This is a genomic window from Pseudomonas sp. 7-41 (assembly GCF_021233075.1).
GTDB classification, from domain to species: Bacteria; Pseudomonadota; Gammaproteobacteria; order Pseudomonadales; family Pseudomonadaceae; genus Aquipseudomonas; species Aquipseudomonas veronii.
The window spans coordinates 5,209,771-5,265,094 of the sequence record NZ_CP089551.1 but is presented as its reverse complement, the minus strand read 5'-3'; the positions used below and the strand labels follow the sequence as shown (position 1 = coordinate 5,265,094).

General features: G+C 61.7%; 57 protein-coding genes and 1 tRNA gene (2 of these 58 running past the window's edge). 37 read left to right on the top strand and 21 right to left on the bottom strand.

Annotation, left to right across the window (positions count from 1 at the left end):
• The 7 genes from LQ249_RS23805 to LQ249_RS23775 all read left to right on the top strand — a co-directional run.
• Positions 1–831 carry the 3' portion of a GTP 3',8-cyclase MoaA gene (locus LQ249_RS23805; protein WP_046382373.1) on the top strand. Its footprint begins 138 nt before the window's first position, so only the last 831 of its 969 coding nucleotides appear in the window; its start codon lies off the left edge, out of view; it ends in the stop codon at positions 829–831.
• A 184-nt stretch (positions 832–1,015) separates the two neighbouring features.
• Positions 1,016–1,621, top strand: coding sequence for a DUF4823 domain-containing protein (locus tag LQ249_RS23800; RefSeq protein WP_046382374.1), 606 nt, complete (start codon positions 1,016–1,018; stop codon positions 1,619–1,621).
• A gap of 16 nt (positions 1,622–1,637) precedes the next feature.
• Positions 1,638–2,198: a DUF1285 domain-containing protein gene (locus tag LQ249_RS23795; protein ID WP_046489303.1), complete on the top strand. Its 561-nt coding sequence runs from the start codon at positions 1,638–1,640 to the stop codon at positions 2,196–2,198.
• A gap of 69 nt (positions 2,199–2,267) precedes the next feature.
• Positions 2,268–2,981 (top strand): GntR family transcriptional regulator, encoded by a 714-nt coding sequence (locus LQ249_RS23790; RefSeq protein WP_046382376.1) that lies wholly within the window; start codon positions 2,268–2,270, stop codon positions 2,979–2,981.
• Positions 2,978–4,009 carry an ADP-ribosylglycohydrolase family protein gene (locus tag LQ249_RS23785; protein WP_046382377.1) on the top strand — a complete coding sequence of 344 codons (1,032 nt, stop codon included), beginning with the start codon at positions 2,978–2,980 and terminating at the stop codon, positions 4,007–4,009. The genes LQ249_RS23790 and LQ249_RS23785 overlap by 4 nt, the downstream gene beginning before the upstream one ends.
• 68 nt (positions 4,010–4,077) lie before the next feature.
• Positions 4,078–5,544 (top strand): purine-cytosine permease family protein, encoded by a 1,467-nt coding sequence (locus tag LQ249_RS23780; protein WP_232565943.1) that lies wholly within the window; start codon positions 4,078–4,080, stop codon positions 5,542–5,544.
• Positions 5,537–6,454, top strand: a complete 918-nt coding sequence (locus LQ249_RS23775; protein ID WP_232565942.1) for a PfkB family carbohydrate kinase — start codon at positions 5,537–5,539, stop codon at positions 6,452–6,454. The genes LQ249_RS23780 and LQ249_RS23775 overlap by 8 nt, the downstream gene beginning before the upstream one ends.
• A 90-nt stretch (positions 6,455–6,544) precedes the next feature.
• Here LQ249_RS23775 and LQ249_RS23770 read toward each other — a convergent pair whose 3' ends face one another.
• Positions 6,545–7,741, bottom strand: coding sequence for an MFS transporter (locus LQ249_RS23770; RefSeq protein WP_232565941.1), 1,197 nt, complete (start codon positions 7,739–7,741; stop codon positions 6,545–6,547).
• Positions 7,742–7,931: 190 nt separating this feature from the next.
• On the opposite strand from LQ249_RS23770, the gene LQ249_RS23765 reads away from it, so the two are divergent.
• The 6 genes from LQ249_RS23765 (at position 7,932) to LQ249_RS23740 (ending at position 13,885) form a co-directional block, all read left to right on the top strand.
• Entirely contained in the window at positions 7,932–8,411 is a 480-nt protein-coding gene (locus LQ249_RS23765) for a GNAT family N-acetyltransferase (RefSeq protein ID WP_057005494.1), read from the top strand.
• 154 nt (positions 8,412–8,565) lie between these two features.
• Positions 8,566–9,387, top strand: coding sequence for an SDR family oxidoreductase (locus tag LQ249_RS23760; RefSeq protein ID WP_046382383.1), 822 nt, complete (start codon positions 8,566–8,568; stop codon positions 9,385–9,387).
• Between the two features lie 38 nt (positions 9,388–9,425).
• A complete protein-coding gene (locus tag LQ249_RS23755) occupies positions 9,426–10,412 on the top strand; it encodes a substrate-binding domain-containing protein (RefSeq protein ID WP_046489315.1) in 987 nt (328 codons plus the stop codon).
• On the top strand, positions 10,409–11,908 hold the full coding sequence (gene araG, locus LQ249_RS23750) for an L-arabinose ABC transporter ATP-binding protein AraG (protein WP_057006138.1): 1,500 nt from the start codon (positions 10,409–10,411) through the stop codon (positions 11,906–11,908). Before LQ249_RS23755 ends, araG begins: the two co-directional genes overlap by 4 nt.
• A 19-nt stretch (positions 11,909–11,927) precedes the next feature.
• Positions 11,928–12,893 carry an L-arabinose ABC transporter permease AraH gene (gene araH, locus LQ249_RS23745; protein WP_090234700.1) on the top strand — a complete coding sequence of 322 codons (966 nt, stop codon included), beginning with the start codon at positions 11,928–11,930 and terminating at the stop codon, positions 12,891–12,893.
• Positions 12,894–13,081: 188 nt separating this feature from the next.
• Positions 13,082–13,885 (top strand): IclR family transcriptional regulator, encoded by an 804-nt coding sequence (locus LQ249_RS23740; protein WP_046489321.1) that lies wholly within the window; start codon positions 13,082–13,084, stop codon positions 13,883–13,885.
• Here the strand turns inward: LQ249_RS23740 and LQ249_RS23735 are convergent, their stop codons facing one another.
• A complete protein-coding gene (locus LQ249_RS23735) occupies positions 13,886–14,938 on the bottom strand; it encodes an NAD(P)-dependent alcohol dehydrogenase (RefSeq protein ID WP_017848523.1) in 1,053 nt (350 codons plus the stop codon).
• Positions 14,939–15,119: 181 nt separating this feature from the next.
• Between LQ249_RS23735 and LQ249_RS23730 the strand changes: the two genes are divergently transcribed.
• The gene (locus LQ249_RS23730) at positions 15,120–16,013 is read left to right on the top strand and encodes an AraC family transcriptional regulator (protein WP_046382388.1); all 894 of its coding nucleotides are present in this window, start codon (positions 15,120–15,122) and stop codon (positions 16,011–16,013) included.
• A gap of 180 nt (positions 16,014–16,193) precedes the next feature.
• Here the strand turns inward: LQ249_RS23730 and LQ249_RS23725 are convergent, their stop codons facing one another.
• Complete coding sequence (locus LQ249_RS23725) at positions 16,194–17,858, bottom strand: electron transfer flavoprotein-ubiquinone oxidoreductase (protein WP_017848521.1); 1,665 nt, start codon at positions 17,856–17,858, stop codon at positions 16,194–16,196.
• A gap of 530 nt (positions 17,859–18,388) precedes the next feature.
• On the opposite strand from LQ249_RS23725, the gene LQ249_RS23720 reads away from it, so the two are divergent.
• The 14 genes from LQ249_RS23720 to LQ249_RS23655 all read left to right on the top strand — a co-directional run bounded on the left by LQ249_RS23720 (position 18,389) and on the right by LQ249_RS23655 (position 29,951).
• Positions 18,389–19,138: an electron transfer flavoprotein subunit beta/FixA family protein gene (locus tag LQ249_RS23720; protein ID WP_017848520.1), complete on the top strand. Its 750-nt coding sequence runs from the start codon at positions 18,389–18,391 to the stop codon at positions 19,136–19,138.
• A 2-nt stretch (positions 19,139–19,140) separates the two neighbouring features.
• Positions 19,141–20,070 (top strand): electron transfer flavoprotein subunit alpha/FixB family protein, encoded by a 930-nt coding sequence (locus LQ249_RS23715; RefSeq protein ID WP_017848519.1) that lies wholly within the window; start codon positions 19,141–19,143, stop codon positions 20,068–20,070.
• A 67-nt stretch (positions 20,071–20,137) separates the two neighbouring features.
• Entirely contained in the window at positions 20,138–20,956 is an 819-nt protein-coding gene (locus tag LQ249_RS23710; RefSeq protein WP_232565940.1) for a substrate-binding periplasmic protein, read from the top strand.
• A 9-nt stretch (positions 20,957–20,965) separates the two neighbouring features.
• Positions 20,966–21,328: a DUF4398 domain-containing protein gene (locus LQ249_RS23705; RefSeq protein ID WP_108524803.1), complete on the top strand. Its 363-nt coding sequence runs from the start codon at positions 20,966–20,968 to the stop codon at positions 21,326–21,328.
• Positions 21,325–22,140 carry an OmpA family protein gene (locus LQ249_RS23700; RefSeq protein WP_057003789.1) on the top strand — a complete coding sequence of 272 codons (816 nt, stop codon included), beginning with the start codon at positions 21,325–21,327 and terminating at the stop codon, positions 22,138–22,140. Before LQ249_RS23705 ends, LQ249_RS23700 begins: the two co-directional genes overlap by 4 nt.
• A 205-nt stretch (positions 22,141–22,345) precedes the next feature.
• Positions 22,346–23,785: an aminotransferase-like domain-containing protein gene (locus tag LQ249_RS23695; RefSeq protein WP_017848515.1), complete on the top strand. Its 1,440-nt coding sequence runs from the start codon at positions 22,346–22,348 to the stop codon at positions 23,783–23,785.
• A gap of 104 nt (positions 23,786–23,889) precedes the next feature.
• Positions 23,890–24,381 carry a hypothetical protein gene (locus LQ249_RS23690; protein ID WP_057003790.1) on the top strand — a complete coding sequence of 164 codons (492 nt, stop codon included), beginning with the start codon at positions 23,890–23,892 and terminating at the stop codon, positions 24,379–24,381.
• A 162-nt stretch (positions 24,382–24,543) separates the two neighbouring features.
• The gene (locus LQ249_RS23685) at positions 24,544–24,798 is read left to right on the top strand and encodes a YkgJ family cysteine cluster protein (RefSeq protein ID WP_017848513.1); all 255 of its coding nucleotides are present in this window, start codon (positions 24,544–24,546) and stop codon (positions 24,796–24,798) included.
• A 40-nt stretch (positions 24,799–24,838) separates the two neighbouring features.
• Entirely contained in the window at positions 24,839–25,444 is a 606-nt protein-coding gene (locus LQ249_RS23680; protein ID WP_046382392.1) for an START domain-containing protein, read from the top strand.
• 103 nt (positions 25,445–25,547) lie between these two features.
• Positions 25,548–25,784, top strand: coding sequence for a hypothetical protein (locus LQ249_RS23675; RefSeq protein WP_079444524.1), 237 nt, complete (start codon positions 25,548–25,550; stop codon positions 25,782–25,784).
• Between the two features lie 213 nt (positions 25,785–25,997).
• Positions 25,998–26,339, top strand: a complete 342-nt coding sequence (locus LQ249_RS23670; protein ID WP_003193463.1) for a ribonuclease E inhibitor RraB — start codon at positions 25,998–26,000, stop codon at positions 26,337–26,339.
• 447 nt (positions 26,340–26,786) lie between these two features.
• Positions 26,787–28,196, top strand: a complete 1,410-nt coding sequence (locus LQ249_RS23665; RefSeq protein ID WP_046382394.1) for a circularly permuted type 2 ATP-grasp protein — start codon at positions 26,787–26,789, stop codon at positions 28,194–28,196.
• A 4-nt stretch (positions 28,197–28,200) separates the two neighbouring features.
• Positions 28,201–29,151 (top strand): alpha-E domain-containing protein, encoded by a 951-nt coding sequence (locus tag LQ249_RS23660; RefSeq protein WP_026140215.1) that lies wholly within the window; start codon positions 28,201–28,203, stop codon positions 29,149–29,151.
• Complete coding sequence (locus LQ249_RS23655; protein WP_017848508.1) at positions 29,148–29,951, top strand: transglutaminase family protein; 804 nt, start codon at positions 29,148–29,150, stop codon at positions 29,949–29,951. The genes LQ249_RS23660 and LQ249_RS23655 overlap by 4 nt, the downstream gene beginning before the upstream one ends.
• Before the next feature lies 1 nt (position 29,952).
• Here LQ249_RS23655 and LQ249_RS23650 read toward each other — a convergent pair whose 3' ends face one another.
• On the bottom strand, positions 29,953–30,759 hold the full coding sequence (locus tag LQ249_RS23650) for a c-type cytochrome (RefSeq protein ID WP_057003793.1): 807 nt from the start codon (positions 30,757–30,759) through the stop codon (positions 29,953–29,955).
• 640 nt (positions 30,760–31,399) lie between these two features.
• Between LQ249_RS23650 and LQ249_RS23645 the strand changes: the two genes are divergently transcribed.
• The 3 genes from LQ249_RS23645 (at position 31,400) to LQ249_RS23635 (ending at position 35,597) form a co-directional block, all read left to right on the top strand.
• Entirely contained in the window at positions 31,400–32,605 is a 1,206-nt protein-coding gene (locus tag LQ249_RS23645; RefSeq protein ID WP_046382396.1) for an acetyl-CoA C-acetyltransferase, read from the top strand.
• A gap of 15 nt (positions 32,606–32,620) precedes the next feature.
• Positions 32,621–34,768, top strand: a complete 2,148-nt coding sequence (locus LQ249_RS23640) for a 3-hydroxyacyl-CoA dehydrogenase NAD-binding domain-containing protein (RefSeq protein ID WP_232565939.1) — start codon at positions 32,621–32,623, stop codon at positions 34,766–34,768.
• A gap of 85 nt (positions 34,769–34,853) precedes the next feature.
• The gene (locus LQ249_RS23635; RefSeq protein ID WP_017848503.1) at positions 34,854–35,597 is read left to right on the top strand and encodes an amidotransferase; all 744 of its coding nucleotides are present in this window, start codon (positions 34,854–34,856) and stop codon (positions 35,595–35,597) included.
• Here the strand turns inward: LQ249_RS23635 and LQ249_RS23630 are convergent.
• From LQ249_RS23630 to LQ249_RS23620, 3 genes are all read right to left on the bottom strand, one after another.
• Complete coding sequence (locus LQ249_RS23630) at positions 35,575–36,546, bottom strand: magnesium and cobalt transport protein CorA (RefSeq protein ID WP_057003909.1); 972 nt, start codon at positions 36,544–36,546, stop codon at positions 35,575–35,577. The two genes, LQ249_RS23635 and LQ249_RS23630, sit on opposite strands and share 23 nt — an antisense overlap.
• A 42-nt stretch (positions 36,547–36,588) precedes the next feature.
• A complete protein-coding gene (locus LQ249_RS23625) occupies positions 36,589–37,335 on the bottom strand; it encodes a lysophospholipid acyltransferase family protein (protein ID WP_057003795.1) in 747 nt (248 codons plus the stop codon).
• Positions 37,336–37,550: 215 nt separating this feature from the next.
• A complete protein-coding gene (locus LQ249_RS23620) occupies positions 37,551–38,243 on the bottom strand; it encodes a crotonase/enoyl-CoA hydratase family protein (RefSeq protein WP_232565938.1) in 693 nt (230 codons plus the stop codon).
• A gap of 320 nt (positions 38,244–38,563) precedes the next feature.
• Between LQ249_RS23620 and LQ249_RS23615 the strand changes: the two genes are divergently transcribed.
• Together LQ249_RS23615 and LQ249_RS23610 are read left to right on the top strand one after the other, a co-directional pair.
• Positions 38,564–38,653 (top strand) — tRNA-Ser (locus LQ249_RS23615).
• A gap of 286 nt (positions 38,654–38,939) precedes the next feature.
• Positions 38,940–40,499 carry a sensor domain-containing diguanylate cyclase gene (locus LQ249_RS23610; RefSeq protein ID WP_232565937.1) on the top strand — a complete coding sequence of 520 codons (1,560 nt, stop codon included), beginning with the start codon at positions 38,940–38,942 and terminating at the stop codon, positions 40,497–40,499.
• Between the two features lie 29 nt (positions 40,500–40,528).
• Here LQ249_RS23610 and LQ249_RS23605 read toward each other — a convergent pair whose 3' ends face one another.
• The 6 genes from LQ249_RS23605 to LQ249_RS23580 all read right to left on the bottom strand — a co-directional run bounded on the left by LQ249_RS23605 (position 40,529) and on the right by LQ249_RS23580 (position 44,701).
• Positions 40,529–41,569, bottom strand: coding sequence for a DMT family transporter (locus LQ249_RS23605; protein WP_232565936.1), 1,041 nt, complete (start codon positions 41,567–41,569; stop codon positions 40,529–40,531).
• A 77-nt stretch (positions 41,570–41,646) separates the two neighbouring features.
• A complete protein-coding gene (locus tag LQ249_RS23600; RefSeq protein WP_046382401.1) occupies positions 41,647–41,982 on the bottom strand; it encodes a hypothetical protein in 336 nt (111 codons plus the stop codon).
• A gap of 92 nt (positions 41,983–42,074) precedes the next feature.
• On the bottom strand, positions 42,075–42,428 hold the full coding sequence (locus LQ249_RS23595) for a gamma-glutamylcyclotransferase family protein (RefSeq protein ID WP_046382402.1): 354 nt from the start codon (positions 42,426–42,428) through the stop codon (positions 42,075–42,077).
• A gap of 18 nt (positions 42,429–42,446) precedes the next feature.
• Entirely contained in the window at positions 42,447–43,106 is a 660-nt protein-coding gene (locus LQ249_RS23590; RefSeq protein ID WP_046382403.1) for a M24 family metallopeptidase, read from the bottom strand.
• 77 nt (positions 43,107–43,183) lie between these two features.
• The gene (locus tag LQ249_RS23585) at positions 43,184–43,762 is read right to left on the bottom strand and encodes a DUF4337 domain-containing protein (RefSeq protein WP_017848491.1); all 579 of its coding nucleotides are present in this window, start codon (positions 43,760–43,762) and stop codon (positions 43,184–43,186) included.
• Positions 43,763–43,816: 54 nt separating this feature from the next.
• Positions 43,817–44,701, bottom strand: a complete 885-nt coding sequence (locus LQ249_RS23580; RefSeq protein ID WP_046382404.1) for a LysR family transcriptional regulator — start codon at positions 44,699–44,701, stop codon at positions 43,817–43,819.
• Positions 44,702–44,794: 93 nt separating this feature from the next.
• On the opposite strand from LQ249_RS23580, the gene LQ249_RS23575 reads away from it, so the two are divergent.
• Together LQ249_RS23575 and LQ249_RS23570 are read left to right on the top strand one after the other, a co-directional pair.
• Complete coding sequence (locus LQ249_RS23575; protein ID WP_057003798.1) at positions 44,795–45,763, top strand: NAD-dependent epimerase/dehydratase family protein; 969 nt, start codon at positions 44,795–44,797, stop codon at positions 45,761–45,763.
• Positions 45,764–45,853: 90 nt separating this feature from the next.
• Positions 45,854–46,543: an HAD-IA family hydrolase gene (locus tag LQ249_RS23570; protein WP_017848488.1), complete on the top strand. Its 690-nt coding sequence runs from the start codon at positions 45,854–45,856 to the stop codon at positions 46,541–46,543.
• An 18-nt stretch (positions 46,544–46,561) separates the two neighbouring features.
• On the opposite strand, the gene LQ249_RS23565 is transcribed toward LQ249_RS23570, so the two are convergent.
• On the bottom strand, positions 46,562–47,308 hold the full coding sequence (locus LQ249_RS23565; protein WP_017848487.1) for a 3-oxoacyl-ACP reductase family protein: 747 nt from the start codon (positions 47,306–47,308) through the stop codon (positions 46,562–46,564).
• 126 nt (positions 47,309–47,434) lie between these two features.
• Here LQ249_RS23565 and LQ249_RS23560 point away from each other — a divergent pair, with 126 nt between their 5' ends.
• Positions 47,435–48,358, top strand: coding sequence for a LysR family transcriptional regulator (locus LQ249_RS23560; protein WP_017848486.1), 924 nt, complete (start codon positions 47,435–47,437; stop codon positions 48,356–48,358).
• Between the two features lie 15 nt (positions 48,359–48,373).
• Here the strand turns inward: LQ249_RS23560 and LQ249_RS23555 are convergent, their stop codons facing one another.
• The 3 genes from LQ249_RS23555 to LQ249_RS23545 all read right to left on the bottom strand — a co-directional run bounded on the left by LQ249_RS23555 (position 48,374) and on the right by LQ249_RS23545 (position 51,781).
• A complete protein-coding gene (locus LQ249_RS23555; protein WP_046382407.1) occupies positions 48,374–49,096 on the bottom strand; it encodes an aspartate/glutamate racemase family protein in 723 nt (240 codons plus the stop codon).
• 12 nt (positions 49,097–49,108) lie between these two features.
• Positions 49,109–50,638, bottom strand: a complete 1,530-nt coding sequence (locus tag LQ249_RS23550; RefSeq protein WP_057003799.1) for an NCS1 family nucleobase:cation symporter-1 — start codon at positions 50,636–50,638, stop codon at positions 49,109–49,111.
• 408 nt (positions 50,639–51,046) lie between these two features.
• A complete protein-coding gene (locus LQ249_RS23545) occupies positions 51,047–51,781 on the bottom strand; it encodes a phosphoadenylyl-sulfate reductase (RefSeq protein WP_017848483.1) in 735 nt (244 codons plus the stop codon).
• 152 nt (positions 51,782–51,933) lie between these two features.
• Here LQ249_RS23545 and thrH point away from each other — a divergent pair, with 152 nt between their 5' ends.
• Positions 51,934–52,551 carry a bifunctional phosphoserine phosphatase/homoserine phosphotransferase ThrH gene (gene thrH / locus LQ249_RS23540; protein WP_017848482.1) on the top strand — a complete coding sequence of 206 codons (618 nt, stop codon included), beginning with the start codon at positions 51,934–51,936 and terminating at the stop codon, positions 52,549–52,551.
• A 115-nt stretch (positions 52,552–52,666) separates the two neighbouring features.
• Here thrH and LQ249_RS23535 read toward each other — a convergent pair whose 3' ends face one another.
• The 4 genes from LQ249_RS23535 to LQ249_RS23520 all read right to left on the bottom strand — a co-directional run.
• Positions 52,667–53,023: a helix-turn-helix domain-containing protein gene (locus LQ249_RS23535; RefSeq protein ID WP_017848481.1), complete on the bottom strand. Its 357-nt coding sequence runs from the start codon at positions 53,021–53,023 to the stop codon at positions 52,667–52,669.
• Positions 53,023–53,325: a type II toxin-antitoxin system HigB family toxin gene (locus tag LQ249_RS23530; RefSeq protein WP_232565935.1), complete on the bottom strand. Its 303-nt coding sequence runs from the start codon at positions 53,323–53,325 to the stop codon at positions 53,023–53,025. Before LQ249_RS23530 ends, LQ249_RS23535 begins: the two co-directional genes overlap by 1 nt.
• Before the next feature lie 227 nt (positions 53,326–53,552).
• On the bottom strand, positions 53,553–54,896 hold the full coding sequence (gene pabB / locus LQ249_RS23525; RefSeq protein ID WP_169865440.1) for an aminodeoxychorismate synthase component I: 1,344 nt from the start codon (positions 54,894–54,896) through the stop codon (positions 53,553–53,555).
• 99 nt (positions 54,897–54,995) lie between these two features.
• Positions 54,996–55,324 carry the 3' portion of an alpha-L-glutamate ligase-like protein gene (locus LQ249_RS23520; RefSeq protein WP_079444515.1) on the bottom strand. Its footprint extends 658 nt past the window's final position, so the window shows 329 of its 987 coding nt (coding positions 659–987); its start codon lies beyond the right edge, outside the window; the stop codon is at positions 54,996–54,998.

Sequence of the window (55,324 nt, the reverse complement as noted above, 5' to 3'; positions counted from 1 at the left end):
ATGGCCCGTGGCGTGGCTTACCTGATCGAAGCCGCCGGTATCGAGCGCCTGCGCATCACCGGTGGTGAGCCGTTGGTCAGCCCCAAGCTGGAAGCCTTCATGGGCGCCGTGGGCGGGATGGGCCTCAGTGAGATCAGCCTGACCACCAACGGCCAACTGCTGGCGCGCAAACTGCCGCTGCTGGTGGACGCCGGCATTCGGCGCATCAACGTGTCCCTCGACACGCTGAACGCCGAGGCCTTTCGCAGCATCGCCCGTGGCGGCGACCTGGCCACGGTGCTCGATGGCATGGACCAGGCGCGCGCGGCCGGGATCAAGATCAAGGTGAATATGGTGCCGTTGCGCGGCCAGAACCTCGATCAGGTGATGCCGCTGCTCGACTATTGCCTGGAACGGGGCTATGAGCTGCGCTTTATCGAACTGATGCGAATGGGCCACCTGGCCAAGGACTCCAATGCCTTCCTGCAGCAATTCGTCAGCCTTCAGCAACTGCTGAGCCTGATCGGCGAACACCACGAATACCTGCAAGCCAACGCTCCCGTGGACGCCACGGCGGTGCGCTACGAAGTGCCGGGCAAGGGTTTCTTTGGGGTGATCGCCAACGAAAGCGTGCCGTTCTGCCGCACCTGTTCACGGTTGCGGCTGTCGTCCACCGGTTGGTTGCATGGCTGCCTGTCGTCGAGCAATCGTCACTATGTCGGCGACCTGCTGGATAAACCGCGCCACCAGGCGCTGCCGGCCTTGCAAGGCTTGCTGATGAAGGCCTTGGGCGACAAACAGGAAGTGGCGTTCTCCGGTGGTGCGACCATCATGAAAATCATCGGCGGCTAACCCGGTTTTCAAGATTGCGCACAATCCAGTGTGGGAAGGGGCTTGCCCCCGATTGCAATGTGTCAGTCCCCGATAATCTGACCGACTCGCCGCAATCGGGAGCAAGCCCCCTCCCCAAATGGCGCGGATTCTGCATCTCATGCCCATTCGCCGGTTTTCCGTCACCGGCTTCTGGAGGATTAGGATGCGTAGTCTGGTTTTGTTGCTGGCGTCGTTGACGCTGAGTGGTTGCATGACCGTCAGCGATATGGCCGAAGGCACCCGTTATCAGATGAGCGACGCCGGGTTGCTGGACCACAGCGACACCCGGCGCTCCGCGTCGATTCGCGTGCAGCCGGACTCCTTTGTCTTCATCGCCCAGGGCGCCTTCGTGCCGCCCGGCAGCGCCTATCCGCGCCCGAACGTGGTCGCCGAAGAAGCTTTCAACGGCTTCGTCGAATACTTCCCCATGGTGCGCCGCGCCCGCCAGCCCGAAAGCCTCGAACAAGCCATGGCCGAAGCCCGTGCGGCCGGCGCTCACTACTTGCTGTACTGCCGCTTCGCCAAGGCGGATGACCGCATCGGCAACGCCGATGAGTGGACCGATCAGCAGGCCCTCGACCGTGTCGGCCTGGACAGCGGCGTTATCCAGATTATGTTGATCGAGACCAGCACCCAGTATTTGATTGATACTGCACGGATTCGCAGTCGTGGCGGTTTACTGACGTTCCACGACAATACGCCCCAAGATCTGATCGCCCGCCCGCTGGCGCAGTACGCCCGAGGCCTGCTGGGCATGAGCGATCAGTAAGCCAGAGGAGAAGCCCATGACCGATTCCGCCAAGGCCAATGATCTATTGGCCCAACTGCCCAAGGGCAAGGGGCCGGCGCCAGTGCATCTGTGGAACCCGGACTTCTGCGGCAACATCGACATGCACATTGCCCGCGACGGCACCTGGTATTACCAGGGCACGCCGATCGGGCGCAAGCCGATGGTCAAGTTGTTCTCCAACATCATCCGCCGCGATGGCGATGAGTACTTTCTGGTCACCCCCGTGGAAAAGGTCGGCATCACCGTCGAGGATGCGCCGTTTGTCGCGGTCACCCTGGAAGTCGAAGGGCAGGGCGAAAGCCAGCGGTTGCGCTTCACCACGCAAGTCGACGAGCAGGTCGAGGCCGATCTTGAACACCCGCTGCGGGTGGTGATCGACCCCGACACCGAGGAGCCTTCGCCCTATCTGCGGGTGCGCGCCAACCTCGAAGCCCTGGTGCATCGCAATGTGTTCTACCAATTGGTCGAGCTGGCGGTGAGCCGTCCGATCGACGGTCAGAACTGGCTCGGCGTGTGGAGCGGCGGGACGTTCTTCCCGATTGGCCTGGAGCCCTGAGAAGGTTTTTTCCTCTCCCTGAAATAATTCGCTTGCTGCAAACGGCTGCTTTCGGTTATCAATTTGTACATGATTAGACATGTCCGATTCGATAAGAAAAAACGCGTCGTCGACGAACTCATCCGCCGTATCGAAGGTGGGGTGATGGCCGATGGTTTCCTGCTGCCGGGTGAGCATCAACTGGCCGAAGAGTTTGCGGTCAGTCGCGGCACGCTGCGCGAAGCCCTGGCCGAGCTCAAGCGCCGCAACTACATCGCCACCCAGGGCGGCGTCGGCTCCATCGTCACCTATGACGGCATGGTGCTCGACCAACGCAATGGCTGGGCCCAGGCCCTGGCCGATACCGGCGCCCTGGTCAGCACCGACATCCTGCGCTTCGAAGCCGTGACCCGCCCGGACCTGTTCAGCCGCTTCGGCAGCGACCAATTCATCGCCCTCGACCGTCGCCGCCGCGCCGCCGATGGCCGCGCCGTGTCTTTGGAGCGCTCGCTGATGCCGGCCTCCGGAGGCCTGGAAGGCTTGCCCCGGGTCGGGCTGATCGACAACTCCCTGACCATCACCCTGGCCGCCTACGGTTACGTCGGCGCCGAAGGCGATCAATGGATCGGCGCCGAGCCTCTGACCGATGAAGACGCCGAGCTGCTCGAGCGCCCGGTGGGCACGGTGTTTCTCAAGGCGTCGCGCACCACTTACGACCGGCGCGAACGCTTCATGGAATACGTGGAGAGTCTGCTCGACCCGCTGCATTTTCGTCTGCACTTGCAGTTTGGCGCGACGAAATGAGCGCGCACAATCGTGCCCTCGGTGCCTTCTACGGTCTGGCGTTGGGCGATGCCTTGGGCATGCCCACCCAGTCTTTGAGCCGCGAGCAGGTCCGGGCGCGCTTCGGTGCCATCACCGGCCTGGAAGATGCCGACGCCGACCAACCCATCGCACCGAACATGCCCGCCGGCTCCATCACCGATGACACCGAGCAGGCGATCCTCGTCGGCGAGTTGCTGGTGGAAGGCCAGGGCACGATCGAGCCGAGCGTACTTGCGCGACGCCTGATCGACTGGGAAGCGCGAATGCGCGCCAAAGGCTCCCAGGACCTGCTGGGCCCGTCGACCAAGCGCGCCATCGACATGATCCTCGCCGGGCATACGCCTGAAGAGTCCGGGCGCTACGGCACCACCAACGGCGCGGCGATGCGTATCGCGCCGGTGGGGATTGCCGCCGATGTCAGCGACCCCGCGCCGTTCATCCGTGCGGTGATCCAGGCGTGCCAGGTGACCCACAACACCAGCCTCGGCATCTCCAGTGCCGCGGCAGTGGCGGCAGTGGTCTCGGCCGGGATCAACGGCGCGGACCTGGGCGCAGCGCTGAACATCGGCAGCCAGATCGCCCAGCAGGCCGAACGCCATGGACACTGGGTGGCCGGCGGCCGTATTGCCACGCGCATCGGTTGGGCGCGGACCTTGAGCGTCGCCAGTGGCGACAAGGCGCTGTTCGCCGACTTGCTCTATGAATTGATTGGCACCTCGGTCGCTTCCCAGGAATCGGTGGTGGTCTCGTTCGCCCTCGCGCAGCAAGTGGCGGTGGGCGAGATGAACGCCTTCGAGGCCTTGTGCGTGGCCGCCAGCCTGGGCGGCGACACCGACACCATCGCCGCGATCCTCGGCGCGATGCTGGGCGCGTGCCTGGGGATGCAATGCTGGCCGGCGGCGATGATCGAACAGGTCCAGCGGGTCAACGGGCTGGCGTTGCAGCCGTTGGTTGAAGGGCTGCTCAGCTTGCGCCAGGCGCTACAGGCCAGCGCGCTCGCGCACTGACCGAGTCAACATTGCGATTTGCGAATTTGCCACAACCCTAACAATACCGGCACCAGGAGCACCCGCACATGAGTACGTCCACTTCCGGCCCAAGCGCCGGGCGCTTGGAAACGCGCGGCATCGAACCGGTCCCCGAAGGCGAGTGCCACGGCCATCCGCTGCAACTGTTCTGGGTGTGGTTCGCCGCGAACATCAGCATCCTGGGGTTGCCGCTGGGCGCCACCCTGGTTGCATTTCGCGGCCTGGCCATCTGGCAGGCGGTCATCGTCGCCATCCTCGGTGCCGCCGGCTCCTTCGCGGTGGTGGGCATTATCTCGATCGCCGGGCGGCGCGGGCGTGCGCCGAGCCTGACGCTGTCTCGCGCCATCTTCGGCGTGCGCGGCAATATCGGGCCGACGTTGGTGTCGCTGATGTCGCGGCTCGGTTGGGAGACCGTCAACACCACCACTGCTGCGTTCGTGCTGCTGTCGTTGTGTACGCTGCTGTTCAACACCCCGGTCGCGGCGAAAAGTGCGCCGCTGCTGACGCTGCTGTTCATCGCCATTTTCGTACTGCTGACCCTGGCCGTTTCCGGCCTGGGCCATGCGACTTTGCTGGTGATCCAGAAGTGGGCGACCTACGTATTCGGCGCCTTGAATCTCCTGGTCGGCGGCTTCCTCTGCGCCACCATCGACTGGAGCGCAGTGTTCAACGCCACCCCGGCGCCCTTGAGCGCGATGCTCATCGGCATCGGCACCATGGCCGCCGGCACCGGGATCGGCTGGGCCAACGCCGGCGCCGACATGTCGCGCTACCAACACCGCAGCGTCACGGCCGTGCGCCTGGTGGCGTCTGCCGCGTTTGGCGCGGGCATTCCACTGGTGCTGCTGATCACCCTCGGCGGCCTGCTGTCGGTGGGCAACAACGACCTGGCGGCGGCGACCGACCCGATCGTCGCGATCCGCGACATGCTGCCCACCTGGATGGCCGTGCCGTACCTGATCACCGCGTTTGGCGGGCTGTTGCTGTCGAATAACCTGTCGGTGTATTCGGCCGGCCTCACTACCTTGACCCTCGGTTTGAAGGTCAAGCGCGTGTACGCGGTGATCGTCGATATCGTGGCGATCTTCGCCGGTTCCATCTACTTCATGCTGATCGCCGACAGTTTCTACGGCCCGTTCATCACCTTCATCTCGTTGCTGGCGGTGCCGATCACCGCGTGGGTGGGGATCTTCGTGGTCGACCTGATTCACCGTCATTACTACAGCCCCGACGACCTGCTGAACGTCAGCCCAAGCAGTGCCTACTGGTATCGCGGCGGCGTGGAATGGCGCGCGTTGGGGGCGTGGGCCGTGGCGATCGGGCTGGGGTTCAGTTTCACTACCATCGGCACCACCGCCGACAACATCTGGTTCGCCGGGCCGTTGTCCGATTCCTGGCTGGGCCACAACGGCCTGGGCTGGATCGTGACTTTCGTGGTGGCCGGCGGGATATATGCGTTGCTCGGCGGCGCGGCTGACCGGCGTCCGGCATTGGTCGAGCGTGCCAATGCCTAGGTTGCTGCACACCGGCCAGGTCATCGTCGACCTGGTCATGGCCCTCGATCAATTGCCGGCGAGCGGCGGCGACGTGCTGGCACAATCGGCCCGTTTCGAAGCCGGCGGCGGTTTTAATGTGATGGCGGCGGCGCGGCGCAACGGCTTGCCGGTAGTCTACCTGGGGCGCCACGGCAGCGGCCGTTTCGGCGACCTGGCCCGTGCGGCGATGCACGCCGAAGGCATCGACATCGCGCTGCCCGCCAGCGCAGGCAAGGACACCGGCCTGTGCGTGGCGCTGACTGAAGCCAGCAGCGAGCGCACCTTCATCTCCCATCTGGGCGCCGAGGGCGAGCTGAGCGCCGAGGACTTGGCCAACGTCGCGCCACGTGCCGATGACTACGTGTACGTGAGTGGCTACAGCCTGCTTCTCGACGGCAAGGCCCAGGCGCTGATCGACTGGCTACTGGCGCTGCCACGGGCGATTACGGTGGTGTTCGACCCGGGCCCGCTGGTCAAGGCGCCCGATTCGGCGTTGATGCGCGCGCTGCTGCCGCGTATCGACATCTGGACCAGCAACGGCCCGGAAGTCCTGGCGTTCACCGGCGCGGCGGATATGGCCGAGGCGCTGATCAAGCTCAACCGGTATCTGCCCGCCGACACACTGCGGGTGGTGCGCGATGGGCCGAACGGTTGCTGGGTCGGGCGGGCGAATGCGCTTGAGCCTGTGCCCGGCTTCAAGGTGCAGGCGGTCGACAGCAATGGCGCGGGAGATGCCCACGCCGGCGTGTTCATCGCCGGTTTGGCCAATGGTTTGAAACCGCTCGACGCGGCGTGCCGTGCCAATGCGGCGGCAGCCCTGGCGGTGACGCGCTGGGGGCCGGCGACTGCTCCCGACGCCGCGGAAGTCGACGCATTCCTCGCTGGATAAGCCCCCGCATTTTGAGCGGTGTTCGCCTGGCTATCGATGCGCGGGTCGGCGCCGTTGTCGATGATCGCGCCTGGATGCCGACGAGCGCTATCAGGACACCTGTAAGGTTTTGTGCGCCGCGAGCTGGCGCGCTATCAGGCGTGCCACGGTGATCATCCAGTTCAGTGCAGCGATGGCCAGTACGCCCATCATCAATGTCGACAGGCCGTAGTCGACGATGATCCTGCCCGCCAGCCAGGGAAACCCGAAGACGCCGACAAAATACGCCAGGCTGAACAGCAGCAACGCCTGGGACGTCGTGCCGGACGGCGCTTCGTGGGCGACCAGCCCATTGATCACCGAATACGTCAGGCCGTAACCCACCCCCAGCGTGGCAGCCGCCAGCAGGTAGCTGAGGTTACCGCTCACACCAAAAGCAAACAGTGCAATCGAGCCGAGCATGATCCCGGACAACACACAGGCGGCCCGGTAGGCATCACGCTTGACCACGAAGCCGGCGATCAACAGACGGCTGGTGATCGCGGCGCTCAGGAACCCCGCGAAGAACAGCGAATAATCCAACCCATGCGCGGCCGCGTAGCTGGTCTGGAACGATGAAAGCCCGCCAAACACGCAACCGCCCAGGCCGACCATGAGGATGGCGAACGCCGCCCTGGACGACAGCACCCGGCGGCTGGCGGCCAGGGAAATCCTCGACGTCGGCGCATTCGCATGGTGCTTGAGTTGTGCGCCCAATCGCCAGAACATCAGCACCCCAACGAGGCTGGCGGCCCCAGCGATATAGAAGGCGGTCGTCAGGGGCAGGTCCAGCGCACTGGTGGCTCGTCCGAGCAAGGGCCCGGAACCGATCCCGCTCAACATGCTGCCCGACAGCAGCGCAAAGTACTTGGCCCGCTGCCTGGGCTCGACCAGCAAGGTCACGATGATCGGGCCCAGCGTGTAGAACACGCCCCAACCCAAGCCGAGGGCCAGCCCGAACAGCATCAAGCCTTGGCCAAACCCCGGCGTCAGGGCAAAACCGAGGCAGGCCACCACCAGCAACACGCCCATTCCCGCAATCGCCCGCGCCGCGCCCACTGCATCGGCCAAATGCCCGGAGAGCACTACCGCGACGAAGGTACTGAGCATCGCCGTGGAAATCACACTGCCGGCGTCATGCTCATTCCCACCGCGCGAGTGAATCAGCAACGACAGCAGAAACGTCGAGCCGTAGGACAAGGACAACAGGAAGCTGGCCAGGCAAAACAGGACGAATAGTTTTCCGCCCACCGGAGGTGTGGAGTTCATGAGCACGCCTTGGAATCATTGGAGTTATGGCCACGTTCTACCATGCGTGTCAGGGCGGATTGTTCTGTGGTTGCTGGTGCTTGCTTTAGCCCGCAACGGAGTAAGGTGGCCTGGCGATCCCGAAATTGCACTGCAATCTGTCATCAAACCGTCTTAGTATGTGGCCTTTGAATTTGCCCAAGGCGCGCCCATGACCATCGAGATTCGCCCCGCCGTGCCCAGCGATGCTGCGCAGATCCTGACTTTCATCACCGAGCTTGCCGAGTTTGAAAAAGCCCGTCATGAAGTGATCGCCAGTGTGGCGGATATCGAGCGCAGCCTGTTCAGCGAAGGCGCCACCGCCCACGGGCTGATCTGCCTGCGCGACGGTTTGCCCATCGGCTTCGCGGTGTTCTTTTTCAGCTATTCCACCTGGCTGGGCAGCAACTGCCTGTACCTCGAAGACCTCTACATCAACCCCGAGCAACGCGGCGGCGGGGCCGGCAAGAAGTTGCTGCGCCACCTGGCGAAGATCGCCTGCGACAACGGTTGCGGGCGGTTCGAATGGAGCGTGCTGGATTGGAACGAACCGGCGATTGCTTTCTACAAATCCATCGGCGCCCAGCCCCAGGAAGAGTGGGTGCGCTACCGCATGGAGGGCGATGCGCTGCGGGATTTCGCCCAGGGCTGATCAAGTACCCGGTGAAAACCGGCGTCCAGACGCCGGTTTTTTTATATGCATTCTCACTATATGGGATGTAAATTTATATATTGAGATATTTAAAGGTCTGGGTTTATAGTCGGCTGCATCAGCACTCACTACCAAAAATAAAACAGGTGAAGCGATGCAGGCACAACCTCTGTCACTCCCCGCCGTGCCCGAACCGACTTATGGCGAGCGGCTCAAGCACAAGGTGGTGATCGTCACCGGCGCGGCCCAAGGCATTGGCGAGGCGATCGTGGCCTGCTTCCAGGCGCAGCAGGCACGTTTGGTGATCGCCGATATCCAGGGCGAAAAGGTCGAGCAAGTCGCCGCCCACTGGCGCGAACGCGGCGCCGAGATCTACGCGCAACCGGTCGACATCACGTCCCAGGCGCAATGGCAGGCGCTGGTCAACCTGGCCATCGAGCGCTTCGGCCGTGTCGATGTGCTGGTCAACTGCGCCGGGGTCAACGTGTTCCGCGACCCGTTGCAGATGACCGACGAAGACTGGCGGCGCTGCTTCGCCATCGACCTCGACGGCGCCTGGTATGGCTGCCGCACGGTGTTGCCGCACATGATCGAGCAGGGCATCGGCAACATCATCAACATCGCCTCGACCCATTCCAGCCACATCATTCCCGGTTGTTTTCCCTACCCCGTCGCCAAACACGGCCTGCTCGGCCTGACCCGCGCCCTCGGCATCGAATACGCGCCCAAGGGCATCCGCGTAAATGCCATCGCCCCGGGTTATATCGAAACCCAACTCAACGTCGACTACTGGAACACTTTCCCCGACCCCCACGCCGAGCGCCAGCGCGCGTTCGACCTGCACCCGCCCAAGCGCATCGGCCAGCCTGTGGAGGTGGCGATGAGCGCGCTGTTTCTGGCCACCGATGAGGCGCCCTTTATCAACGCCACCTGCCTGATGATCGATGGCGGACGGTCGGTGATGTACCACGACTAGAACTTGTCACTCTCCAATAACAACAAGAGGTGCCGTTCATGAAAAAAACACTCCGCGTACTCGCCGCCGCCATTGCGTTAAGCGGCTTCAGCAGCCTGGCCGTTGCCGAACCCGTAAAAATCGGCTTCCTGGTCAAACAAGCCGAAGAACCCTGGTTCCAGACCGAATGGGCCTTCGCCGAAAAAGCCGGCAAGGAACATGGTTTCACTGTGATCAAGATCGCCGTGCCCGACGGCGAGAAGACCCTCTCGGCCATCGACAGCCTGGCCGCCAACGGCGCCAAGGGCTTTGTGATCTGCCCGCCGGACGTGTCCCTCGGCCCGGCCATTGTCGCCAAGGCCAAGGTCAACGGCTTGAAAGTCATGGCCGTGGATGATCGTTTCGTCGACGCGAAGGGCAATTTCATGGAAGACGTGCCGTACCTGGGCATGGCCGCGTTCGAAGTCGGCCAGAAGCAAGGCGCGGCGATGGCCGCCGAGGCGAAGAAACGCGGTTGGGACTGGAAGGATACCTACGCGGTGATCAACACCTTCAACGAACTCGACACCGGTAAAAAACGCACCGACGGTTCGATCAAATCCCTCGAAGAAGCCGGCATCCCCAAAGACCATATCCTCACCGCCGCGCTCAAGACCCTCGACGTGCCCGGCAGCATGGACGCCACCAACTCGGCGCTGGTCAAGCTGCCCAGCGGCGCGAAGAACCTGATCATCGGCGGCATGAACGACAACACCGTGCTCGGCGGCGTGCGCGCCACCGAAAGCGCCGGCTTCAAAGCCGCCAACGTGATCGGCATCGGCATCAACGGCACCGACGCCATCGGCGAGTTGAAGAAAGCCAACAGCGGCTTCTTCGGTTCGATGCTGCCCAGCCCGCACATCGAGGGCTACAACACCGCGCTGATGATGTACGAGTGGGTCACCACCGGTAAGGAACCGCCGAAGTACACCGCGATGGACGAAGTGACGCTGATCACCCGCGCCAACTTCCAGGAAGAACTGACCAAGATCGGGCTGTGGAAATGACCGCAGCGGCACTGCGCTTTGACGGCATCGGCAAAACCTTCCCCGGGGTCAAGGCGTTGGACAACATCAGTTTCACCGCCCACCCGGGGCAGGTCCACGCGTTGATGGGCGAGAACGGCGCGGGCAAGTCGACGCTGCTGAAGATCCTCGGCGGCGCCTACATCCCGAGCAGCGGCAGCGTGCAGATCGGCGCGCAGACCATGGCCTTCAAATGCGCGGCCGACAGCATTGCCAGCGGCGTCGCGGTGATCCACCAGGAGCTGCATCTGGTGCCGGAAATGAGCGTCGCCGAGAACCTGTTCCTCGGGCATTTGCCGGCGCGTTTCGGCGTGGTCAACCGCAGCCAGCTGCGCCAGCGGGCGCTGGCGTGCCTCAAGGGCCTGGCCGATGAAATCGACCCGCAGGAAAAGCTCGGGCGCCTGTCCCTGGGCCAGCGCCAACTGGTGGAAATCGCCAAGGCGCTGTCGCGGGGCGCGCATGTGATTGCCTTCGATGAACCGACCAGCAGCCTGTCGGCCCGCGAGATCGACCGGCTGATGGCGATCATCACGCGCCTGCGCGACGAGGGCAAAGTGGTGCTGTACGTGTCCCACCGCATGGAAGAAGTGTTCCGCATCTGCGACGCGGTCACGGTGTTCAAGGACGGCCGCTACGTGCGTACCTTCGACGACATGCGTGCGCTGAGTCACGACCAGTTGGTCACCTGCATGGTCGGTCGCGATATCCAGGACATTTACGACTATCGGCCGCGCGAGCACGGCGAGGTGGCGCTCAAGGTCGACGGTTTGCTCGGCCCGGGCTTGCGTGAACCGGTCAGCTTTGAGGTGCGCAAGGGCGAGATCCTCGGCCTGTTCGGCTTGGTCGGCGCCGGGCGCACCGAGCTGTTTCGCCTGCTCAGCGGCTTGCAGCGCGCCACGGCGGGGCAGTTGGAACTGTGCGGGCAAGCGCTGCAATTGCGCTCCCCGCGCGACGCCATCGCCGCCGGCGTGCTGCTGTGCCCGGAGGACCGCAAGAAGGAGGGCATCATCCCGCTGGGCAGCGTGGCGGAGAACATCAACATCAGCGCACGCGGCGCCCATTCCCGGTTCGGCTGGCTGCTGCGCGAGGGCTGGGAGCAGGGCAACGCCGAGCAGCAAATCCGCGGGATGAAGGTCAAGACGCCGAGCGCCGCGCAGAAAATCATGTACCTGTCCGGCGGCAATCAGCAGAAGGCCATTTTGGGCCGCTGGCTGTCGATGCCGATGAAGGTGCTGCTGCTGGACGAGCCGACGCGGGGCATCGACATCGGCGCCAAGTCGGAGATCTACCAGATCATCCATGACCTGGCGGCGAGCGGCATCGCGGTGATTGTGGTGTCCAGCGACTTGATGGAGGTGATGGGGGTTTCCGATCGCATTCTGGTGCTGAGCGAAGGCGCCCTGACCGGTGAATTGAGCCGCGATCACGCGGACGAAGCACGGCTGCTGCAACTGGCACTCCCGCGTTCGCGGGTTTGAAGCATTCGAGGGCACAGGTATGTCTCAAGTAAAAACTGCAAAAAGCTTCTGGCCGGGTTTCAACCAGCGCAAGTTTCTCGATGACTGGGTGATGCTGCTCGCCGCGTTGGGCATCTTTGTGCTCAGCGCGTTGTTTATCGACAACTTCCTCTCGCCGCTGAACATGCGCGGGCTGGGCCTGGCGATTTCCACCGTGGGCATCGCCGCCTGCACCATGCTGTTCTGCCTGGCGTCGGGGCACTTCGACTTGTCGGTGGGCTCGGTGATTGCCTGCGCCGGGGTGGTGGCCGGGATCGTGATCCGCGACACCGACAGCGTGGTGCTCGGTGTGTCGGCAGCCTTGGCCATGGGCCTGGTGGTGGGGCTGATCAATGGCATCGTCATCGCCAAGCTGCGCATCAATGCGTTGATCGCCACCTTGGCGACCATGCAGATCGTGCGCGGCCTGGCCTACATCTTCTCCAACGGCAAAGCGGTCGGCGTGATGGACGAGCGCTTCTTCGTGTTCGGCAACGGCCAACTGTTGGGCGTGCCGGTGCCGATCGTCATCACGGTGCTGTGCTTTGTGTTCTTCGGCTGGCTGCTCAACTACACCACCTACGGGCGCAACACCATGGCCATCGGCGGCAACCAGGAAGCGGCGTTGCTCGCCGGGGTGAATGTCGACCGCACCAAGATCATCATCTTTGCCGTACACGGGTTGATCGGCGCGTTGGCCGGGGTGATCCTCGCGTCACGCATGACCTCGGGCCAGCCGATGATCGGCCAGGGCTTCGAGCTGACGGTGATTTCCGCCTGCGTGCTGGGCGGGGTGTCGCTCAGCGGCGGCATCGGCATGATCCGCCATGTGATCGCTGGGGTGCTGATCCTGGCGATCATCGAGAACGCGATGAACCTGAAGAACATCGACACCTTCTACCAGTACGTGATCCGCGGCTCGATCCTGCTGCTGGCGGTTATTATCGACCGCATGAAGCAGCGCTGAATTCATGCCATGTGAAGATCTAAGTGTGGGAGGGGGCTTGCCCCCGATGGCGGTCTATCAGTAACAGATGTGCAGACTGGCACACCGCTATCGAGGGCAAGCCCCCTCCCACATTTGGATCTCAACTGTATTGAGGTTCGGTATTTGCCATAATGCCGCTCGTTTTCGTACCACCACATAGGCCCGATATGCAGGAAACCGCCCACACCCCCGTCAAAGACGCCGCCCCCACTGGCACCCAGACCTTGCTGCGTGGCTTGGGCGTGGTGCAGGCGGTGGCGGCTGGTGCGCGGGATCTGAAAGAGATCGCCCGGCGCATCGGCACCACCCGCAGCACCACGCACCGCCTGGCCAGTTGCCTGGTGGAGGAGCGCTACCTGCGCGTGGTGCCGCAAGTCGGTTACCTGCTGGGGCCGAAGCTGATCGAGCTGGGGTTTCAGGCGCGCGAAGAGTTGCCGTTGGTGACCCTGGCGGTGCCGTACCTGGATGAGTTGTCGGCGCTGACCGGTGACACCATCCACCTGGCGATTCGCGAAGACGACGACGTGCTCTACCTGCACAAGAACCCCGGGCGCAACGGTCCGGAAATGCGCTCGCGGGTCGGCCACCGCATGCCGCTGGCGCGGACCGGCATCGGCAAGGCGCTGCTGTTGGATGACAGTGTCGAAGAGTGGCAGCGCCTGTACGAAGTCAGCCAGCCGGCGGCAGGGAAACACCTGCAGTGGCCGCAACACCCCGAGCAATCCTGGGCGCAGTTCGAGCAGCGCATGCATGAGTATGTGCTGGGCGGGTATGCATTCGACCTGGAAGACAACGAACCGTCGATCCGCTGCGTGGCGGCACCGGTGCGCGATGCCAGCCGGCGAATCGTCGCCGGCATCAGCATCGCCAGTACCGTGCCCTACATGCCGCTGGAGAAAATGGCCGAGCTGATTCCTGTGATCAAACAGGTTGCGGCGCGGCTGTCCGCGGAGTTGGGCGCGAAGGCCTGATCAGGCCTTCAAGGTCGCCATGTCGATGACAAAGCGGTACTTCACATCGCCGGCGATCATGCGCGTGAACGCCTCGTTGATCTGACGAATGTCGAGCATTTCGATGTCGCAGGTGATGCCATGCTCGGCGCAGAAATCCAGGACTTCCTGGGTTTCTGCGATGCCGCCGATCAGCGAACCGGCGAGCATTTTACGCCCCAGCACCAACTTGGCGGCGTTGACGGGCGGGTCCACCGGCTCGATCAGGCCAACAAGGATATGCACGCCGTCAAAGCGCAGCACATCGAGGTAGGGGTTCAGGTCGTGCTGCACCGGGATGGTGTCCAGCAGGAAGTCGAAGTGCCCGGCGGCGGCTTGCATTTGCGCGGCGTCGGTGGACACGATCACATGATCCGCGCCCTGGCGGCGGCCTTCCTCGGCCTTGCTCGCGGAGCGGGTGAACAGCGTGACTTCGGCGCCCATCGCCTTGGCGAACTTGATGCCCATATGGCCCAGGCCGCCCATGCCGAGAATCCCGACTTTATCGCCGGCCTTCACACCGTAGTGCTTGAGCGGCGAGTAGGTGGTGATGCCGGCGCAGAGGAGCGGTGCGGCGCTGGCCAGGTCGAGCTTGGCCGGGATCTTCACCACAAAGTGTTCGCTGACCACGATGCTGTCGGAGTAGCCGCCCATGGTGTTGCTGCCGTCCACACGGTCCGGGGTGGCGTAGGTCATGGTCGGGCCTTCGAGGCAGTATTGCTCCAGGTCCGCTTGGCAGGCGTCGCAATGGCGGCACGAGTCGACCATGCAGCCGACGCCGACCAGATCACCGACCTTATGCGCGGTGACGCTGGCGCCGACGGCGGTGACTTTGCCGACAATCTCATGGCCCGGCATCAGCGGGTACACGGCGATGCCCCATTCGTTGCGGGCCTGGTGGATGTCAGAGTGGCAGACGCCGCAGTACAGAATTTCGATCGCCACGTCATCGGCGCGCGGGCTGCGGCGTTCAAACGACATGGGGGCGAGGGGAGTGGTGGCCGACTGGGCGGCATAACCGATAGCGGTGTACATGAGTGAACCTCGCAGAAGCAGTGACAAGTGAGGTGGGCCATTTTCCGCGCCGACCCCGGAGGCGGCCATGGCGATTGCTCCGAGTCTCATGCCTATTCGTCCGGCAGTACGCCTGGTTTGGATGCACGGCGCGCCAGACCTGCGATGATGCTCTCATCCCTTATTCGCGAAGTTTTTTGCCATGTTGTTGACCCGCCATCTCGACGCCAACGCCACCCTGGTTTCCTTGATCGAGAGGCTGACGCCCTGCGACGGTTTCTCCCCGACCCACCTGCCGGGCGTGCAGGTGCTGCGCGCCAGTTGCGACGTCGCACGCGGGCCGCAGATCTATGAGCCGAGCCTGATGTTCGTCGCCCAGGGCAGCAAAGTCGCATACCTGGGCCCGCGTACCCTGGAGTACGGCGCGGGGCACTACCTGATCCAGGCGATGCCGGTGCCGTTCGAATGCGAGACGTTCGCCCTGGCGCCCGGCGCACCGCTGCTGGGGGTGACGGTGGGGATTGATCGGGTGGTACTGGGCGAATTGGTGATGGCCATGGGCATGCAGGCCGGGCCGCCGCCGACGGCGCAGACCTTGGAGTCGATGAGTTCGGTGGTGCTGGATGACGCCATGCGCGGTTGCGTCGAGCGCCTGTTGCAATGCCTGCACGATCCGTTGGAAAGCCGGATCATGGGCCCGGCGCGTGTGCGCGAATTACTCTTCACCGCCTTGCGCGGGCCCCAGGCCGATGTGTTGCGGGCGTTGGTGGAACAGCAGGGGCAGTTCTCGCGGATCGCCACCTCGTTGAATCACCTGCATGCTCATTACGCCGAGCCGCTGAATATCGAGACGTTGGCAGGTTACGCGCACATGAGTGCGTCGACTTTTCATGAACACTTCAAGCGCTGCACCTTGTTGTCGCCGGTGCAGTATCTGAAGCGTTTGCGTTTGCTCAAGGCGCAGCAGTTGTTGCTGGTGGAAGGCATGGGCGTGGCACAGGCGGCGCATCGGGTGGGGTATCAGAGTACGTCGCAGTTCAGCCGCGAATATAAGCGCTACTTCGAGCGCAACCCGGGCGAAGAGCGCGCTGCCTGATTCTCCCTGGCTCAACGGGATTAAAAATGTGGGAGGGGGCTTGCCCCCGATGACGGTGGGTCAGCCATCGATGTGCTGACTGTTCCACCGCTATCGGGGGCAAGCCCCCTCCCACATTGAGTTGATGCCAGCCACAAAAAAGGCTCCCGATCTGGGAGCCTCCTGGGTCATGCAACCCTTTTACATATTCGGGTAAGTCGGCCCACCCGCGCCTTCCGGCGTGACCCAGGTGATGTTCTGCGAAGGGTCTTTGATGTCACAGGTCTTGCAGTGTACGCAGTTCTGGGCGTTGATCTGGAAGCGCTTCTCGCCGTCTTCCTTGGTCACCACTTCATACACGCCGGCCGGGCAGTAGCGCTGCGCCGGTTCATCGTAGAGCGGCAGGTTGGTGCCGATCGGGATGCTCGGGTCTTTGAGTTTCAAGTGGCACGGCTGTTCTTCTTCGTGGTTGGTGCCGGAGATGAACACCGAGCTCAGTTTGTCGAAGCTCAGCTTGCCGTCGGGCTTGGGGTAGTCGATCTTCTGGCAGTCCTTGGCCAGCTTGAGGCAGGCGTAGTCCGGCTTGGTGTCGTGCAGGGTGAACGGCATTTTGCCGCCGAGGATGTTCTGGTCGAACCAGTTGAAGCCGGCACCGATGATCGGGCCGAACTTGTGCATCGCCGGGCCGAAGTTACGGGTGGCGAACAGTTCTTCGTAGAGCCAGCTGGCTTTGAACGCGTCGACGTAGTTGGTCAGCTCATCGCCGCCTTCGGCGTCGGCCAACAGGCGCTCGGCCACGGCGTCGGCGGCGAGCATGCCGGACTTCATCGCGGTGTGGCTGCCTTTGATCTTGGCCACGTTCATGGTGCCCAGGTCACAGCCGATCAATGCGCCGCCCTTGAACACCATCTTCGGCAACGAGTTGATGCCGCCCTTGGCCAGCGCGCGCGCGCCGTAGCTGACGCGCTTGCCACCTTCCAGATACTGGGCCAGCACCGGGTGATGCTTGAGGCGCTGGAACTCATCGAACGGCGACAGGAAAGTGTTGCTGTAGGACAGGTCGACGATCAGGCCGACCACCACCTGGTTGTTTTCCAGGTGATAGAGGAACGAGCCACCGGTGTTCTCGTTGCTCATGATGTCCAGCGGCCAACCGGCGGTGTGGACCACCAGGCCGGGTTGATGCTTGGCCGGGTCGATTTCCCAGATTTCCTTCAGGCCGATGCCGTAGTGCTGGGCGTCGGCGTCGCTGTCCAGCTTGAAGCGCTGGATCAGTTGCTTGCCGATATGGCCACGGCAGCCTTCGGCGAACAGCGTGTACTTGCCGCGCAGTTCCATGCCGGGGGTGTAGACGCCTTCCTTCGGCTTGCCTTCGCGGTCGACGCCGAGGTCGCCGGTGATGATCCCGCGCACCACGCCGTTTTCGTCGAACAGCGCTTCCTGCGCGGCGAAGCCTGGGTAGACTTCCACGCCGAGGTTCTCGGCCTGCTGGGCCAGCCAGCGGCACAGGTTGCCCAGGGAGATAATGTAGTTGCCTTCGTTGTGCATGGTCTTGGGCACAAAGAAGTCAGGCACCTTGGTCGAGGTGTCGGCGCTGCGCAGCACATAGATGTCATCGCGCACCACCGGGGTGTTGAGCGGAGCGCCGAGTTCTTTCCAGTCCGGGAACAGTTCGTTCAGGGCGCGTGGTTCGAACACGGCACCGGAAAGGATATGTGCGCCGACCTCGGAGCCTTTCTCGACCACGCAGACGCTGATTTCCTTACCGGCTTCGGCGGCCTTCTGCTTCAGTCGGCAGGCGGCAGACAGGCCCGCCGGGCCAGCGCCGACGATGACCACGTCGAATTCCATGTATTCGCGTTCCACAGGCTATCTCCTACTCAGGCTCACAGGCTTTTTTTCTAATGGGTGGAGGTTGGGTGTCGTAAGCGTCATCGCTGCGTTCACTGGGCAGGCGGATGACCACCTTTCTCTCTAGGTGGCGCATTATATCTACACCACTCTCAGCGTCCAATACAAACGTTTGTTTGAATTGCTTGGAAGCTAGGTAAATCAAAGCAACGGGGCTTATGACTGGCCATTTTGCCGTATTGACCAGAATAGGCGTTCCGGTCAAGATACGGTCGGTTTTGCGCTCGCCGTAGGCTGACTGTAGGTTTCAAGAGCACCTTTAAAGACAGGCGAAGGCGAAAAAGAGTGACGCGTGCCCAATGCTGGCGCGCAGTTTACACGTCGCGATCATGAATGACCTCCCAGTCACCACTGACGAACGGTCATCACTCTCCATCGCTGCGTCACTTGCCGAAGGTTTTGAAGGTGCCCTTGTGTGCCGATGAGCATCAACCGCCAGGTTCGCCTAGGCGACTTTCTTTTCACCGGAGAGTAACGAGGAATCCATGAAGGTTCTTGTAGCTGTCAAACGCGTTGTCGATTACAACGTGAAAGTTCGCGTCAAGGCGGACAATTCCGGCGTCGACCTCGCTAACGTCAAGATGTCGATGAACCCTTTCTGCGAAATCGCCGTGGAAGAAGCCGTGCGCCTGAAAGAGAAAGGCGTGGCGACTGAAATCGTCGTGGTTACCATCGGCCCGACCACTGCTCAAGAGCAGCTGCGTACCGCTCTGGCCCTGGGCGCCGATCGCGCCATCCTGGTCGAGTCCGCTGAAGAACTGACCTCCCTGGCCGTGGCCAAGTTGCTCAAAGCCGTTGTCGACAAGGAACAGCCATCGCTGGTGATCCTCGGCAAACAGGCCATCGACAGCGACAACAACCAGACTGGCCAGATGCTGGCTGCACTGACCGGTTACGGCCAGGGCACCTTCGCCTCGAAAGTCGAAGTGAGCGGCGACAGCGTTGCCGTGACCCGCGAAATCGACGGCGGCGCGCAGACGGTTTCGTTGAAACTGCCGGCCATCGTCACCACCGACCTGCGTTTGAACGAGCCGCGCTACGCGTCTCTGCCAAACATCATGAAAGCCAAGAAGAAGCCTCTCGAAGTGCTGACTCCGGATGCTTTGGGCGTTTCCACCGCCTCTACCAACAAGACCGTCAAAGTCGAAGCGCCGGCTGCACGCAGCGCGGGCATCAAGGTCAAGTCGGTGGCTGAACTGGTCGAGAAACTGAAAAACGAAGCGAAGGTAATCTAATCATGACTATCTTGGTAATCGCTGAACACGACAACAAGGTACTGGCTCCGGCCACCCTGAACACCGTGGCCGCCGCGGCGAAAATCGGTGGTGACATCCACGTGCTGGTTGCAGGTCAGGGCGCTGGCGCCGTGGCTGAAGCCGCGGCGAAAGTCGCTGGCGTGAGCAAAGTACTGCTGGCCGACAACGCCGCTTACGCTCACCAACTGCCGGAAAACGTCGCGCCTCTGGTCGCCGAGCTGGGTGCTGGCTACAGTCACATCCTGGCCGCTGCCACCTCCAACGGCAAAAACATCCTGCCGCGGGTTGCCGCGCAACTGGACGTTGACCAGATCTCCGAGATCATCTCGGTCGAAAGCGCCGACACCTTCAAGCGCCCGATCTACGCCGGCAACGCCATTGCCACCGTGCAATCGACCGCCGCGGTCAAGGTCATCACCGTGCGCGCCACCGGTTTCGACCCGGTTGCCGCCGAAGGCGGTTCGGCCGCCGTTGAAGCCGTCTCCGCGGCTCATGACGCGGGCATTTCCAGCTTCGTCGGCGAAGAGCTGGCCAAGTCGGATCGTCCTGAGCTGACCGCTGCCAAGATCGTCGTTTCCGGCGGGCGTGGCATGCAGAACGGCGACAACTTCAAGCACCTGTACGCCCTGGCCGACAAGCTGGGCGCTGCCGTCGGCGCTTCCCGCGCTGCGGTCGACGCAGGTTTCGTGCCCAACGACATGCAGGTCGGCCAGACCGGCAAGATCGTTGCGCCACAGCTGTACATCGCCGTCGGTATCTCCGGCGCGATCCAGCATTTGGCCGGCATGAAAGACTCCAAGGTGATCGTAGCGATCAACAAGGACGAAGAAGCACCGATCTTCCAGGTGGCTGATTACGGCCTGGTGGCGGACTTGTTCGAAGCCGTACCTGAATTGGAGAAGCTGGTCTAATCCAGTTGCTTCACTTATAAAGAGCCCGGTCTTTTGACCGGGCTTTTTATTATCGGAGCACCTCGCCATGGAATTGCGCCCCTGGGCCACACTGCTGGGTTTCACACTGTTGCTGCCGACCCTGTCGCTGGCGACCGGCAAATGCGAGCGCCTGGTGGCTACCGGCAGCCCGGACGCTCCGCCTTTGCTCTGGCGCGATCCCCAGGACCCCACGCACTTGATCGGCGCCACCGCCGACATGTTGCAGCAAGTGGCCCAGGACCTTGGGTTGAAAATCGACCTGCTCTATGGCGGCAAGCGTTCCCAGGCCTTGGACGAAGTGCGCAGCGGGCGCATGGATCTGCTGGCCGATGCGCCGTTGAATATCGGCGAGCTGGAAACCCTCGACTACCTCCACCCGGCGCTGGTGCAGATCGACTATCTGGTCTGGACCCGCAAGGACTCGGCGCTGGCCTATGCCACGGCCGCCGACCTGCACGGCCATCAGGGCGCGGTGTCGGAACGGGCGCGGTTGAGCCACGACTTTGAAACCTTCGCCGCCCAGCAATTGACCCTGCAACGCCTGCCCACCTTGACTCCGGCGTTTCAGAAACTGCTGCTGGGGGAAGTGGACTACGTACTCGCCGGGCGTTACTCCGGCATGGCCATGGCCGAGACCCTGGGCATGAGCAATGACCTGTTCGCCCGCGACGTGCCCGTCGATCAGCCTGGCTTGTACCTGGCGATTTCCCACAACTCCGCGTGCAATGACCCCTGGCTGCGCGGACAGCTGGCGAAAAAGATGACAGAATTGTCCGGGTCTGGTGTGGCGCAAGCTGCGCTGCAGCGCAATCTGGAGCGCTGGAAAGCGCAATTGCAACAACCCGTCGGCACCCCAACAAAGTAGGGATTTTCAGTGATTTTTCGACCTTTTTTAGCGGCCCTCGCCGTCGTTGCTCTGGCGGGATGTGCAGCCGATCCTGCGCCGAATGAACAAATACGCCTCACCCAGCAAGCGTTGGAACAAGCCAGCGCCGTGGGTGCCAACTCCGATGAATCGTCCGAACTGAAACTGGCTGAAGGTAAATTCGCCCAGGCTCAGGCTGATATGGCCGACCAGTCCTACAAGAACGCGCGCATGCAGGCCGAACAGGCCGAGCTGGATGCGCGTCTCGCCGAAGCCCAAGTGTTGACCCGCAAGAGTCAGGAACAACTGAACGTGCTCAATACCCGTATCACCCGCCTGCGCAAGCAATTGCAGCTGGGAGAAGCCCAATGAGCCCGATGATCCGTGGCTTGAGTTGCGTCGTGCTGCTGGGCAGCGCGGCCCTGGGCGGTTGCGCCAGCCACCCGAATGGCGAGCAGGCCCTGCAACAGGCGGGCAGCGACTTCCAGAAGGTCAAGGAAGACGCCAACGTGCTGCGCTTCGCGCCCAAGGACGTGATCCGCGCCGGAGAGTCCCTGGCCCGTGCCGATCGCTTGTCCAGCTATTGGGGCAGCGGTGCCGACGTGGTGCATTACGCCTACCTCAGCCAGCGCTACAGCGCGATCGCCCGCGAACACACCGAGCAGGCGCTCAATCAGGAACGCGGCACCAAACTCGAACTGGAACGCCAGCGCCTGCAACTGGCCCTGCGCGAGAGCAAGCTGATCAGCGTGCAGCAGCAGGGCAAATGGCTCGAGGAACAGATCGCCAGCCTGGCCACCACCCAGACCGATCGCGGCCTGGTGATGACCCTGGGCGACGTGTTGTTCGACACCGGTGAAGCCGAACTGAAAAACTCGGCCAACCGCACCGTGCTGAAAATCGTCCAGTTCCTGCAACTGAACCCCAAGCGCATCGTGCGTATCGAGGGTTACACCGACAGCACCGGCGGCGAGCAGGAAAACCTCCAACTGTCCCGCGACCGCGCGCAATCGGTGGCGGATGTGCTGGTGGACCTGGGGATCGACGAAAAGCGCATCCAGGTCGAAGGCTATGGCGACCAGTACCCGGTGGAGGCCAATGCTTCCGAGCGCGGCCGCGCGCAGAACCGCCGGGTAGAGATCGTGTTCTCCGACGCGAAGGGCCAGTTGGGCGCCGCCCGCTAGGAACCTGGCGCAAGCAAAATGTGGGAGGGGGCGCCCCCTCCCACATTTTTTCGGGGGTACTCGAAACGCCTCAGGCCACCCTTACAGTTTTTTCTATCACTGCCGCTCGCGCTCGACTATTGTGGCAACTGTCCCCGTACACTTCTAAACTGTGCCGGTATGTTTCACACAAAAATAAAATAGCCGTGAAATCGAGTGCTGCGTCATGACCAATCTGTTGCTTTACCAACGTATCGCCCAGCAACTGGCTGAGGATATCCGGCGCGGTGTCTATCAACCGGGCGAGCGCGTGCCTTCGGTGCGCAAGATGAGCTCCCAGCTCAACGTCAGCCATGCCACGGTGTTGCAGGCTTACGCCAACCTGGAAGATCAGGGCTTGATTCGCGCACGGCCGCAGTCCGGGTATTACGTACACCAGACACCGGCGCTGACGGCGCCGACGCCGGATATCGCCCGGGTCGAGCGCCCGGGGTTGGTGACGCGCAGCAGCATCATTCAGCAAGTGTTGGTGGAGTCGCGTCGCGAAGGCGTATTCCCGCTGGGCGCGGCCGTGCCGAGTGTGGATTACTTGCCGGTACGCGCACTGCACCAGCAGTTGGCCAAGGTCACGCGCTTCCAGAGCCCGCGGGCGTTCAGCTACATGTTCAGCCCTGGCTTCGAGCCGTTGCGCCGCCAGGTGGCGATCCGCATGCGCGATGCCGGCGTGGTGGTGGACCCCTCCGAAGTGGTGATCACCCACGGCTGCGTCGATGCCCTGCAGATGTCGTTGCGGGTGCTGACGCGGCCGGGCGACCTGATCGCCGCCGAGTCGCCGACCTATTACGGCTTGCTGCAGTTGGCGGATCTGCTGGGCCTCAAGGTCATCGAGATCCCCAGCGACCCCGCCACCGGAATGAGCCTGGAAGCCCTGCAATTGGCCGCTAACCAGTGGTCGATCAAAGCCCTGGTGCTGACCACGCGCCTGAGCAACCCGTTGGGCGGCACCATGCCCGAGGAGCGGCAGAAACACTTGCTGCGCCTGGCCTCGGATTTCGATATCCAGATCGTCGAAGACGATATCTACGGCGAACTGATGTTCGAACTGGGGCGCACCAAAGCCCTGAAAGCCTACGATCGCCTCGACCGCGTGATTTATTGCTCGAGCTTTTCCAAAACCTTGTCACCCGGCGTGCGTATCGGCTGGATGATCGCCGGCAAGTACCAGCAGGAAATCCAGCGTTTGCAGATGTTCAGCACCCATTCGGCGTGCAGCGTCACCCAGATGGGCGTCGCCGCGTACCTGGAGAACGGCGGTTACGATCGGCACCTGCGTTACATCCGCCAGGAGTACCGCAAGAACCTCAGCGCTTTCCAACTGGCGGTTCAGCAGTATTTTCCCGAAGGCACCCAGATGACCCGTCCGACCGGCGGTTTTATCCTGTGGGTCAGTTTGCCGGGGCGGGTCAATACCCAGGAACTGCACGTGCGTGCATTGCAGCAGGGCATCAGCATCGCACCGGGGTTGATCTTCAGTAATACGGAACAGTTCAACCACTGTATTCGTCTGAACTGCGGCACGCCGTGGAATCGCGAGGCAGAGCGGGCGCTGATGACTTTGGGGATGCTCGCCAGTCAGTTATGCCTGGAGACAGCGGCCGGCTTGTGAGGCTCGCCAAGCAGCCAGTTCTGATAGCTGGCCAATCACCGCGCTTGTCATGCTGCCCTCAACAAGCGAGCATATGGCCTTCTGCCGTTAAAGCTGTTGGCAATATGACTTCTATTTTTCGCGCTGTTTTAGTGATTAGCCTGTTCAGCCTGAGTCACGTCGGCGTCACGCTGGCGGCGACGCCTGTGGCGGACCCCGCACCGACCGCGAGTACCGAGCACACAACCCCCGCAAAAAAACCGACCCCGGCGAAAAAAGCCCCGGCGACCAACAAAAAAAACGCGTCGGCAAAAAAACGCGCGCCGATTGCGAGCAAGTCCAAGTCCGCCCGCGAAGTGGCCCAGACCCACTTGCCACCGGCACAGTTGGATTTGTCCCTGCCTTCCGACATGGTCAGGCACCTGCAGCCCATCGGCAGCATGCCCGCGCCAAAAAACGTACCGTTGTTGCCGCCGATGTTTGGTGAAAAGCCGGCTGACAACAGTGCGTTCCAGATCAACGGTCGCCTGCTCAGCAATGAGATGAAGCTGCAACTGCGCAACGAAGAACGGCGTGAGGTGGAAGGCGCGGCGCTGGATTTCGAATTCAAACAATAAACTTTTCCGACGAAGGTGACGTCGACACCCGACCATCTGTCGCAGACTGGTCAGTCACTTTTATTTTCTGCGAAAAACCCCTGTTAGACCATTTTAAAACGGCTGTTTAAGGGCGTACTCTAGCCCGGCCGTCCCTATTGAGCCGTCGAGGACCTGTTGCTCATGAAATGCCGTGAAGGCTGTGGCGCTTGCTGCATCGCCCCCTCCATCAGTTCACCGCTGCCGGGAATGCCCCACGGCAAACCCGCGGGCGAACGCTGCCTGCACCTGTCGGTCGAACAGTTATGCCTGCTGTTCGGACAACCGGAACGGCCGGCGGTGTGCAGTGATTTCAAGGCGGATATCGAGGTCTGCGGCACCGACCAGGCCGATGCGATCAGGTTGATCGGCTGGTGGGAGCAGATGACGGCGGCTTGATGGCTTTACTATCGGAACTTCAACAATAAGGAATACAACAATGGGTTCGCTGAAACGAATGGCTGTGTTGTGCGGTTTTACGGTGTTGTTTGCTGCCACTGCTCAGGCTGAGGATTGGCAAGTCGCCAAGGATGAAGACGGGATCAAGGTGTCGCTGAGCGAAGTCGCCGGTTCCAAGTACAAGGCGTATCGCGGTGTGACAGTGATCAAGGCCCCCGTGGCCAAGATCGAGGCCTTGCAGGAAGATGCGGTCGGTGCCTGCGCCTGGATTCATGACTGCAAGTCGCAAAAACTGCTCAAGCAGGAGGGCGTCAAGAGCTGGACCTACACCCAATTCAAGGCCCCGTTCCCAGTGACCGACCGCGATTCGATCCTGGAAATCACCACGTCCAAGGCCGCCGACGGCAGCGTGACCCGCACGCTGCTGGAAGTGCCGACCTATCAGCCGGAAGTGAAGGGCTATGTGCGCGTGGCCCAGGTCGATGGCTACTGGAAACTGGTGCCTAAAGGCGCCAACGAAACCGAAGTGACCTACCAGGTACACACCGAGCCAGGCGGCAGCGTGCCTTCGTGGTTGGCCAACAAGTTCGTGGTGGACGCCCCGTTCAACACCTTGAAAGCCCTCAGGGAACGCGCCGAGAAGTAAGCGCGGCAGACCCGGTGCCTGCGACCTTGAGTGGAACGTTTAGCGAGCCCTCAAGGTCCAGATAGAGGTAAGCCCACACGCGGGCTTTATCGAGGAGGCACCGATGCAAAAGTGGCAGATTACCTTCGTTGATGATCACGGCGTGCAGTCCGTGGAGCAGTTCACCTGCGAGCACAAGCCCAGCCTCGAAGATGCGGCACACTTGATTCGCGACAAGCTGGTGCCGGTGGCCGCCGAACTCGACCTCAATGACCTGGAAGGCCGTAAACCCGAACCGACGGTCAAGATCCTCAAAGACCAGAACAGTATCCAGATCCTCGACATCTCTCCCGTCGTCTGAACATTCCCTGTCTGCCATTCAAGCGCCTCTGGTGGAGGTGATAGCTTCGCGCTACTCTGCAAGTGAGATCAGCGAATGAATCGCTAAGGTCTGGTCTTGTCAGCTACATGCTTGTTTTCCAGCGGTGATGTCATTGCCGTAGTACCCGCGCCAGTAAGGCGTGGGCTTCGGGAAGCACGGAAAGTCTATCCATCGGTTTGAGGAGGACGTTTCATGAGCACAGCCTATCAAGAAGACATCAGCACCAACGTTCTGCGCCGCATGAAAGAAGGCGGCTTCGATTTTTCACGGTTCCACCCCATCGAGTTCTACGCCATTTTCCCGGACGAGGAACGGGCGCGCAGGGCTGCGGGTCGGTTTCGTGGCGAATCCCTGAATGCCCAGGTCAGCGCGCGCGACGATGGCGCCTGGTACCTGGAACTGAGCAAGATCATGTTTGCAACCTACGACGGCATAGGAGACTTCGAGCAAGACTTTGAAGCGGTGGTCGAGCCGCTGGGCGGGATCATCGAAGGATGGGGCGTCAAGCAGGAGGTGCGTGGGTTACCCATGTAGCAGTATGAGAAACACAGCGTATCGGCTGACCTTTGGGTCGGCCGATTTTGTTTGTGGCGTCTGAAATCAGACGCAACTCGCGCGGTATTTCCAGGCAAAAAAAACCACCCGAGTGGGGTGGTCGAAAGGGAAGACCGGAGGAGTCGGTCGATACACGAGATCACACGGTACCGATTGCGCGATGGGTAAGGCTGTAGGACGAGTCCTGTTCAGCAGATGACGGTGATTATCCGCACCGGGGGGCGGGCAGTGAAATCAACACTGGCTATGCTGTTGATAGTCAAAGCCCGCATTGTGATGAAGCGCGCGACAAGACACCGGGCATTCCGCGCACCAGGATGGTGCGCTTAACTCCCCGCTATTATTTAACTCACTGATTTTTAAGTGTTTATGCCGCTGGCACGGGCCTTGCGATGATTCTTGCGTCCGGGTGACAAGGAGTACGGCATGATCCGCACTTATTACGACGAAATGTACGATGGGGCAGGGCAGGTTCGCCCTCATTACCGCGAGTTCGCCCGCTGGTTGGCCGAAACCCCCGCTGAACTGCTGGCCCAGCGCCGGCGTGAAGCCGATTTGCTGTTTCACCGCGCCGGGATCACTTTCACCCTCTACGGGGATGAGCAGGGCACCGAGCGCCTGATACCCTTCGACACCATCCCGCGCAGCATTCCCGCCAGTGAATGGCGGATTGTCGAACGTGGCTGCATTCAGCGGGTCAAGGCGCTGAACATGTTTCTCGCCGACCTCTACCATGAACAACGCATCATCAAGGCCGGGATCATTCCCGCCGAACAGGTGCTGGCCAACGAGCAGTATCAGTTGGCTATGCAGGGCTTGAATCTGCACCGCGATCTGTATTCCCACATCTCCGGTGTCGATCTCGTGCGTGATGGTGACGGCACTTACTACGTGCTGGAGGACAACCTACGCACGCCCAGCGGCGTCAGCTACATGCTCGAAGACCGCAAGATGATGATGCGCCTGTTCCCCGAACTGTTCGCGGCCCAGCGTATCGCGCCGATCGACCACTACCCCAACTTGCTGCTCGACACCCTGAAAAGCGCCAGCCCCCTGGATAACCCCAGCGTGGTGGTGTTGACCCCCGGGCGTTTCAACAGTGCGTTCTTTGAGCATGCTTTCCTCGCCCGGGAAATGGGCGTGGAACTGGTGGAGGGCGCCGACCTGTTCGTGCGCGATGATCGCGTTTTCATGCGTACCACCGACGGCCCCAAGGCCGTGGACGTGATCTATCGCCGCCTCGACGATGCGTTTCTCGACCCGCTGGCCTTCAATCCGGACTCCATGCTCGGCGTCCCCGGCCTGCTTGCCGCCTATCGTTCGGGCAATGTGGTGTTGGCCAACGCGATCGGCACCGGGGTGGCGGATGACAAGTCGGTGTACCCCTTTGTCACCGAGATGATCCGTTTTTACCTGGATGAAGAACCGATCTTGAAGAACGTTCCGACCTTCCAATGCCGTAAGCCCGACGAACTGTCCCACGTACTGGCTAACCTGCCGCACCTGGTGGTCAAAGAAACCCAAGGCTCCGGCGGCTACGGCATGCTCGTCGGTCCGGCTTCCACGGCGGCGGAAATCGAAGCCTTCCGCGCGCGTATCAAGGCCAAGCCCCACGCCTATATCGCACAGCCGACCCTGTGTTTATCCACCTGCCCGACCTTCGTCGAAAACGGTATCGCCCCGCGCCATATCGACCTGCGCCCGTTCGTGTTGTCCGGCAAGGAAACCCGCGTGGTGCCCGGCGGCCTGACCCGCGTGGCCCTGCGCGAAGGTTCACTGGTGGTCAACTCGTCCCAGGGCGGCGGCACCAAAGACACTTGGGTGGTTGAGGACTGATGCCATGTTGAGTAGAACTGCCTCGGATCTGTACTGGATGTCGCGCTACCTCGAACGCGCGGAAAACCTCGCACGCATGCTCGACGTCAGCTATTCGCTGTCGCTGATGCCCCAGGACGGGCGCGGCGACGGCCTGCATGAACTGGCCATGCCGTTGCTGATCACCGGCACGCTGGACGACTACCACGCGCGACACGGTGAGCTGCACGCCGAACGCCTGCTGCACTTTTTCGCCCTGGACGCGGCCAACCCGGCCAGCATCTACAGCTGCCTCGGTGCTGCGCGGGCCAGCGCCCATGCGGTGCGTGGGCGAATCACGGCCGACATGTGGGAAAACATCAATGCCACCTGGCTGGATATCCGCGACATCGCCCAGCAAGGCTTGAGCCGCTACGGCATGAGCCGGTTCTGTGAGTGGGTCAAGGAGCGTTCGCACCTGTTTCGCGGCGCCACCTACGGCACCATCATGCGCAACGATGCTTTCCGCTTTATCCGTCTGGGCACTTTCATCGAGCGCGCCGACAACACCCTGCGCCTGCTGGACGCACGCTATGAAATGGCTGGCGACCAGGCCGAAGCGGTCAGCGATGGCACGGCCCACGCGTACTACCAGTGGAGTGCCTTGTTGCGTGCGTTGTCGTCGTTCGAGGCCTACACCGAGATCTACCGCGACGCCCCCGGCGCTCGGCAAGTGGCGGAGCTGTTGCTGTTGCGCGCCGATGTGCCGCGCTCACTGCGGGCCTGCAGCGAAGAGATCGACCAGATCCTCGCCAGCCTGCCCGGCCTCAACGGCCGCCCGGCCCAGCGCCTGGCCGCCGAAATGGATGCGCGCCTGCGCTTTACCGCCATCGACGAAATCCTCGAGGAAGGCCTGCATGCCTGGCTGACCGACTTTATTCCCTTGGTCCGCCAGTTGGGCGACGCCATCTACAGTTCCTACCTGGAGGCGGCATGAGACTCTCCATCAGCCACGAAACCACCTACCACTACGACGATCAGGTGCGCGCCAGCATCCAGTACCTGCGCCTTACGCCCCACGACAGCGAACGCCAGCACGTACTCAGTTGGCAACTGGATCTACCGCGTCCGGTGCGCGCCCAGGTCGACCCGTTCGGCAATATCCTGCATGTGCTGACCCTGGACGAGCCTCACGACGCCATCATCATCGGCGCCCGTGGCCAGGTCGATATCGACGAGTTGCGCGAGGCTGAGCACGAGAGCCAGTCGGCCTACCCATTCCTGCGCAGTACGCGGCTGACCGAGCCCGACGAAGCCCTGCGCCGCTTTGCCGAGCAGCATTGCCATCAGCGCCGCGACCGCAGCGCCTTGATCGACCTGATGCACGCGCTCAACCACTCGATGGTCTACACGCCCGGCGCCACGGAGGTCGACACCAGCGCCGCGCAGGCCTTCGCGGGGCGTGCGGGGGTGTGCCAGGACCACACCCATGCGTTCCTGGCCTGCGCGCGCAGCCTGGGGATTCCAGCGCGGTATGTGTCGGGGTATTTGTACACCGAGGACAGCACGCACCTGGCCAGTCACGCCTGGGCCGAAGCCTGGCTGGACGACGCCTGGTACAGCTTTGACGTGACCAACCAACTGGCGCGGCCGGAGCGGCACCTGAAACTGGCCGTGGGCCTGGATTATCTGGACGCCTGCCCGGTACGCGGCATGCGGCGCGGCGGCGGGCATGAGCAGATGCATGCCAAGGTGTCGGTGGCGCCGACGCCGCTGGTTTCGGTGCAGCAGCAATAGCTCAGGGCTGCTGCTTGCGCCCGGCCATATGCTTCAAATACTCCACCAGCAACGCCAGCTCGCTGTCGGGCAACACGCCGACGGCGAAGGCCGGCATTTTCGCCTGGGGCCAGCGCCGCAGGCTTTGTGGGTCGCGGATATAGCGCTTGAGGAAATCGCCGCTGAAATATTCGGTGGGGTTGTAGGGAAGGTTCAGGTCCGGCCCTACCTGTGCATCGCCAGCCCCATTGAGGCGGTGACAGGCCAGGCAGTTTTTCTGGAACAGCGCAAAACCTTGGTTGACCGGATCATTCGCACCCAGCTTCGGATCGGGCAACAACGCCGGAAAACGCTCGGCAACCGTCTTCAACTGCTTGATCCCGGAGATCTGGAACGGCCATTGCTCGGGGCTGATGTGCCCGGCCTGAGGGTTCGTCCACACCAGGTAGAACGGCCCGGCACTCGGCTTGTCGGCGGCCAGCGCGGGCCACGGATCGGTGGGATCTTCCACCGCCAGCCAGGCGCGGGCGCCGTGTGTTTCCAGCAAAGGCGCGGCGCTCAGTTCGGCGGCGAACCCGTCGAGCGCGATGGCCTGCAGATGGTTTTCCGTCTGCAGACCCGGTAGGAGTACCGCCAGTGGGACTGCGCGATACGTCATGCTTCGCTTGTAGGAAACGTCATCAACGATAGGCACCGTCTGTGCATCGGGGTGCTTGAGCAGGTCTTCGGTCTGCCAGGTCTTGCTGGTGTGGTCCAGCTCGATGGTCAACTGCGCGGCGGCAACGGGCAGGGCGAGGAACAAGGCGAAGAGGGCGAGGATCGATTTCAAGAGAGAGGCCCGGTGCGAGAAGAAGTGGCGCCTAAGATACCGGAAAATTCCCAGGCAAAACGGCAGCCCCTGCAACAGGACCGCTATACGCAATGTCCTCGCAGGAGCTGCCAAAAACTGCAAGCCTGATGTACAGAATGGCGCGTGTGATTCGTCACCCAAGCACCTTGGTCAGGTTGGGCAAGATCAGAATCAGTGTGGTGGCGAACAGAATAAGTCCCGCCTGACGTATTTTCGAATGCTTGAACATGGCTGACTGCCTTTTGTTGTTATTCCTGAGCGTCAAATGCGTGCCGGTTTATTTCAGTATCGCAACGTGACGTGTCGCTTTTCTTACAGCTGCTCCAGCAAAACCCGGCAGCAACTTCCTACTGAGTGAACCTTAGAGCCCTCGTTCTGCGTGGCTTAGATCCATTTCATATCAACTTGTCATATTTTTTACTGAAAAAGGTATGAGGCCTATCGCCATCTTGGCGCCAATGCCTTGGCTAGACCGCTAAAACGATTAATCAAACGGTTGCACTCATCTGCTACCGTTCGTCCGAGCGAGGGGGTCAAACGCAATGAGCGCATCCGTCATTGAAACCGTGTCAATCGGGCCTAAGGTAAGGGCACACATGCACAGCGGTTCGAGGATGTCATGACCCAAGCTTTGATCTTTGATGCGATACGCACGCCCCGGGGCAAAGGCAAGGCCGACGGTGCCTTGTACAGCGTCAAGCCGGTAAACCTGGTGGCGGGTTTGTTGACGGCGCTGGCCCGGCGCAGCGACCTCGATACCCGCCAGGTCGATGACATCGTCCTCGGCTGCGTCACCCCCGTGGGCGACCAGGGCGCGGACATCGCCAAGACCGCCGCGCTGGTGGCGGACTGGGACGTCAGCGTCGCCGGTGTCCAGGTCAACCGCTTCTGCGCCTCGGGCCTCGAGGCCGTGAACCTGGGCGCGATGAAAGTGCGTTCCGGCTTCGAAGACCTGGTGGTGGTCGGTGGCGTCGAGTCGATGTCCCGCGTGCCCATGGGCAGCGATGGTGGCGCCTGGGTGCTCGATCCGCAAACCAATCTGCACAGCCATTTCACGCCCCAGGGTATTGGCGCGGATTTGATCGCGACCCTGGAAGGCTTCAGTCGTCAGGACGTCGACGCCTTCGCCCTGCATTCCCAGCAGAAAGCGGCCCGGGCGCGCGCAGACGGTTCCTTCAATAAGTCGCTGATCGCGGTGCAGGACCAGAACGGCCTTGTGCTGTTGGACCACGATGAATTTATCCGTGCCGACTCCACCCTCGAAGGCCTGGGCAAGCTCAAGCCCAGCTTCGAGATGATCGGGCAGATGGGCTTCGACGCCACCGCGCTGCGGGTCTATAGCCATGTCGAGCGGATCAACCATGTCCACACCCCCGGCAACAGCTCCGGTATCGTCGACGGTGCCGCGTTGATGTTGATCGGCTCCGAGGCCAAGGGCCGCGAGCTGGGCCTGCAAGCGCGGGCGCGGATTGTCGCCACGGCGGTCACCAGCACCGACCCTACCATCATGCTCACCGGTCCGGCGCCAGCCACGCGCAAGGCGTTGGCCAAGGCCGGGCTGCGCGTCGAAGACATCGACCTGTTCGAGGTCAACGAGGCGTTCGCCTCGGTGGTACTCAAGTTCATCAAAGACATGGGCATCGACGCCGCCCGGGTCAACGTCAACGGCGGCTCGATCGCCATGGGCCACCCGCTGGGCGCTACCGGTTGCGCGATCCTCGGCACCTTGCTCGACGAACTGGAAGTGCGCCAACAACGCTATGGCCTGGCCACCCTGTGTGTCGGCGGTGGCATGGGCATCGCCACCATTATCGAACGCCTCTGAGCCCAAGGAATTGTCATGACCCAAGCCATTCGTTACGAAAAAGGCCAGGACCAGATCGTGGTCCTGACCCTCGACATGCCCGGCCAGAGCGCCAACACCATGAACGCTGTGTACCGCGAGGCCATGGCGGCCACCGTGGCGCGGCTGCAAGCGGAAAAGGACGGGATCGCCGGCGTGGTCATCACCTCGGCGAAGAAGACGTTCTTTGCCGGTGGCGACCTCAATGAACTGATCAAGGTCGACAAGGCCCACGCCAAGGAATTTTCCGACAGTGTGCGGGTACTGAAGGCGCAACTGCGCAGCCTGGAAAACCTTGGCAAACCGGTGGTCGCCGCCATCAATGGCGCGGCCCTCGGCGGCGGCTGGGAGATTTGCCTGGCGTGTCACTATCGGGTCGCGCTGGACGACCAGTCGCTACAACTGGGGCTGCCGGAAGTCACCCTGGGCCTGCTGCCGGGCGGCGGTGGTGTGGTGCGGATGGTGCGCCTGTTGGGCTTGGAAAAAGCCCTGCCGTATTTGCTCGAAGGTAAGAAGATCCGCCCACGGCAGGCCCTGCAGGCGGGCCTGATCGACGCGCTGGCAGTGGATCGCGACGAACTGCTGGCCAAGGCTCGCGCCTGGATTCTCGCCCACCCCGACGCCGCGCAGCCGTGGGACAACAAGGCTTACCAGATCCCCGGAGGCACGCCGTCCAGCCCGAAAGTCGCGCAGATGCTCGCCATCGCGCCCTCGATCCTGCGCAGCAAAACCAATGGCTGCTTGCCGGCGCCGGAGAAAATTCTCTGCGCGGCGGTGGAAGGTGCCCAGGTGGATTTCGACACCGCGCACCTGATCGAAACCCGCTACTTCACCGAATTGGTCACCGGGCAGGTGGCGAAAAACATGATCGGCACCTTCTGGTTCCAGCTCAATGACATCAACGCCGGGCGTTCGCGCCCTGAGGGTTTTGCGCCTTACCTGACGCGCAAGGTCGGCGTGCTCGGTGCCGGGATGATGGGCGCGGGGATCGCTTATGTCAGCGCCTGTGCAGGCGTTGAAGTGGTGCTCAAGGACATCAACCTCGCAGCCGCCGAGAAAGGCAAGGCGCACTCGGCCACACTGTTGGACAAGAAGGTCAGCCGTGGGCAATTGACCGCCGAGCAGCGCGAAGCCACCCTGGCGCGTATCCATCCTACGCAGTCTGACGCCGACCTGGCCGGCTGCGACCTGATCATCGAAGCGGTGTTCGAAGACCGTGAGCTCAAGGCCAAAGTCTCTGCGGCCGCGCAAAACGTGGTCGGCCCGGACGCGGTGATCGCTTCCAACACGTCCACCTTGCCTATCAGTGGCCTGGCCACGGCCGTACCGGATCAGGCCAAGTTCATCGGCCTGCATTTCTTCAGCCCGGTGGACAAGATGCCCCTGGTGGAAATCATCAAGGGTACACAGACCTCGGACGAAACCCTGGCCCGTGGTTTCGACTTCGTCCTGCAAATCAAGAAAACCCCGATTGTGGTCAACGACAGTCGCGGCTTCTTCACCTCGCGGGTGTTCGGCACGTTCACCAACGAAGGCATCGCCATGCTCGGCGAAGGCGTGGCTGCGCCGATGATCGAGACCGAAGCGCGCAAGGCCGGTATGCCGGTGGGGCCGCTGGCGGTGTCTGACGAAGTGTCGCTTAGCCTGATGAGCCATATCCGACAGCAGACAGCCAAGGATCTGCAGGCCGAAGGTAAAGCCGCGCCAACCCATCCGGCGACGCAGGTGATTGATCTGTTGGTCAACGAATACCAGCGCATGGGCAAGGCGGCGGGGGGCGGTTTCTATGAGTACCCCGCAGGTGGGCAGAAGTATTTGTGGCCGGAACTGAAAAGCCGCTTCGAACGCCCCGACCAACGCATTTCAGCGCAGGACGTGCGCGACCGTTTGTTGTTTATCCAGGCCATCGAAACCGTGCGCTGCGTGGAGGAGGGCGTGTTGATGTCCACCGCAGACGCCAACGTCGGCTCGATCTTCGGTATCGGCTTTGCGGCGTGGAGTGGTGGCGCTTTGCAATTTATCAACCAGTACGGCTTGAACGACTTTATTGCACGGGCGCGCTACCTGGCCGAGCAGTATGGCGAGCGCTTCTCGCCGCCAGCGTTGTTGCTGCAGAAAGCCGCACAGGGTGAAGTATTTCGGTGATCAATGCGGGGCTTGCTTTGCAGGTACATTTCAAGGCAGGCTCTGGAGGTGTTCAATATTCCCATCGCCGTGTCAGGTATTTTTTATGTCGCTACGCGTCTGCATCCTGGAAACCGATATCCTGCGTCCAGGCTTGATCGATCAGTACCAAGGTTACGGGCAGATGTTCAAGCGCCTGTTCTCCAAGCAGCCGATCCCGGCCGAGTTTGTCGTGTACAACGTGGTGCAGGGTGAATACCCGTCGGATGATGAAGTGTTTGACGCGTATCTGGTAACCGGCAGCAAGGCCGATTCGTTTGGCACCGACCCTTGGATTCAGACGCTCAAAACCTACCTGCTCGACCGCTATGAGCGCGGCGACAAGTTGTTGGGCATCTGTTTCGGTCACCAATTGTTGGCGTTGCTGCTAGGCGGCAAGACCGAGCGCGCCGGCCAGGGCTGGGGCATGGGCATCCACGATTACAAAATCGATGCCAAGGCGCCGTGGATGAGCCCTGAGGTACCGGAGCTGACGTTGTTGATCAGCCACCAGGACCAGGTGACCACCTTGCCGGACAATGCCACGGTCATCGCTTCCAGCGAGTTTTGCCCGTTTGCGGCGTACCACATCGGCGATCAGGTGCTGTGCTTCCAGGGGCACCCCGAGTTCATCCACGACTATTCCCGCGAGCTGTTGGAGATTCTTCAGACAACCTTGGGCGAGAAGGTCTACAAGAATGGCGTGGCTAGTCTCGAGCGCGACCACCACGGTGTGACCGTGGCGGAGTGGATGATGCGCTTCGTCGCGCACAAGCCTGAAGCCAAGGTTAAAGCCAGCCCGAACGCTTGAAGCTGACCCACAAGCCGCTGCACCCTACGGCGATGAACCCCAGCACGCCAAAATAACCGTAATGCCATTGCAGCTCGGGCATGTTCTGGAAGTTCATCCCGTAAATCCCCGCCACCGCCGTGGGGAACGCCAGGATCGCCGCCCACGCGGCGAACTTGCGCTGCACCACGCTCTGGCGCGATGCCTCCAGCAACACACCGATCTCGATGGTCTGGCTGGCGATGTCGCGCAGGGTGGCCAGGTCTTCCATCTGCCGTGTGACGTGGATTTGTACATCACGAAAATACGGGCGCATGTTCTTGTCGATGAATGGAAAACTCAGCTTCTGCAGCTCTTCGCTGATCTCCACCATCGGTGCCACGTAGCGGCGCAGGCGCAGTACGTCACGGCGCAGGCCGTGGAGGTTCTGGATATCGTGCTCATTGAGTGAGCTGCACAGCACGTTGCGTTCCAGCTCATCGATCTCGGCGTGGATCGCCTCGCTGACCGGCTGGTAGTTTTCGGTGACGAAATCCAGCAGTGCATAGAGTACGAAATCTTCCCCATGCTCCAGCAACAATGGCCGTGCCTCACAGCGCTGGCGCACAAAACCGTAGGACGCTGAGTGCCCGTTGCGCGCCGTGATGATGTAGCCGTTGCCGGCAAAGATATGGGTTTCGATAAATTCCAGCTTGCCGTTCTCGCGCACCGGAGAATAAGTGACGATAAACAGCGCGTCGCCGAAGGTTTCCAGCTTGGGGCGGCTGTGTTTTTCCAGGGCGTCTTCGATGGCCAGTTCATGCAGGTTGAACTGGCGTTGCAGGTTGGCCAGCTCGCGGGCGTCGGGCTCTTCCAGGCCGATCCAGACAAAATGCCCGGGTTTGGCGGCCCAGGCCGCGCCTTCGTCGAGGGTGATATCGGTAACTTTCTTTCCGGCACTGTAAACAGCGGCCGCAACAACTCTACCCATGGTGCCGATCACTTCTTATCAGGGGAACAGATGTTGGGCAGCTTAGCTGGAAGCGAGTTCTATTGTTATGGCACTTTGCAGTTCGTGGTCCATCGCCTTGATGCATTCATCCATCTGCGCGTAGCAGGCTTGCATCAACGCCGGGATGTCATCCGCCGTCAGTCCGGTGGTAGGAATCGGCGGCAGCGAGCGTATGCGTACATCGCCACTGTTCCAGCGATTGAGTTGCATATGGGTGACGTAATTGCTCACGCACACCTGCACGATGGGCACGCCAGCGGCAATCGCCATGTGGAACGCGCCTTTCTTGAACGGCAGCAGGCCCTTGCCCAGGTTGCGCGTGCCTTCCGGGAAGACCCAGATCGACGTGTCCTTATGCTGCAACGTCCGGGTGGTGGTGAGCATCGCACGGCGTGCCTTGTACGCATTGCCGCGGTCGATCAGCACGTTGCCCGCCAGCCAGAACAACTGGCCGAACAACGGCACCCATTTCAGGCTTTTCTTGGCGATACACACGGTGCGGTGCGGCACCACGGTGCCCAGCACAAACAGGTCATAGTTGGACTGGTGGTTGGCGATGATCAGACAACTGCCGGGCTTGTTGCACAGCGAATCGACATCGGCCTTGACGCGCAGCCCCAGTATTCGCATCGCCGGCAGCGCATACAGGCGCGCGCACAGACGGCTATTATCCGGGTTGAACGGCCGACAGATCCCCAGCAACACGCCCAAGCCGCCGGCGAGGATAAAGTGCAGGCCCATCAACGACATACGCAACAGAAACAGCATCGACACGGCACCATCGAGACAAAAGGTGGCGCAGTGTACGGATGTACACTGTATTCGGCAATTGCCCCGATAGAGGTAGGAGATAGGCGATGTTTAAGTACATGTTTCAATAAGTGCCAGCAGGGGCAGACTAGAGCGGCCAAGGATTAGTCGGTTGTTTTTGTAAGAAAAAGCCCGACTCAAGGTCGGGCTTTGATACGGCGCATGCAGGCGGCTTAGCTCAAAATATGGCCCTGGTCCTGGATGATTGCTTCGTCCAAGGCTTCGAGCAGGGCTTTGCGCACTTTCAATTTGGTCTGCTTGTGGGCGTTCATATTGAGCTTCTTCAACTGCCGCGCTGCTTCCAGTGCCGCGGTGTGCAACGCTTCTGGCGCCACCACCTTGTCGAGGAAACCGGCTTGCAATGCGCCTAGCGGGTCGAACATCTCGGCGTTGATCACCGAGCGGTGAAACGCCGACTTGCGCAGACGATCGCGCGCCAATTCGATCCCCGCATGGTGCATGGTCATGCCGATCGCCACTTCATTCAGGCCAATGCTGAACGGGCCCTCGACCCCGATCCGATAATCCGCCGACAACAGCAGGAACGCGCCCTTGGCCACCGCATGCCCAGGGCACGCGACGATCACCGGGAACGGATGCGCCAACAGGCGCCGCGCCAGCGTCGAGCCCGACGTCACCAGGCCGATCGCCTCTTTAGGACCGGCGGTCATCACTTTCAAATCATAGCCACCCGACAGAATCCCCGGCGTCCCGGTGATGATCACCACCGCCCGATCCTTCTCGGCCTGATCCAGCGCTTCATTAAATGCACTGACCACCGCCGGAGAAATGGCATTCACCTTGCCGTTGCTCAAGGTCAGGGTCGCGATACCGTCTTCCAGGTGGTAGGAGATCAACTCACTCATGACGTGGTTCCTTGTAGGACTTGTTATAGAGGTGCATGCGCAGACGTTACTCACCACGCCCGGCCTGGTAAAGCGCTGTGACTGACTGGCCAGTCAGGCTTTCCCTCTATACCCGGCGGTAAACCGCCTGGGGCAGGGCGCAGCAACCGTCCCAGACGCGTGCCGTCGATGCCTGAGAATGGCAGAATCATCGCCCTCGCCTGGCTCGTCACGGAATACCGGTCTAACCGCATGAAAATTCTGAAAAAAACCTTTGCCATCAGCAAGTCTTTCGACTACATTAGCGCGCCTCGACAGACTGAACTGGTTTGACGAGATACGGTGAAGTGTCCGAGTGGCTTAAGGAGCACGCCTGGAAAGTGTGTATACAAGAAATTGTATCGAGAGTTCGAATCTCTCCTTCACCGCCACATTCTGCAAACACAAACCCCTGATTTTCCTAGTGAAAGTCGGGGGTTTGTGGTTTCTTGCGGCTGAAAAAAAGGCCATATAGGCCCAATGTGGGACTGACGCTGTTTTTTTCCGTCAGCCTTCGGACACGCCCGCTCGGCGCGTTCAGAATTGGCAGGTGGGCTTCCAAGCTGGTTAAACGGGCTGTTTCGGTCAACGATGGTCGAAGAGGTGCCTGCGAAAACAAGGACGATTCATCCTGCATCGAATCGTTTGCAATTCTTCCGCCCATCCGGACTGCGTAATATGACCACCCGACCGAAGCCGAAACTCAACCTTCGTATTCTGATTCTTATCTTTGTAATGCTTTCGGCAATCGCAACCCTGGCCAACAGTTTTTGGGTGACGTTCACGATTCAGAAGCAGGAGTTGATCGAGAATGCGCTGGAAGTGAACAAGGCCTACGCCTCTCGGATCGCCCGGAGTGTGGAGCAGGTACTCAATTCCGACCTCGATAAATTGAAATACAGCTCGTTCGTCATTGGCAAAGCGTTTGGCGATAAGCAGAATTTGACGGAGGAAGCCCAGCGACTGTTTGGGCAAGACGCCAGTTTCAACTCCGTGTTGATCGCCGATGCGACGGGGACAATCATTGCCTCGGCTCCCGAAAACCTCCACCTCGATGGGCGCACGCTGCAACACCGCGAGCCTCTCAGCCTTCGCGTGCCGATAATCAGCAACGCGTTCAAGTCCATGGCTGGCAATCTGGTGGTCTTTGTCAGCCACCCCATATTCGACGCGAAAGGAGAGTACCTGGGGCTGATCGGGGGCAGTGTCCGACTTGAGCAGAGGAATACGCTCCAGGCGCTGATGGACACCAATGTGCGCAAGGACGGGGCGCATGTCTATCTTGTCGACAGCGCCCGCCGGGTGCTCTATCACTCCGATCCCGAGCACATCGGGACAGTCGCTGGAAAGGGGTTGATCGACGACGCGGCGCTCAGTCGCGACGGGGGAACATTGCAGGCGATAGATGCCGATGGCGTGCAAATGCTCGCCGGTTTCGCCAGGGTGCCCATCAGCGGTTGGGGGGTGATCTCGCAGCAGCCGCTCGATAACATCCAAGCCATCCTGCGACACACCATGGCCAAGGTGGCGCAGGGCATCGCGCCGCTGGCGCTGTTCGGAATCGTGTTGATCTGGTGGCTGGGCGCGCGAATCTCGGTGCCGTTGTCCAGGCTTGCCGATTGCGCCAAACGGCTGGATTCGCCGGACAGCTACGAACGTATCAGCGCAATCCCGACGCGCTATTTCGAAAGCTGGCAGATTCGCAGAGCGCTGCTGCTCGGCGCCACCCTGCTGCAGGAAAAGATCGGCAAACTCAACCAGCAAGCGCAAACCGACGTGTTGACCGGGCTGGCCAATCGCCGGGCGATGCAGGACGTTCTGTTGCGCTGGCAGGATGCTGACAAAGCGTTCGCGGTCGTGTCCATGGACATCGATCACTTTAAGCGCGTGAACGATACGTTTGGCCATGGTGTGGGCGATGAAACGCTGCGCGCCATTGCGGGGCTCATGCAGCAGAATTCTCGGTCCAACGACCTGCCTTGTCGGGTCGGTGGCGAGGAGTTCGTATTGTTGTTACCCAATAGTTCGCTTCAGGTTGCAACGGATGTCGCCGAGCGACTGCGTGCCTCGATCGATGCCGCCAACATCGAAACGGTCGGGCACATCACCGTTTCGCTGGGCGTCGCGCTATGGCATCCCGGTGGCGATTCGATATCCGCTGTGCTGGAGAGGGCTGATCAGCTTTTGTATCAGGCCAAGCAAAGCGGGCGTAATCGGGTGGTAGCGGAGCAGGCTTGATGGGAGGCTGTGGCTATCGGGTCAAGCCTTTAATGCCGATGCCGATGATGAATATCCGGAAAATGTGGATGGCTATGCTTGATCGGGCTATGGGTATGCAGGTGACTGTGCGGCATCGCCGGGTCCCACTCGAACGGGTGTTCATGTTGATGGTGTTCATCGTGGACATGCCGATGCCCGTGTTCCGTCGCCTCATGCTGATGTGCATGGGCGTGGCGCTCGGTCAGGTGCAGCCACACCCCGGCGGCCATCAGCGCTGCTGCAATCCAGAACGCGCCGGTCACCGACTCGCCCAGCACCAGCAAGGCCAGCGCGGCGCCGAGGAACGGCGCGGTAGAGAAATAAGCGCCGGTACGCGCACTGCCCAGCCCGCGTAAGGCCAGCACAAACAGCACCAGGCTGATGCCATAGCCGAGAAACCCGACCAGCAAGATCGGCGCGAGCTGCGCCAGGCCGGGGATCTGCGCGCCGAGATACAGCGCCAGGCTGCAGTTGACCACGCCCGCGATCAAGCCTTTGGCGCCGGCGATAAACAATGCGTCCGAGGCCGACACTTTACGTGTCAGGTTGTTATCGATGCCCCAGCACAGGCAGGCCACCGCCACGGCGAGCGGCCCGGTCCAATCGTGACTGTCGGCGCCGCCTTGGGGCCATGACAACGCCACGCCACCCAGCACAATCGCAATCATCCCGAGGACGATGCGACGGTCTGCGTTTTCCCTGAACACGAGCCAGGCGATCAACGCGGTCAATACCGATTCAAGGTTGAGCATCAGCGACGCGGTGGCGCCCGAGGCGCGGGTCAGGCCGAACATCAGGGCCACGGGCCCGAGGATGCCGCCGAACGCAATGGCGCCGAGCAGCCAGGGCCATTCGGAGGGGGTCAAGCCGGTGGGGGTCCAGCCGCGATCGCGGATCAGGCGCACGATGGCGAGTCCGGCACCGCTGCCGAGGTAAAGCAGGCCTGCGAGCAGCACGGGCGAGAGGCCCAGGCCGAGGCTTTTGGCGAGCGGGGTGCTGGCGCCGAACAGCGCGGCGGCGGCGAGTGCGTAAAGGATACTGAGGTTCATGGGCCATCCTCGAAAGGTTGGCCCATGATACGTCGCTTGCTCAGGTCAAATCCCGCGCAAATAGAGCAACGTCCGGCTTAGTGTGCAGTTTTCAGCTTGACCACATCACCGGAGATCTTGGTGGTGTAACCGCTCAGCACCCAAGCCCAGAACCATTTTTCCTGGACTTCGGTATTGATCAGCGCGTCGCCACCTTTTGCCTGGATGGCAGCCGTCTGGGCGCGGACGAAACGGCTGTTCTGGCCGATCGGGATAACACCGAACAGCATGATGCCGGTGGCGCTGGCTTCACTGTGACCCAGCACGGTGTATTGGCTGCTGTCGTATTGCGGGGATTTGATGGCGGTGCCGGTGCAGCCGGCGAGGGTGAAACCGAGAACTGCTGCTGCAACCACTTTACTGACGTACTTCACTGAGTAACTCCATGGACTGAATCCCGAGATTCAATTCTCGGGGGCGATACTCTAAACGCTCCTGTAACAGATTGAAATCAATCGCCCGTCGTTCAGGCTTGCACATACACCCAAGCCGTGAGGCCCGATGCCAGCGCCACGCTGACCCGCTTGTAGTCGGACACTTCATACGCATCCGCCGCCGCCAACTCCTGCTCGCTAATCTGAAACACCATGCCTTCAACGCTGGCGCCTTGTTCGGTGCTCGGCGCGACGATCGGGTGGTGGGTCTTGCCACTGGTGGCCAGCACTTGCGGGTCGGTAATTTCTACCCAGTTTTTCGAGTAGCCCAACATGGCATCGTGCTGGCCTGCCAGTTCTCGGCCGAAGTTGGCGAGTTGGACTGCTTTGTCCTGCAGGGTGCCGTAGGAAAACAACAGCACGGGAAATTCGGCGTAGCGTTCCATTCTGGTTCCTTTGAACGATTAAGCGAGGAGGTCTTCATAGAATGCGCCATACGGCTTGCTCGGGTGAGCGATCTGGATCTCCAGAATCCACAACCCTGCATTCGGGTAGTGCTCGAAGTCGCCGAGGTTGCCGCCACGATGGATCGCGTGGGGAAAGTCGCTGACGCGGTGGCCCTTGATGTCGAGGTTCAACTGCCAACCCATGGCCTGGGCTTGTGCCTCGGCGTAGCGGTAGAGTTCGAGGCCGATGACCTGGTCGTTTTTCCAGCGCGCTTGCACGCGGTCGAACAGCGCTTTGGCCGCGTTGGCGCAGGCGATCATGTCCGGGTCGGTGCCGGTGGTGAACGTGGCGCCGGCGTCGCCTTCGTGACCTTGCCAGACCGCGCCCATGTCGATGAAGAAAATATCGTTTTCACCCAGTACCGGGTCGCCGTCGGAGTGTTGCTTGAAGGCCTTGAGGGTATTGGCGCCGAAGCGCACCAGCAGCGGGTGCCAGATGCGCTGCATGTCGAGGTCGGCGAGGACGTGTTTGCCCAGCTCGCGCGCTTCGGATTCGAGCATGCCGGGGCGGATGCGTTGGGCCAGTTGTTCGATGGCCTGCCAGGTCATGGCCTGGGCGTAACGCATGGATTCGATACTGTAGGCGGCGCCCACGGCTTCTTTGGGTAGTACGGACACCGGTATCTCCTTGTGCGGTGGTTAGCGTTGTGCGGTTTACTATATAGCGACGGGTGTTGGGCGCCCAAGCGAAATTATCAGAAATGCAGCCCCGCCAGGCCGCCCAGTACCAAGGCCACACCGCCCGCGGTATACGACAGGCGCTTCAACCATTCCTTGCGCGTCAACAACGTGATCGCCGCCAACGAAATCGCGATCTGAATCGCCGTCATCGCCTGGGCCCAGCGGTGATGCTGGTGCAAGGCTTCTTCGGATTTCTGATCCCATTCCCGTGAGGTTGCCTCCAGCTTTTCGGCCTGTTTGCGCACGTCTTCCTTCTGGCCCTTGTAGCGCTCGCTCTCATCCTTGTAATGCGCGGCGTCCACACCGGGAATATGGGTAGCCAGTTCCGCCAGGTTTTGCCGGCTGGATTTGGCCTGGTAGTAGTTCCACTGGTTGGCGGCTTCGGTCTTGAAAATGGCAGCGTTGTTCTTGTCCATCGCCGCTTCGCTTTCGGTGGAGCCGGCCTGGTAGCTGAGCATGGCGCCAAGGGTGGCCATCAGCGCGGTCATCACGGCAATGCGGCTGGCGAAATTGTCACCGCGCGCGTGGGCATGTTCGGTAGTGTGTTCGATGTGTTTTTCGTGGGGGCTGGGGACTTCGAAGGCTTCGGTCATGGCGGCGGCTGTGAAGGGATTGAGGGATTTTCATTGTTCCTCAGCGAAGCTGTCTCAATCCTGTACGTAACGTTGCAAACCCGCCACCAGCGCATCAAACGTCGCCCGGCAGCGCGGGCTGTTGCGCAGGTCTTCGTGCATGGTGACCCAGGTGTCGAGTTTGAGCGCGAATGCCTCCGGCAGTACCCGGCGCAGGCGCGTGTCTTGTTGGGCCAGCTTGACCTGGCATCCGCCGATGCCGGCGCCGGCACGGATCAGCGCCAGTTGCGCCAAGTCGCTGTCGCTGCTGAGGGCGAAGGTGCCGCGCTCGAAGCCTTTGACGGCCAGGCTGCGGATAAACGCGTTTTCCCGGTCGTAGCCGATCACCGCGTGGTCGGTCAGGTCTTTCAACTCTTGCGGCGTACCGTGCTGGTGCAGGTAATCGTCGCGGGCATGCAGGCCGACTTCGATCAGGCCGATGCGCTGTGCCAGCAATTGCTCCTGGCTGGGGCGGACCATCCGCACGGCGATGTCGGCTTCCAATTGCAGCAGGTCGCTCAGGCGGTTGGTCAGGACCAGTTCGACCTTGAGCTGAGGATGCTGTTGGCGCAACCGCGTGATGATCGGCGGCAGTACTTCCACGCCGACCACTTCACTGGCGGAGACACGCACCACGCCGCGCACTTCGTCGCCCTGGGAGGAGGCGCTGCGTTCCAGGGCGGCGGCCGTGCGCTCCATGGTCTCGGCGTGGGCCCTCATGGTGTGAGCCACTGCCGTCGGCAGCAGGCCGGTGGGGGAGCGAGTGAACAGCACCACGCCCAGGGCCGTTTCCAGCGCGGCAATGTGCCGACCGACGGTGGGCTGTGTGATGCCGAGCTGCCGTGCGGCCCCCGACAGCGATCCTTCCTTGAGTACGCCAAGAAACGATCGGTAAAGCTCCCAACCAATGTTCAATGCCATGCGTAAATGTATAGCGTCTGGATGGTCTTCGGCAATTCCTCTATAGCCAGGTTGCGAACAGAATGGCCACTCCAACCAACGTGGGAGCGGGTGATGAGCAAGGTACTGGTATTGGGTGCAACCGGCGGTATCGGCGGCGAAGTGGCGCGACAGTTGAGCGTGGCGGGCTGGCAGGTGTGTGCGTTGACCCGGGATGTCGCCAAGGCCCGTAGCCAGAATGCCGCCTATACCTGGCTCAAAGGCGATGCGCTCAATCGCCAGGACGTCATCGCTGCCGCCCGTGGCTGCGCGGTGATCATCCATGGGGTGAACCCGCCGGGCTATCGCAATTGGGCCGAGCAGGTGCTGCCGATGATCGACAACACCATTGCAGCCGCCATCGCCGAGCGCGCGACCATCGTGTTGCCCGGCACGGTCTACAACTTCGGGCCGGATGCGTTCCCGGTGCTTTCCGAAGACTCACCCCAGCACCCGCTGACCCGCAAGGGCGCGATACGTGTGCAACTGGAGCAGCGCTTGCTTCAGTCTTCCCGCGAGGGCGCTCGTGTAGTGATCGTGCGTGCCGGGGATTTTTTCGGCGCCGGAGCGGCCAACAATTGGTTCTCCCAAGGCCTGGTCAAACCCGGTAAACCGGTGCGCGCGGTCAGCGCCCCAGGTGCGCCAGGCGTCGCCCACCAATGGGCCTACCTGCCGGATGTGGCGCGCACCATGCTCGAGTTGATTGAGCGCCGCGCCGCCCTCGACGCCTTTGCCTGCTTTCATATGGCCGGGCACGTGGACAGTGATGGCACGCAGATGAGCCAGGCGATCCAGCGCGTAGTGTTACGCAGGACGGGCCTGCAACCGCGTGTAGGCGTATTTCCCTGGTGGCTGTTGAAGTTGGCTGCGCCGTTTGTCGTGACCTTTCGCGAGATACAGGAGATGCGTTATCTGTGGCAAACCCCGTTGCGTATGGATAACCAACGCTTGCTTGCGGCCCTGGGCCACGAACCCCATACGCCGTTGGAGCACGCGGTGGAGGCCGCATTGACCAGCCTGGGCTGCCTGCCCACGCCGGCCTGATCAGGCGCACAGCCTAAAAGGTTGCCTGCCGACAAGCGTGGCCGTTATTGTGCTGAATCCTTTTAGTCCTACCTCCAGGGTTTCGTCACGATGAATGCACCGCGTAGCGCAGTCGGTCCGATCAAGGCCGTGATTTTCGATATGGACGGCTTGTTGCTGGATACCGAAGGCATCTACACCGAAGTGACGCAGATCATCGCCGAACGCTTCGGGCGTACCTATGACTGGGGGATCAAACAGCACATCATCGGGCGCGGGGCCCAGGACCTGGCCGACTACGTGGTCAAGGCGCTGGACCTGCCGATCACGGCGGCTGAGTTCCTCGAAATCCGTGAGCCGCTGATGAGCGAGCGTTTCCCCAGGGCGTTGGGCATGCCCGGCGCCGAAGCGTTGGTACGGCACCTGAACGCGCACAATATTCCGATTGCGGTGGGCACCAGTTCGTCGCGCAACTCCTTTGGCCACAAGACCACGCTGCACCGCGAATGGTTTGGCCTGTTCGGCACCATCGTCACGGCTGACGACCCGGAAGTCGGTGCCGCCAAACCTGCGCCGGACATCTTCCTCACCGCCGCGCGGCGCCTGGGCATCGCGCCGCAAGATTGCCTGGTGTTTGAAGACTCGCCGTTCGGCGTCACCGCAGCAAAGGCGGCCCGGATGACCGCCATCGCCGTGCCCGACGAAGCCATGGCCGACAGCAAGTACCACCACGCCGACCAGATCATCCGCAAACTCGCGGACTTCGACCTCGCCGCCTACGGCCTGCCGCCCATGTCCTGACCCGGCGCCTACAGGCGGTTATGCGCTGAAGCCACCGTCGATGGTCAGGCTGGCCCCAGTGATGTAACCCGCTTCCGGCCCGGCCAGGTAGGCCACAAAGCTGGCGATCTCCTCGACATGGCCATAACGGCCCACCGCCATCAACCCGATCAGGCTCTCGGCGAACTCACTGTTCGCCGGGTTCATGTCGGTGTCCACCGGCCCTGGCTGCACGTTGTTAATGGTGATGCCACGCGGCCCCAGGTCCCGCGCCAGGCCCTTGGTCAGGCCGACCAGCGCCGCCTTGCTCATCGCATACGGCCCGCCGCCGCCAAAGGGCATGCGTTCGGCGTTGGTGCTGCCGATGTTGATCACGCGGCCGCCTTCGCCCATGTGCTTGGCCGCTTCCTGAGTGGCGATGAATACGCTGCGCACGTTGATTGCCAGGGTCTGGTCGAAGTCCTCCAGTTTGAAGTCTTCCAGCGGCGCGATGGCCAGCACGCCGGCGTTGTTCACCAGGATATCCAGGCGCCCAAAGGCTTGGACCGTGGCGTTGACCGCGTTGCGAATCGCCGTGGCATCGGCGCTGTCGGCCTGAATCGCCAGGGCTTTGCCGCCGGCGCTGATCACGCTGTTCTGCAGTTCTGCGGCCTTGGCGGCGGAACTGACGTAGGTAAAGGCGACGGCCGCACCTTGCGCCGCAAGACGCTTGACGATGGCGGCGCCGATGCCGCGTGAACCGCCTTGAATCAAGGCGACTTTGCCGCTGAGGTTCTGGGTAGTCATGTTGATCTCCTCACTGTTCAAGGCGGGATGCCTTGTGGATGCAGCCGAGTATCGACCTCACCCGCCGCTGTCGGTAGACCCGGATTGCTATAGTCTGTGTAAACCAAAAGTTTAGAGTGGGCAGATATGGAGAGCTTCGGCAGTATCGAATGCTTTGTGCGCAGCGCCGAAGGCGGCAGCTTTGCCGAAGCGGCCCGGCGCTTGAGCCTGACCCCGGCGGCGGTGGGCAAAAGTGTCGCCAAGCTGGAAGCGCGCCTGGGGGTGCGGCTGTTCCAGCGCAGCACCCGGCGCCTGACCCTGACCGAAGCCGGCAAGCGGTTCCTCGCCGAAGTCAGCGACAGCCTCATCACCATTCAGAACGCCGTGGCCAACCTGGCCAGCGCCGAGGGGCGGCCGGTGGGGACGCTCAAGGTCAGCATGGGCACGGTGTTCGGTAATCGTTATGTCATGCCGTTGCTGGGGGAATTCGTCCGGCGTTTTCCGGATATCAGCCCGGATTGGCATTTTGACAACCGCCAGGTCGACCTGATCGGCCAGGGCTTCGATGCGGCCATCGGCGGTGGTTTTGAGCTGCCCCAGGGCGTGGTTGCACGCAAGCTGACGCCCGCGCACCGGGTGTTGGTGGCGTCAGCGGATTACCTGGCGCAACGCCCGCCGGTACTGGCGCCCGAGGATTTGGCGCGTTGCCTGGGCATCCTGATCCGCTCCCCGCAAACCGGCCGCGTGCGCTCCTGGCAACTGACCAGCCGCGAGCGCGAACAGCGTCCATTGGCGCTCAAGCCGCGCATGACCCTGAGCGACTCGGAGGCCGCCTGTTGCGCGAGTGCCCAGGGGATGGGCATTGCGCTGGTGAGCATGCCGATGGCAGTGCCGTTCCTCGACAGTGGCGCGGTGGTGCGGGTGCTGCCCGACTGGTACGTCGACGACGGCAACATCTCCCTCTACTACGCCGAACACAAACTGCTGCCCGGCAAGACCCGGGCGTTTGTCGACTTCATCCTCGAGCAGTTTTTAATCGCGGGACTGGCGCAGCGCTTCAGCGCGATTTGATCGCCGCGACCTGTTCTATCGGCTGCGCGGCCAGCCGATGACAGTCTTCGGCCGCGGGGTGGCGTAGGTCCTGACCTTCGACGTCGACAACCCCAATCGCACCAACCCTTCGGCAATCGTCACCGCCGCCGTTACCCCGTCCACCACCGGCACCCCGGTGCGCTGGCGAATGCGTTCGTCCAGCCCGGCCATGCCGCCGCATCCCAGGCAGATCACCTCGGCCTTGTCCTCGCGGATCGCCAGTTCAGCCTGCCGCACGATGGCCTCCATGGCCGCCAGCGGGTGTTCTTCCAGCTCCAGCACCGCCATGCCGCTGGCCCGCACCGAGGCGCAGCGTTGATACAGACCGGCGAGTTTCAGGCGGTCCTCGATCAGCGGTACGGTGCGGTCCAGGGTGGTCACCACCGAGTAGGCGTGGCCGAGGAACATCGCGGTGGTGGCTGCCGCTTCGGTGATGTCCACTACCGGCACATTCAACAATTCCTGTAGGCCTTCGCGCCCATGTTCGCCATACCCGGCCTGGATCACCGCATCGAACGGCTGGTCGTAGGCCATCACGCGGTCCATCACCGCGATGGCCGCCAGGTAGCTCTCAAAATTGCCTTCCACCGATTCGGCGCCGAAGTACGGCGTGAGCCCGATAATCTCGGTGCCCGGCGAGGCCACGGACCGCGCTTGCTCGGCGATGGTCTGGGTGATGGATTCGGTGGTGTTGACGTTGACCACGAGGATACGCATGGAATGTCCTTTTTAATGACTGACGTTATCGACTGCAATGCTTTCACCGCTGACATCAGCGTAGAACGCTTGGCGCTTGGCGATCAGCCGGTACAACAGCCCTGCAATACCGGCGCCAAACAACCAGGAAAACGGCGAGACACTGGCAAACCCCGGCAACAGCGCCAGCAGGATGGCGATCACCGCCGCAGGAATAAATGCCGCCACCGCGCGCATATTCACGCCACGGCTGTAGTAATAAACGCCATTCGGGTCTTCGCTGTACAGTTGCGGCACATCGACCTGGCTTTTACGGATCAGCCAGTAATCGACCATGATCACCCCGTACAACGGCCCGAGCAGCGCGCCCAGGCCGGAAAGGAAATACACGATCACCAGCGGGCTGTTGTAGAGGTTCCACGGCAGGATCAGCACCGCCACGGCTGCGCTGATCAACCCGGCGCGGCGGAAGTTCAGGTACTTGGGCGCCAGGTTGCTCAGCACAAAGGCCGGGGCGACGAAGTTGGCCATGATGTTCACCGCCACGGTGACGATCAGGAACGCCAGGCAGCCGAGTACCAGGAAGAACGTATTGGGGATCGCCGCGATGATCTCGGTCGGGCTTTCGATCACCCGGCCATTGAGCTGGAACTGCCCGCCGCAGAGCAACACGGTGATGGCGGCGAACACCAGGATGTTCACCGGCAGGCCCCAGAAGTTGCCGACCTGGATGGTCTTGCGGCACGGCGAAGAGCGCGCGAAGTCGCAGAAGTTGAGGATCAACGTACCGTAGATCGCCAGCCACAGCGCGCCGCCGGCAAAGATATTGCGCCACATCTCGCCACCGGTGAGCGGCTCGCGGATCGACCAGGCGATGTGGCCGTCGGCCTGGAAGTACATCCAACCGGCCAGCGAAGCGACGGTCAGCAAAATCACCGGCCCGGCGAAGCCTTCGTAGCGACGCACGGTCTCCATGCCATAGGCCAGGATCACCAGTTGCACGAACCAGATTGTCACAAAGCACGCCCAGCCCAGGCTCGACAGGCCCAGGATCGAGTTGTGGTCATAGTCGGCAAACCCCGGATGAATCGCCGTCAGCAATACTCGGAACACCACCGAGGCCAGGTAGGTCTGGATACCAAACCAGGCAATCGCAATGACCGCACGGATCAAGGCTGGAATCTGTGCGCCGTGAATGCCGAAGCTGATGCGGCTGATCACCGGAAACGGCACCCCGGTCTTCTGCCCCATATAACCCGACAAGTTCATGAAGAAGTACACCAGCGCCGCGCCGATCCCCAGGGATAACAGAATCTGCCAGCCACCCAGGCCCAGCGCATATAAGCCAATGGCGAACGAGTAATTGGCGATGTTGTGTACGTCGTTGGTCCATAACGCAAAGATGCTGTAGCGCCCCCAGCGTCGGCCTTCGACCTTGGTCGGCGCCAGGTCCCGGTTGTGCAGGCGCGGGCTGAGTACCAGCGGGCCGGGACTCGCGGCCTCGGGGTTGAGGGCGGAGGAGGGCAGATCCAGTGCGAGGGTGTTCGAGAGGCGTGTACGCATTCCGGCAGGCTCCAGCACTGCTGCAGCAAAGCCGCAGCGGGAAAGTGTATGTATGTTTTGTATTTATTGTATACAAAGCGTACTTCACCTTAAGCCACATACGTGCCAGTTTTCGATCTATGAAAATCTTGGTTAATTTCGTTTTTATAGGTTCTATAAATAACTGACTGAATTCAAAGCAATATAAATTGACCGTTTGAACAGGTATTTATTTTTGACGGGGCAGAACCTCTGTTTAGAGGATAAACAGCGGCAGAGAGGAGATGTTACGTTTTGGTGCGAAGGTCGATGGATTGCACACATAAATGGCACCGATGGTTACATTTGTGTGTACATTTTTACGCTCGGCACAAAACAAATGTGGGAGGGGGCTTGCTCCCCCTCCCACATGGTTGACTGCGTCAGCGCTTAGGCCTTGCTGATGAGATTCCCGGCATGCAGCCCGCATTCCTTCTGCGTGGCTTCTTCCCACCACCAGCGGCCTTCGCGTTCGTGTTGGTTTGGCAACACCGGGCGGGTGCAGGGCTCGCAGCCGATGCTGATAAAACCGCGCTCGTGCAGGCTGTTGTACGGTAGCTCCAGCATGCGGATGTAACTCCAGATCTCTTCGCTGGTCATCTGCGCCAGTGGGTTGAACTTGTACAGGGTGCGTTCCGGGGTGGAGAAGGCCGTGTCGATTTCCAGCGCCGCCACTTGGCTGCGGGTGCCGGGGCTCTGATCGCGGCGCTGGCCGGTAGCCCAGGCGCGCACGCCGGAGAGCTTGCGGCGCAGCGGCTCGATCTTGCGCACGCCGCAGCATTCGCCATGGCCGTCTTTGTAGAAGCTGAACAAGCCTTTCTCTTTGACGAAGGGTTCCAGTTTGCTCTGGTCCGGCGAGATCAGCTCGATGTCGATCTTGTAGAACTCGCGCACCTGTTCGATGAAACGGTAGGTCTCCGGGTGCAGGCGGCCGGTGTCGAGGCTGAACACCTTGACGTTCTTGTTCAGCTTCCAGGCCATGTCCACCAGCACCACATCCTCGGCACCGCTGAAGGAAATCCACAGGTCATCGCCGAACTGGCTGAACGCCAGCTTGAGAATGTCCTGGGCAGATTTGTTGGCATAGGTCGTGGCGAGTTCAACGACATCGAAGGCTTGGTTCATCAGGACGGTTCCTACAGGTCAGTGGCGCTGAGCGCTCTATAGGAGAGTGATGGTATCAAAATCCGCCCTGCGTTGCGGCCGCCGCCTTGAATCGCTAGAGTTCGGCAGTCTTTTTGCTCGCTCGACTTGAACAATACAAATAGGAGTGTCTCGTGGAAATTGCCTGTCTCGACCTGGAAGGGGTATTGGTTCCGGAAATCTGGATCGCCTTCGCCGAAAAAACCGGTATTGAATCCCTGCGGGCGACCACCCGGGACATTCCCGACTACGACGTGCTGATGAAGCAACGCCTGCGCATCCTCGACGAACACGGGCTCAAGCTCGCCGATATCCAGGAAGTGATCGCTACCCTCAAGCCGCTGGACGGTGCCATCGAGTTCGTCAACTGGCTGCGCGAGCGCTTCCAGGTGGTGATTCTGTCGGACACCTTCTACGAATTCTCCCAGCCGCTGATGCGCCAGCTGGGGTTCCCGACCCTGTTGTGCCACCGCCTGATCACTGACGAAACCGACCGCGTGGTCAGCTACCAACTGCGCCAGAAAGACCCCAAGCGCCAGTCGGTGCTGTCGTTCAAGAGCCTGTACTACCGCGTGATCGCTGCCGGTGATTCGTATAACGACACCAGCATGCTGGGCGAGGCCGACCGCGGGATTCTGTTCCATGCGCCGGAGAATGTGATCCGCGAGTTCCCGCAGTTCCCGGCGGTGCATACGTTTGAAGAGCTGAAGAACGAGTTCATCAAGGCTTCGAACCGGCCGTTGAGCCTGTAAGTCGTTCCGCGCAGCTGACGGCCCTATCGCGAGCAAGCCCGCTCCCACATTCGACCGCGTTTATCCTCTGGAAGCGCGGTCGAATGTGGGCGCGGGCTTACAGCCGCCTGAGTTCTTAAGCCCCTGCCAGCAGCCGTTCATACGGGATGCTCAAGCCTTCATGCAGGCGCTTGATCATCGACAGGCTCAGCTTGCGCTTGCGGTTGAGCACTTCGGACACCCGGCCGCTGGTGCCGATGAAGGCCTCCAGGTCGCGCGCCGTCATGCCGAGTTGCTCCATGCGAAAGCGGATGGCTTCCACCGGGTCCGACGGCGGCATCGGATAATGTTCGGCCTCGTACTTTTCAATGAGGACCGCAAGAATTTCCAGCTCATCGCCCTCAGGCGAGCCGATTGGCGCTTCCCATATCTGTTCGACGCGTGCGAGCGCGGCGGTGAGGTCTTCTTGGGAATGTATGGGTTTGATGTTCATCACACGGTCTCCGCGTTGATCTGATCGTACTGTGCGTGGGTTCCCACGAAACGTATGAACCCAAGCTGACGCTGATAATTGATCGCCATGATCACTCGATACCGGTTGCCGCCCACGTTGAATACAACCCTGCTGCCTTTGAGGATGCTCGTGGTTCCGAGCTCCGTCTTGAGCGCTTGCGGCGTTGGGTATGCAGCCTTCTCCATATGGCGATACAACTCGACCAGCGGTGTTTTGGCGTCGATACAAGCTGGGTGGCTCTCCCAGAAGAGACGTAAGGTCGAGAACGCGATTATCCGCATGAGTCAGACCTCCCAATTTGGGAGATATTAGGCTCAGGCAAGTGCAGATGCAATCTTGGAAATATTTTCTGACGAGTAAGCAATCGCTTCATGTGATCCTTCACAGATGGCGGGTGGACGGTCGAAACCGGACGCTATCCTCCGGTTCACAGGCCGTCCACAGCGGTTCTGATTCAGGTTTTTTCCGCGGCCGGGCGTTGCCTCCCAACGCCAGGAAGGGCGCTGCGTTACAGGCTTTCCAGGGTTTGTAACAACACCCGCACCTTGGTCAGCGACTCCTGATATTCCGCTTGCCATTGCGAGTCGGCGACGATCCCGCCGCCGCCCCAGCAGCACACCTGGCCGTCCTTGACCAGCAGGCTGCGGATGGCGATGGAGCTGTCCATCTCGCCACGCACGTCCAGGTACACCAGCGAGCCGCAGTACAGCCCGCGGCGGGTTGGCTCCAGTTCGTCGATGATCTGCATTGCGCGGATCTTCGGTGCGCCGGTGATGGAGCCGCCAGGGAAGCTGCCGGCGATCAGATCCAGGGCGTCCTTGTCGTCGGCCAATTCGCCGGTGACGCTGCTGACCAAGTGATGCACGTTGGGGTAGCTTTCCAGGCTGAACAACTCCGGTACTTTCACCGAGCCGGTGCGGCAGGTGCGCCCGAGGTCGTTGCGCAACAGATCGACGATCATCAGGTTCTCGGCACGATCCTTGGGGCTGGCCAGCAGTTCGGCGGCGTTGGCGGCGTCTTCTTCAGGCGTCAGGCCGCGCGGGCGGGTGCCTTTGATCGGGCGGGTTTCGACCTGGCGCTGGCTGATCCTGACGAAACGTTCCGGCGACAGGCTCAGTACCGCGCCGTCATCCGGCAGGCTCTGGAACCCGGAAAATGGCGTCGGGCAGGCTTCGCGCAAGGCGCAGTAGGCCGCCCACGGATCGCCGCTGCACGCTGCGCGAAAGCGCTGCGTGAAGTTGACCTGGTAGCAGTCGCCCGCGCGGATATAGTCGTGGATGCGGGCGATGGCCTGCGCGTAGGTCTGGGCGCTGATGTCGGGGGCCATGGGGCCGTGGAGCTTGAAGTTGGCGGCTATCTCGGCGGCTGGCTGGCTGAACAGCTTGATCAGTCGCTGCCGCTCGCCATCGGCCAGTGTCGGGTGAAACACCAACTGGCTGGTCTGCGCATGGTGATCGCTGACCAGGGCCCAGGCGTACAGCCCAAAACGTGCGTCTGGCAGGTGCAGATCGTCCACCGCGCGGTGCGGCAACTGTTCCAGGTGCCGGCCGAAATCGTAGCTCAGGTAACCGATCAGGCCGCCGGCGAACGGCAACTCGTAGCCGGCCGGCAATGCCGCCTCACCCAACTGTGTAAGGTTTTCCCGCAGGCGTTGCAGGAACTCGCTGCCGCTCTCGTCAGGCCGCACCGCCAGCGTCGCTTCGGGCCAGGCGCTGAGCAGGTCATAACGGCCCCGCTCGGCTGTCGGGCGGCCGCTGTCCAATAGCACCGCGCCAGGGGCATGGCGAATCGCCGCAAAATACTCGGCGGGGTTGGCCCGGTAGGGCAGTGGGTGTACGGAACAGGTCGACATGCGGGGTGGATCAGCTGATGGCGTGGGGGAGGGGATTGTAGACCCCTGTAGGATTTGGTCCTAGAGGGGATGTCGGGGATAGACAGATCGAAGGCTGGCTCAACCTTCGACGGCGGGGATGTGCCCGAACATGGCCTGCACGAACTTCACCCGTTCTTCCGGCGTTTCCGTCACGCCGGCAGCTTTCAGGGTTTCCAGTCGTGCCTCGACCGCGTGGGTGCGCAGGGTCAGGCCGCAGTCGTTGGCGATCTGGATATTCAGCCCCGGTCGCGCATTCAGTTCGAGGATCAGTGGGCCTTTTTCCTGGTCCAGCACCATGTCCACGCCGATGTAGCCCAGCCCGCACAGCTCATAGCAGCCGGCGGCGAGCTTCATGAAACCGTCCCAGTTGGGCAGTTGCACGCCATCCACCGCGTTGGTGGTGTCAG

Excerpts from the sequence above, each read along its gene's own strand:
- LQ249_RS23800 (WP_046382374.1), top strand. The coding sequence starts at position 1,016 with ATGCGTAGTCTGGTTTTGTTGCTGGCGTCGTTGACGCTGAGTGGTTGC.
- LQ249_RS23795 (WP_046489303.1), top strand. The coding sequence starts at position 1,638 with ATGACCGATTCCGCCAAGGCCAATGATCTATTGGCCCAACTGCCCAAG.
- LQ249_RS23790 (WP_046382376.1), top strand. The coding sequence starts at position 2,268 with ATGATTAGACATGTCCGATTCGATAAGAAAAAACGCGTCGTCGACGAA.
- LQ249_RS23785 (WP_046382377.1), top strand. The coding sequence starts at position 2,978 with ATGAGCGCGCACAATCGTGCCCTCGGTGCCTTCTACGGTCTGGCGTTG.
- LQ249_RS23780 (WP_232565943.1), top strand. The coding sequence starts at position 4,078 with ATGAGTACGTCCACTTCCGGCCCAAGCGCCGGGCGCTTGGAAACGCGC.
- LQ249_RS23775 (WP_232565942.1), top strand. The coding sequence starts at position 5,537 with ATGCCTAGGTTGCTGCACACCGGCCAGGTCATCGTCGACCTGGTCATG.
- LQ249_RS23770 (WP_232565941.1), bottom strand. The coding sequence starts at position 7,741 with ATGAACTCCACACCTCCGGTGGGCGGAAAACTATTCGTCCTGTTTTGC.
- LQ249_RS23765 (WP_057005494.1), top strand. The coding sequence starts at position 7,932 with ATGACCATCGAGATTCGCCCCGCCGTGCCCAGCGATGCTGCGCAGATC.
- LQ249_RS23760 (WP_046382383.1), top strand. The coding sequence starts at position 8,566 with ATGCAGGCACAACCTCTGTCACTCCCCGCCGTGCCCGAACCGACTTAT.
- LQ249_RS23755 (WP_046489315.1), top strand. The coding sequence starts at position 9,426 with ATGAAAAAAACACTCCGCGTACTCGCCGCCGCCATTGCGTTAAGCGGC.
- araG (WP_057006138.1), top strand. The coding sequence starts at position 10,409 with ATGACCGCAGCGGCACTGCGCTTTGACGGCATCGGCAAAACCTTCCCC.
- araH (WP_090234700.1), top strand. The coding sequence starts at position 11,928 with ATGTCTCAAGTAAAAACTGCAAAAAGCTTCTGGCCGGGTTTCAACCAG.
- LQ249_RS23740 (WP_046489321.1), top strand. The coding sequence starts at position 13,082 with ATGCAGGAAACCGCCCACACCCCCGTCAAAGACGCCGCCCCCACTGGC.
- LQ249_RS23735 (WP_017848523.1), bottom strand. The coding sequence starts at position 14,938 with ATGTACACCGCTATCGGTTATGCCGCCCAGTCGGCCACCACTCCCCTC.
- LQ249_RS23730 (WP_046382388.1), top strand. The coding sequence starts at position 15,120 with ATGTTGTTGACCCGCCATCTCGACGCCAACGCCACCCTGGTTTCCTTG.
- LQ249_RS23720 (WP_017848520.1), top strand. The coding sequence starts at position 18,389 with ATGAAGGTTCTTGTAGCTGTCAAACGCGTTGTCGATTACAACGTGAAA.
- LQ249_RS23715 (WP_017848519.1), top strand. The coding sequence starts at position 19,141 with ATGACTATCTTGGTAATCGCTGAACACGACAACAAGGTACTGGCTCCG.
- LQ249_RS23710 (WP_232565940.1), top strand. The coding sequence starts at position 20,138 with ATGGAATTGCGCCCCTGGGCCACACTGCTGGGTTTCACACTGTTGCTG.
- LQ249_RS23700 (WP_057003789.1), top strand. The coding sequence starts at position 21,325 with ATGAGCCCGATGATCCGTGGCTTGAGTTGCGTCGTGCTGCTGGGCAGC.
- LQ249_RS23695 (WP_017848515.1), top strand. The coding sequence starts at position 22,346 with ATGACCAATCTGTTGCTTTACCAACGTATCGCCCAGCAACTGGCTGAG.
- LQ249_RS23690 (WP_057003790.1), top strand. The coding sequence starts at position 23,890 with ATGACTTCTATTTTTCGCGCTGTTTTAGTGATTAGCCTGTTCAGCCTG.
- LQ249_RS23685 (WP_017848513.1), top strand. The coding sequence starts at position 24,544 with ATGAAATGCCGTGAAGGCTGTGGCGCTTGCTGCATCGCCCCCTCCATC.
- LQ249_RS23680 (WP_046382392.1), top strand. The coding sequence starts at position 24,839 with ATGGGTTCGCTGAAACGAATGGCTGTGTTGTGCGGTTTTACGGTGTTG.
- LQ249_RS23675 (WP_079444524.1), top strand. The coding sequence starts at position 25,548 with ATGCAAAAGTGGCAGATTACCTTCGTTGATGATCACGGCGTGCAGTCC.
- LQ249_RS23670 (WP_003193463.1), top strand. The coding sequence starts at position 25,998 with ATGAGCACAGCCTATCAAGAAGACATCAGCACCAACGTTCTGCGCCGC.
- LQ249_RS23665 (WP_046382394.1), top strand. The coding sequence starts at position 26,787 with ATGATCCGCACTTATTACGACGAAATGTACGATGGGGCAGGGCAGGTT.
- LQ249_RS23660 (WP_026140215.1), top strand. The coding sequence starts at position 28,201 with ATGTTGAGTAGAACTGCCTCGGATCTGTACTGGATGTCGCGCTACCTC.
- LQ249_RS23655 (WP_017848508.1), top strand. The coding sequence starts at position 29,148 with ATGAGACTCTCCATCAGCCACGAAACCACCTACCACTACGACGATCAG.
- LQ249_RS23645 (WP_046382396.1), top strand. The coding sequence starts at position 31,400 with ATGACCCAAGCTTTGATCTTTGATGCGATACGCACGCCCCGGGGCAAA.
- LQ249_RS23640 (WP_232565939.1), top strand. The coding sequence starts at position 32,621 with ATGACCCAAGCCATTCGTTACGAAAAAGGCCAGGACCAGATCGTGGTC.
- LQ249_RS23635 (WP_017848503.1), top strand. The coding sequence starts at position 34,854 with ATGTCGCTACGCGTCTGCATCCTGGAAACCGATATCCTGCGTCCAGGC.
- LQ249_RS23630 (WP_057003909.1), bottom strand. The coding sequence starts at position 36,546 with ATGGGTAGAGTTGTTGCGGCCGCTGTTTACAGTGCCGGAAAGAAAGTT.
- LQ249_RS23625 (WP_057003795.1), bottom strand. The coding sequence starts at position 37,335 with ATGCTGTTTCTGTTGCGTATGTCGTTGATGGGCCTGCACTTTATCCTC.
- LQ249_RS23620 (WP_232565938.1), bottom strand. The coding sequence starts at position 38,243 with ATGAGTGAGTTGATCTCCTACCACCTGGAAGACGGTATCGCGACCCTG.
- LQ249_RS23610 (WP_232565937.1), top strand. The coding sequence starts at position 38,940 with ATGACCACCCGACCGAAGCCGAAACTCAACCTTCGTATTCTGATTCTT.
- LQ249_RS23605 (WP_232565936.1), bottom strand. The coding sequence starts at position 41,569 with ATGAACCTCAGTATCCTTTACGCACTCGCCGCCGCCGCGCTGTTCGGC.
- LQ249_RS23595 (WP_046382402.1), bottom strand. The coding sequence starts at position 42,428 with ATGGAACGCTACGCCGAATTTCCCGTGCTGTTGTTTTCCTACGGCACC.
- LQ249_RS23585 (WP_017848491.1), bottom strand. The coding sequence starts at position 43,762 with ATGACCGAAGCCTTCGAAGTCCCCAGCCCCCACGAAAAACACATCGAA.
- LQ249_RS23580 (WP_046382404.1), bottom strand. The coding sequence starts at position 44,701 with ATGGCATTGAACATTGGTTGGGAGCTTTACCGATCGTTTCTTGGCGTA.
- LQ249_RS23575 (WP_057003798.1), top strand. The coding sequence starts at position 44,795 with ATGAGCAAGGTACTGGTATTGGGTGCAACCGGCGGTATCGGCGGCGAA.
- LQ249_RS23570 (WP_017848488.1), top strand. The coding sequence starts at position 45,854 with ATGAATGCACCGCGTAGCGCAGTCGGTCCGATCAAGGCCGTGATTTTC.
- LQ249_RS23565 (WP_017848487.1), bottom strand. The coding sequence starts at position 47,308 with ATGACTACCCAGAACCTCAGCGGCAAAGTCGCCTTGATTCAAGGCGGT.
- LQ249_RS23560 (WP_017848486.1), top strand. The coding sequence starts at position 47,435 with ATGGAGAGCTTCGGCAGTATCGAATGCTTTGTGCGCAGCGCCGAAGGC.
- LQ249_RS23555 (WP_046382407.1), bottom strand. The coding sequence starts at position 49,096 with ATGCGTATCCTCGTGGTCAACGTCAACACCACCGAATCCATCACCCAG.
- LQ249_RS23550 (WP_057003799.1), bottom strand. The coding sequence starts at position 50,638 with ATGCGTACACGCCTCTCGAACACCCTCGCACTGGATCTGCCCTCCTCC.
- LQ249_RS23545 (WP_017848483.1), bottom strand. The coding sequence starts at position 51,781 with ATGAACCAAGCCTTCGATGTCGTTGAACTCGCCACGACCTATGCCAAC.
- LQ249_RS23535 (WP_017848481.1), bottom strand. The coding sequence starts at position 53,023 with ATGAACATCAAACCCATACATTCCCAAGAAGACCTCACCGCCGCGCTC.
- LQ249_RS23530 (WP_232565935.1), bottom strand. The coding sequence starts at position 53,325 with ATGCGGATAATCGCGTTCTCGACCTTACGTCTCTTCTGGGAGAGCCAC.
- pabB (WP_169865440.1), bottom strand. The coding sequence starts at position 54,896 with ATGTCGACCTGTTCCGTACACCCACTGCCCTACCGGGCCAACCCCGCC.